This window comes from Leucobacter sp., assembly GCF_053528595.1.
This window is the reverse complement of record NZ_JAIVPF010000064.1, coordinates 56,295-102,308: the sequence shown is the minus strand read 5'-3', so window position 1 is coordinate 102,308 and position 46,014 is coordinate 56,295. Positions and strand designations below refer to the sequence as shown.

The following is a 46,014-nucleotide window of genomic DNA, read 5'->3' as shown; positions in this document are numbered from 1 at the left end:
TCCGTGCACCATGCCGGGCACGAGGTCGAGGGAGACGCCGTGCAGCACTTCGACGCCGAAGAACTGCTTGCGCACGTCGACGGCCGAGAGCACGGGTGCGGCCGAGCCGGTGTCGTTCACGCCTCGCTCACCTCCACCCAGCGGCGGCCGCGCGCCGACTCGAGCACGGCGTCGGTGATCGCGGCCGCCCTGGCCCCGTCCGCGAAGGTCGGCACGCCGTCGCGGCGCTCCCCCGATGCGGCGGCGTAGGCGTCCGCGACGAACGCGTTGAAGGCGTCCTGGTAGCCGAGGGGATGGCCCGCGGGGAGCGACGAGATGCGCGCGGCGTCGGCCGAGAGCGTCGCGGGATCCCGCCTGAGCAGCACGGAGTGGCCGCGCCGGCCCACCCACAGGCGCTCGGGGTCCTCCTGCTCGAAGCGCAGGCTCTCCCGCGAACCGGCGATCTCCAGCACGAGGCCGTTCTTCCGCCCGGGGGCCACCTGCGAGACCAGGAGCGTCCCGATGCCGCCCCCCACGAGCTCGAGGGTCAGCGCGACCGAGTCCTCGGTGTCGACGGGCTGACCGCCGCGCTCGGGGTGCACGGTGCGGGTCGTCGCCACGAGCCGGGCGATTCGGTCGCCGCTGACGAACTCCACGAGGTCGACGAGGTGGGATCCGATGTCGGCGAACGCGCGGGACGGACCGCCCGCGCCGGCCCCGACGCGCCAGTTGTCGTCGGCGGCGTCGAGCAGCCAGTCCTGCAGGTACAGGCCGGCGATCGTCAGCACCGCGCCGGCCTCGCCCGCGGCGATGCGGGCGCGGGCCTCGCGCACCATCGGGTGGTAGCGGTAGACGAACGGCACCGCCCCGAAGCGCCCCGCGGCCTCGACCTCCTCCGCGAGCTCGCGGGCCTCGGCCGCGTTCGTCGCGAGGGGCTTCTCGCAGATGACGTGCGAGCCCGAGCGCAGCGCAGCGCGGGCGTAGGAGACGTGGCTCTGGTTGGGCGTGCAGATGTGCACGACGGGCAGCCCCTGCGCGAGGAGCTCATCGGCCGGCAGGGCCCGCGCGTAGCCGAGTGCCGCGGCGGCCTCCGCCGCGCGCGCCGGGGAGGACGACGCGATGGCCTCGAGCCCGGCCCCGGCAGCCCGCGCCGCGAGCGAGTGCGTGCGTGCCATGAATCCGGCCCCGAGCATGCCGATGCGCGGGGGCCGGGAAGACGACGATGTCTGCGGTGACATGTTTCTATTCTGTTACCGACCGTCACACTTTTGTCAATCTCTTTTCATAAGTGATCAAACCGTTACCAACTTTCATCTGTGCTTTACTGAAAGTGTGACCCTGCCCCCACCGCTGAACGGCGCCGCGATCTCCACCGCGGGCGGGCTCCTCCAGCTCCTGCGAGACGGACGGCCCCGCACGCGGGCCAAGCTCGCGCAGATCACCGGGCTCTCCCGCCCCACCATCACGCAGCGCATCGATCAGCTGCTCGAGCTCGGCCTCATCACGCCGGTTCAGGACGCGGCCTCCACCGGTGGTCGCCCCTCATCGCAGATCGCCTTCAACCCCCGGGCGCGGGTGGTGCTGGCCGCGGATCTCGGGGCGCTGCACGCCCGCGTCGCCGTCACCGACCTCGACGGCGAGCTGCTCGCCGAGGTCTCCTCCCCGCGCGACATCGCCGAGGGGCCGGAGGCCGCGATGGACTGGATACTCCACTCCGCGAAGACCCTCCTCCCCGATCTCGGCTACACCACGGAGCAGGTCGCCGGCATCGGGATCGGCGTGCCCGGCCCCGTGGAGTTCTCGACCGGGCGGCCGATCAACCCGCCCATCATGCCGGGGTGGGACCGCTTCGACATTCCCTCCGCGATCCGCGCCGAGATCGACGCGCCCGTGCTCGTCGACAACGACGTCAACATCATGGCGCTGGGAGAGCTCAGCACCTCGTGGCCCGGCGTCACCGATCTCATCTTCGTCAAGGTAGCCAGCGGCATCGGCGCCGGCGTCATCTCCGGTGGCACACTGCGCCGCGGCGCGCACGGCGCCGCCGGCGATATCGGGCACGTCGCCCTCGCGCGGGCCGCGGACGCGCCGTGCCCGTGCGGCAACCGGGGCTGCATCGAGGCCGTGGCCTCGGGCCGCGCCCTCGCCCGCGCGCTCAGCACGCCGGAGCGGAGGCTCGAGCGCCCGAGCGAGGTCGTCGCGCTCGCCAAGAGCGGCGACGTCGCGGCGATCCAGGCGATCCGCCAGGCCGGGCGCGACATCGGAGAGGTGCTGACCGCCTGCGTCAGCCTGATGAACCCGTCGACCATCGTGATCGGCGGCACCATGGCGCAGGCGGCCGAGCACCTCGTGGCCGGCGTGCGCGAGGTCGTCTACGCCCGCTCGATCCCGCTCTCCACCGAGCACCTGACGATCGCCCCGTCGCGCGCCGCGGCGAACGCCGCGATCCTCGGCGCGGCGCAGCTGGCGATCGACGCGGCCCTCTCGCCGGAGCGGATCGCGGCCGCCCTCGGCGGGTGACGGGCGGCTACGCCGAGGCGGCCGTCAGCGCCGCGAGCTCCTCGGCGCCGAGTTCGAGATCGATCGCGGCGAGGAGCGCGGTCAGCTGCGCGGTGCTGCGCGCGCTCGCGATCGGCGCGACGACGGTCGGCTGCTGGCGCAGCCAGGCGAGCGCCACCGTCGCGACCTCGGCGCCGCGCACCGCGGCGACGGCGTCGAGCGCATCGAGCACGCGCCGGCCGCGCTCGTCGAGATAGGCGGCCGCTCCCTCGGCGCGGTCGCTGGCGCCGGGCACGGTTGCGTCGGCGGCCTCGCGGTACTTGCCCGCGAGGAACCCCTTCGCCAGGGAGTAGTAGGGGAAGACCGCGAGCGATTCCCGCTCGGCGACCGCCCGCAGGCCGTTGGTCTCGAACTCGCGCTCGACGAGGTTGTAGTGGGGCTGCAGCGCGACGGGCAGGTGGTAGCCGCCGTCGCGCGCGATCCGGATCCACTCCGCCACGCGCTCGGCCGTGTAGTTCGATACGCCGATCGCACGGACCTTGCCCTCGTCGACGAGCCCGGAGAAGGCGGCCGCGGTCTCCTCGAGCGGGGTGCTCGTGTCGTCGTAGTGGGCGTAGTAGAGGTCGATGCGATCCGTGCCGAGCCGGGCGAGCGACGCCTCGGCCGCCGCGCGCACGTTCGTGCCGGCGAGACCCGAGAACTCGGGGTGGGTGGAGACCTTCGTCGCGATCACCACGGCGTCGCGATCGCGCCCCGCCGACAGCCACTCGCCGATGATCGTCTCCGACTCCCCGCCAGTGTTGGCCGGCACCCAGTGCGAGTAGCCGTCGGCGGTGTCGATGAAGTCTCCCCCACCGGCGACGAAGGCGTCGAGCACCTCGAAGGACGCGGCGCGATCCGCCGTCCAGCCGAAGACGTTGCCCCCGAGGGCGAGCGGTGCGATCTCGAGCTCCGAGGTTCCGATGCGAGCGCGGGCGGCCTGTGCCATGTGGTCTCTCCATTCACGATGCGGACGTCCCCTCGACGCTAGCACTGTCCGGGCGCGAGTCCGAGCGGATGACGAACCGCGGCGGTCGGCCGCGTTGCCGGGCGCCCGGGTGTCTCAGGATCCGCCGCCCAGATACGGGGAGATCAGCGACGCGCGATCCCGCAGCAGCTCACCGCACGGCGCGGATCGCACGACCCGCCCCCGCTCCAGGATGTGCGCCGTCGTCCCCACCCGCAGGGCGGTCTCGACGAACTGCTCGACGAGCAGGATCCCGACGCCCTTCCGCGCGAGCCCGGCCAACGCGTCCACCAGCGCGGTCACGACGCTCGGGCCCAGCCCGAGCGAGAGCTCGTCGACGAGCAGGAACCGGGGACGGCCGGCGAGCGCCCGGGCGACGAGGAGCATCTGCTGCTCGCCGCCGGACAGGAGCCCCGCCCGAGTGTCCCGCTTCGCCGCCAGGCGGGGGAAGAGCTCGCAGGCCCGCGCGAACGCGGCACGCGAGCCGTCGACCACCGCGAGGTTCTGGGCGACGGTCAGGCTCGCGAAGACGCTGCGCTCCTGCTGGACGTAGGCGAGGCCGCGCGCGGCGCGGCGGTGCACGGGGAGCCCGTCGATCCGGCGGCCGTCGATCTCGACCCGTCCCGCGGCGAGCGGCAGCAACCCCGAGATGCCGTCGAGCAGCGTCGACTTGCCCGCCCCGTTCGCTCCGAGCAGCACCGTGATCTCGCCCGCGGGAACCGTGAAGGAGACGTCCCGGCAGACCGGGAGACCGCCGCGCCGCACCGAGACGCCCTGGACCAGCAGCGCATCGCTCATGCCGCACCGCCGCGACCGAGGTAGCTCGCCACGACGCGCGGATCGCCCAGTGCGGCGGCGACCGGGCCGGTCGTGATCACGCGTCCGGCGTCGAGCACCGTGGCGGTCGACGCCGCACTCCGGACGAACCCCATGTCGTGCTCGATGAGCAGCACGGAGCAGCCGAACGCCGCCGGGATGCGGCGCACGCGCTCGGCGAGCCCCGCACTCTCCTCCTCACCGAGACCGGCGGCGGGCTCGTCGAGCAGCAGGGCGCCCGGTCCCGATACGAGCGCACCCGCGATCTCCAGGACACGACGAGATCCGGCGTCCAGGAGCCGGATCGGCACGCGGCCCGGGGGAAGGCCGAGGAAGTCGCTCGCGAAGCGGATCCGCTCGCCGCGGGAGCGCATCCGCTCGACCCGGGTGTCGTCGGCAGGGAGCCCCGCCTCGGGGTCCCGATCGGCCCCGGCGGCGAGCCGGAGGTAGCTCCCGACGGTGGTCCCCTCGATCGACCGGATGTGCTGGAAGGTCCGCCGCACTCCCCGCCGCGCCCGTTCCCGGGCGGACAGGCCGTCGATCGGCTCTCCGGCGAGCGTCACCGCGCCTCTGTATCCGGGCAGGAAGCCGGTGACGGCGTCGACGAGAGTCGACTTGCCCGCGCCGTTCGGGCCGACGAGGGCGTGCACCTCGCCCCGCGCCAGTCGCAGCGACACCCGGTCGAGGGCCGGCTCTCCGCCGTAGTCCGCCGAGAGCTCGGAGATCTCGAGCCGGACGGGCGGGGCGGGGTCGGACGCGACACGCCTCCCGGCACCCGGATCGGCTCCCCGGGTCGCCGTCGCCGTCGCCGTCGCCGACAGCGACGCCGCCGGCCCATCCTCCGGCCCGCCGGGGCCGGAATCCGAGAGTCTGACGTTCAACCGCGCGCGGGCGAAGGCCCGCTCCTGCAGCTTCGCGTGCAGCTGCTCGACCAGGCCTCCGTTCCCCCGCCGGAGCACGTCGAACGCGCCGATCGCGAGCAGGGCGTTCCCCACGTCGAGGGGCACGCCGAATCGGCGCAGCAGCTCCGGCACGAACACCGCGAACACGCCGGCGAGAACGGCGCCCGCGAAGAGGCTCGCCCCGCACAGCACCGCCGTCGCCAGGTGCACCATCGAGGTGAGCGGCGTGAACACGCTCGTGGTGAGCAGCCCGTACTGCCCGGCGAGCAGACCGCCCGCCAAGCCGGCGACGGCCGCCCCGATCCCGAAGGCACCGGTCTTCACCGCCGCGGCCCGCACCCCGAGCGCGGCGGCCGTCCGCTCGCTCGAGCGCACGACGCTCCAGGCGAGACCGAATCGCGTGCGCGCGACGCGCGAGATCACGAACTGGAGCAGGATCAACAGCCCCCAGGCGAGTGCGAAGAAGCCGCGCGGATCGTCGAACGGGGCGCTCGGGATCACGGTGGTCCCCGCCCCGACGCCGGGGAACCCGCGCTGCCGCACCACGAGATCGAGCGCAGCCGCGAAGCCGAGGCTCACGATCGCGAACTCCACTCCGCGGATGCGGGCGCTCGCGAGCCCGATCGCGAGCCCCGCCGGAGCCGCGGCGCAGCCGCCGACGAGCACCAGCAGGGGGAACGGCGCCGCGGGCCAGACGAGGGCGAGGGCGGAGACGACCCATCCGCCGATGGCGGCGAACGACATCTGGCACAGCGTGATGATGCCGAGCTGGCCGGTGACGAGGCCGATGCTCCGCGCGACGAGCGCGCTCACCGCGACGGTGGCGAGCAGGTACACCCAGTAGACGGGCAGCAGCATCCCGAGCACCGCGAGCACGACCGAGAGCAGCCCCCAGCCGAGCCAGGGCGCCCACCCGAGCGCGCGCGCCGCCCGATCCGGCGGGTTCGCGGAAGGCTCCCGCGCCGCGGCGGCGTCACCGGACCGCATCCCACACCTCCCGCCTGCGCATCCAGAGCAGCGCGACGATGACGATCACGAACGGGATCGCGCCTCGGTACTCGGCGAGGCCGGGCACCCGGACCCCCATGCCCTCGATCGCCCCGACCGCGAGCCCGGCGGCGGCGGCGGTCCAGACGTCGGACAGGGCCCCGACGAGCGCGGCGGCGAGCGCCGGCACCACGAGGAACGCCATCGACTCGAAGGTGGGATTGCGCGTCGGAGCGATGAAGAGGAGCGCGAGGGTCGACAGCGCCCCGGCCACGGCCCACACCCCGACCGAGAGCGCTCGCGCGTTCACGCCCAGCAGCTGCGCGGTCGTCGGCCGCTCGGCGACCGCCTGCAGCCGGAGCCCGAGGCGGGTGCGGCGCAGCAGCAGCGTGAGCGCGGTCGCGATCGCCGCGGTCGCCGCGAGCGCGATCAGCGTCGTGAGCGAGACCCGCACGCCGAGCACCGGGAAGGCGACGTCGGGCACCAGGCTCGGCATCACTCGGGGGGTGTCTCCGAAGAGCCGGAACCCCGCGGTGAGCACCACCACGAGCAGCACGACGGTGACGGCCGCGCGTACGACGGGCGTCGCGGTCCCGAACCAGCGCGCGATCACCCAGCCCGCGAAGGCCGACAGCCCGGCCGCGGCGGAGACGCCCGCGAGCACGGCGAACGGCAGCGGCAGCCCCGATCCCGCGAGCGCGTACACGGTGTATGCGCCGAGTCCGCCGATCGCGGCCTGCCCGAAGTTCAGCACGCCGACGAGACGGTAGAGCACGACGATGCACACGGCGAGGATCGCGTAGGCGGATCCCGTCACGAGACCCGAGACGATCAGCCCGTCGAGCATCGTCGCCTCCCGTACGGTGTTCGGATCGCGGGGGCGCCGGCTACGGCACCTCCACCCAGTCGCCGACCGGGATCCATCCGTCCGCGGTCGCCTGCACCATCATGCTCGCACGATTGGGGTTGTGCGCGTCGGAGGCGTCGAAGACGTAGGGCATGCCCATGAGGGGGTTCTCGATCTCGCCGGCGCCGCGCAGCGCCTCGGCGACCGACTCGCGGGTGATGTCGCCCTCGATGCTCTCGAGCACGTCGACCATGATCCACGCGCTCACGTACCCGCCCTCGGAGAGCGAGGTGATCGGCACGTCCGCCGCCGTGAGCGTGGCGCGCCAGTTCTCGACCTCGGGATCGTCGCTCGTGAACGGCAGGAACTCGGAGTTCGCGTAGACGTTGCCGATCGTCCCCTGCGCCTGCAGCGCCTCGATCGCCGACTCCGTGTAGACGTTGGTGAGCATGAGCCAGTCCGCCTGGTCGATGACGCCCTGCTGCTGGACGGCCTTCATGAAGGCGACCCCCTCGGGCTCGGTCGGGTTGAGCACGACCGCGTCGCACCCCGCGTCATTCACCGCGAGGATCGCCGGGGTCGGATCGTCCCCGAGGTTCACCGACGTGTCGATGTGGGCGAACGCCGTGCCGGTGACCCGCTGCCAGCGGTCGAGGAGCTCGAGGTACGGCTCGGTCAGGCCCTCGCTCTTCAGGATCACGGGGCAGATCCTCTCGGCGCCGAGCTGATCCTTCGCGAAGTACAGCAGGCTCTCGTAGCCGTTGAAGGTACCCGCGTTGACGGGGGCGATGTTCGAGGAGGCGAAGCAGGACGGCTCGATCCCCGTGCCCATGACGGAGAGCACGCCGCGCTGCGCGTAGAGCGCGGCATTCGCGCTGCACTCGACGAGGCTCGCCGCGCCGACCATGGCGACGACGCCCTCCTCGTCGACGAGTCGTCGGCCCGCCTGACCGGCCTGGGCCGGGTCGGCGCCGTCGTCCTCGGAGATGAACTCGATCATCCGCCCGCCGATGCCGCCGGCGGCGTTCACCTCGTCGAACACGGCCCGCGCCGCGCCTGGGACCTCGGGGAAGGGTGCCGGGCCCGTGAGCGAGCTCACCGCGCCGATCCGGATCGGGTCGGCGGCCGTGCCGTCCCCGCCGCCGGCCGCTCCGGCGCCGGCGGCGCATCCCGTGAGCAGCAGGGCGAGGGCGGCGATCGCGCCGAAGCGCGTCGTCCTGGTCGTGCGGGTCATGCGGCGGGGGTCGCTTTCTCTTCGGATCGTGCGGAGCGGGTGGGGAGCCGCGGCGGGGCGTCCGCCGCCTGCGGGCCGGCCTGCATGCCGCTCCGCGCGTCGGGCGCGCCGTTCCGCGGCCAGAAGGGGAAGCGCACCCGCGGCATCACCACATTGGGAACGCGCTTGCGGACGGCATTGCGGATCACGCCGGAACCGTAGGAGGCGTCGTCGAACAGGCGCAGGGTCAGGCTCCTGAACGGGCCGAGCCGCGTCGGGCGGAGGAGGTGATCCCGCACCGGTTCCCACAGCATCGCCGTCGCGACGGCGCGCGCCATCCGCGAGAACGGTGTCAGCGCGAGCACGCCCCAGCCGACGGGCCACCAGTCGCGGCGCAGCAGGTGCCCCATCCAGAACGCGTCGGACCAGAGCGAGCGCCCCGTCATCTCGACCGCGACGGAGATCGGCATCCCCTTCCCCAGCAGGCGCCGCTGGCGCGCGAACTCGTACGCGGCGATGGGCAGGGCGAGCCACCGCACCCACGCGCGCCGGTTCGCGAGCACGGCGACCACCGCGAGCCCCGACAACGACGGCCGGGCGGGGATGAGGCGGCCCGGATGCCGCAGTTCGAGGTCGGCGGCCGAGGAGCCGTACATCGCGCGGCGCTGGCTGAAGTCCTTCAGCGCGGTCCGCACCTCGTGGTGGTTCACGACGTCGGTGACGTAGCGCACGGTCCAGCCGGCCTCGTGCATCCGCCAGAACAGGTCGACGTCCTCGCCCACGCGCATGCCGGGTTCGAAGGGGGGATCGGTGACGGCGCTGCGCCGCACGATCACCGAGGCGCTCGGGAGCCAGCCGACCGGGACGCCGTAGACGACGCGGCTCGGGTCGGGCCCCATGTCGAGCTCGGAGCGGGTCTCCTCGTAGAGCTCCACGGCAGAGCCGCCCTCGATCCGGGGGCGCACGCGCGGCCCGATCGCGCCGATGAGGGGATCGTCGAACAGCGGCCGGAGGCGCGCCGCCCACCCGGGCGAGGCCGTCACGTCCGCGTCGAGGAACGCGACGAAGGGCGCCGTGGTCGCACGGAAGCCGTCGTTGCGGGCTTCACCGGGACCTCCGTTCGTCTTGCGCACGATGAGCTTCGCCCCGTGGGCGTGCGCGATCTTCCTGATGCGCGCGGCGTCCAGGCGGGGGGAGGCGTCGTCGACGACCGTGACCGGCAGTCCGTCCTCGCGCAGCGAGGCGAGGCAGCGCTCGAGCTGCTCCGCGTGGCGGTAGACCGGGACGACGATCTCGAGGTCATCGGGGCGGGCCGCCGCGGTCGCGGCGGCGGGCAGCGGATCCGCGATGCCGAGATCGAGGAGGAAGAGCGCCGCCTCCTGCTCCTCGGGGGTGGCGGCCGTGAGCCCGCTCCGGTTCGCCGCGAAGAGCCTGCGCGCGAACGGGCGGAAGCGATCCGGGATCAGCGTCACCGACCACGGCGACCCGCCGATCGTCACCCTGCCGGCGCGCAGCGCCACCCCCGAGGTCCAGGCCAGGGGGACGCGCGCGGTGAACCGGGCGCGTTCGCGGAGGTCGGCGGGCGGCGGCGGGAAGAGGGGCGGGCCCCAGGGCGCGACGGCATCGCTGGTGGTCATGCGTTCGGTGCTCCTTCGGACGGACGGACGGTGCGGGAGGCCTACTGGACGACCTTCTCGACCGGGCGGTCCGCGGCGGAGGTGCGACGCGACGTGCGCTTCGCGGCGGCGGAGTCCGGGGCTGCGGTGCCGGTATCGCCGAGCACGCGCTCGAAGCCCTCCGGGATGTAGAAGTCGTCCCGGGTGAGTTCGGACACCGACGCGTGACCGAGGCCGATCAGCGCCGAGTCGAGTCCCATGCGCAGCAGGTCGAGCACGTTCTCGACGCCGGTCTGGCCGTTCGCACCGAGGCCCCAGAGGTAGGCGCGGCCGATCATCACGGCCCGGGCCCCGAGCGCGAGCGCCTTCGCGACGTCGCCGCCGCGGCGCACGCCCCCGTCGAGCAGCACTTCGAGCTGATCGCCGACCGCGTCCGCGATCGGGCCGAGGCAGCGGATCGAGGCAGGGGTGGTGTCGAGATTGTTGCCGCCGTGGTTCGAGACGGAGATGGCGTCGGCGCCGATGTCGACAGCGCGCTTGGCGTCATCGATGCGGGTGATCCCCTTGATCATGAAGGGACCGCCCCACTCCTCCCGCAGCCACTCGAGATCCTCCCAGCTGGGCGGCGGCGTCTGCAGCCACTCGCCGTAGGCGCCGAAGAACGTGGGCGCCGGGCCGGTCGGCGGCTTCAGGTTCGGCGCGGTGAGGTCGGGCAGGCCGGCCTTCAACCAGGTCGCCGTCCACTTCGGCCGCCGGATGCCCTCGGGCGCCATCTTGTACAGGGCGGAGAAGTCCATCCGCTCGGGGATGGCGGGGCTGCCCCAGTCGCGTCCGACCGAGAAGGACCAGTCGGTCGTCGTGATGAGCGCCTTGACGCCGGCCGCGCGGGCGCGCTCCATGCGCTGCAGCATGGTCTCACGGCTTCCGGTCCAGTACATCTGGAAGAAGGTGTTCTCGTTGACCGCGGCGACCTCCTCGACGGGCTTCGAGGCGAAGGAGCTGAGCCCCATGATCGTGCCGCGGGCGGCGGCGGCCTTCGCGACGGCGACCTCGCCCTCGGGGCGGATCGCCTGCACCCCGGTCGGCGAGATCATGACCGGCAGGGAGACGGGGATGCCGAGGATCGTGGTCGAGAGGTCCCGCTCCGGCTGATGGCCGGCGACGTGGGGGGCGAACTCGAGCTCCGCGAACGCGTCGAGGTTGTCCTGCGGGGTGCGGCCCCGCTCGGATCCGGCGACGAGGGCCGCGTAGACCGAGGGCGGCAGGAACGCCTTCGAGCGGCGCTGCGCCTCGAGGACGGTTTCGAACCAGGGGTTCTTCACCCAGGGCCAGATCTTGCTCATACGATTCTCGCTTTCATCGTCGAAAGGCCGGTGACTGATCGTATCGTCCCCCCGGCGCGATGTTCCGATTATATTGACACCCGGTGTCAAAAAGAAAGCTCGGTTTCGAGAGAACCCGTCACCACCCGAAGATCGCGCTGAGCGCCGGAGCGACGTCGCGGTGCGAGCGGAGCACACGGCAGGTTCCGCGCCCGCGCGAGGCGAGCTCCCGCCCCAGCTCGATGTCCTTCTCCCCACTCGCATCGAGGAGCACGTCGAGGCGCGGCAGCTTCGCGGCGAAGGCTCGCGGATCGGGGCCGGCGTTGTGCACGCAGTCGGAGAGCAGGATCACGCGCGCCTCGCGCGCGGGCACCCGCGCCAGCTGCTGCGCGGCGACCTCCAGAGGAAAGGCGACGTTGGTGAGCCCGCGCGCCGGAATCCTGAGGATCCGATCCAGCAGCTCCATCGGACGCACCGGTCCGCCGAGATCGAGCAGCACCGCGGCGTCCGACCAGAACGCGACGACGGCGAGCGAGTCGTGGGACAGCTCCGCCGTGAGCGCCCCGACCGTCGCGGCGGCGGTCTTGATCCGCTCCCCCTTCATCGAGCCCGAGACGTCCACGAGCAGCACGACGGATCGCTTCGTGCGCAGCCGCTCGCGCACGAGGATGTCCTCGTCCTCGGGCAGCGGCCGCTCGGCGAGCACCTCGAGCGTCGCATCGAGATCGATCTCGTCGGAGGCGCCCCCGTAGGGCACGGTCTCGAGCCGGCCGATCCCGCGCACCGCCGACGCATCCCTCCGGGGCCTGCGCACCGAGAGGCGCGACGCGATCTGCTGCGCGAGGGCGCGCACCCCCGGGTCGACCTCGGCCTCCTCCTCCGGGCTCCCGATGAGCGCGGCGGCCTCGTCGGTCTCCCCGGGGGCGACCGCTCCGGGGAGGGCCGCCGCTCCGGGTTCCCGGGATCCGCCGCCGAGCAGCACCGGCCCGTGCTTCCCGGGCCGCATCCGGGCGTCGTGCAGGGTCGGCGCCTCGTCGAGCCGCTTCGGCTTGCGCTTGAGCGGCTTCCCGCGAGAGCCGTCGCGATCCCGCGCCTCACGCGTGATCGGCGAGTCGGCCTCGACCGCTCTTCATCCGGGCGCCGCGGCGTGCGGCTCGAGGATGAAGCGGTCCTCCCAGATCTCCCGCAGCACGCGCTCCGGCGTCGTCTCCGCGGCCTCGTCCACGTGGATCCTGCCCGACAGCCCGACGGTCATCGCGTCGTAGAACAGCTCCGGGTAGCGCTCGTCGCCGGGCGCCGAGACGCCGCGCAGCTCGGCGAGCTGCGCGGCGATCATCCCGGTGTCGATGGCGCCGCGCACGCTCGACCCCTGCCGCACATCGGGGTGGGAGCGCGTCGCGCGGGTCACGGCCACGGCGTCCTGCACGACCCGCTCGCCGAGCGACTCCGCCGCATCGGCGCCCTCCGCGCCGAGCCCGGCGCGCAGCCGCACGATCCGCGTCTCGGCCTCGGCGTCCTGATACCCGATCACGATGCGGTTCAGGCGGTCGTGGATGCTCTGCGAGAGGCGCGCCGTGCCGATGTTGTCGTAGGGGTTCATCGACGCGACCACCCGGAAGGTGGGCAGCGCTGCGATCCTGCCGACCCGCGGCACCGAGATCGCGCGATCCCCCATCGCCATGAGCAGCGTGTTCATCGTGTCCTCCGGCGCGCGGTTGAGCTCCTCGATGTAGAGGAACCCTCCCTGCTGCATGGCCTCGACCAGCGGACCGGGCACGAAGTTGTCCGCCGAGTAGTCCTCGCGCAGCACGCGCGCCGGGTTGTGGTGGCCCACGAGCTTCGCGGGGGTGAGATCCGCGTTCCCCTCGATGAAGAACAGCGGGATCCCCCACTCCTGCGTGATCGCCTTCAGGATCGTGGTCTTGCTCGTGCCCGGCGGCCCCTCCAGCAGCAGGTCGCGGCCCGCCGACACCGCCGCGAGCGCGAGTTCGAGCTCGCGCTCGCGGCCGATGACGCGGGAGCGGACCCGCTCCGCAGCGGTGGCCGGACCGCCCGCACCGCCGCCCGGGGCTCGTTCGACGAGAGTCATTTGAGCGTGTACCCCGCATCCACCTTCAGCTCGGTGCCGGTGACGTACCGCGCCTCGTCGGAGGCGAGGAAGAGCACCGCATTCGAGATGTCGATCGGCTCCACCCACGGCACCGGGAGCGCATTCGTCGACTGGAAGATCGGGGCCGCCTGCTCACGGGTCGGGTGCTCGACGTCGGGCATGAAGAGCCGGAAGGTCGCCTCGTTCTGGATCATGTCGGTGTCGACGCCCGTGGGATGCACCGTGTTGACCCGCACGCGGTGCGGCGCGAGCTCGAGTGCCAGCGTGCGCATGATGCCGACCACCGCGTGTTTGCTCGCCGTGTACGCCGCGACGTTCGGCGTGCCCTTGATGCCCGCGGTCGAGCTCGTGATGATGATCGATCCGCCCGTGCCCTGCTCGATGAGGTGCGGGATCACGGCCTTAGCGGTGTGCCACACACCGGTCTGGTTGATGTCGATCACGTCCTGCCAGTCGGAATCGGTGACGTCCTGCGTCTGGTCGCCGAACGAGAACACGCCCGCGTTCGCCGAGACGATGTCGACGTGGCCGAGCTCGGCGACGCCGCGGTCGAGCGCCTCCTTCAGGCCGGCGTAGTCGCGCACGTCGGCCTTCGAGGCGACGATGCGGCGATCGAGCGCCTCGACCTGGCGCACGGTCTCGGCGAGATCCTCCTCCGTTGCGCCGGGATAGAACCTGGTGATGCTCGGCACCTCCTCGCAGATGTCCACCGCGATGATGTCGGCGCCCTCCTGCGCGAGCCGGACCGCGTGCGAGCGGCCCTGCCCGCGCGCGGCGCCCGTGATGAACGCGACCTTGCCCTCGAGTCTTCCGGTCATGATCGATGCACCTCCCTACTTCTTGTTGGTGAACCCGGCGTCCACGGGAAGGGTCACGCCCGTCACGTAGCGCCCGTCGTCGGAGACGAGGTAGAGGATCGCGTTCGAGATGTCCACCGGCTCGATCATGGGCACCGGCAGGGCGTTCGCCATGGCCTGACCCATCTGCGGGTCGGCCTCGAGGAACTCCTGCATCACGTCGTTCACCACCATCGGGGTGTTCACACCGGTCGGGTGCACCGTGTTCACGCGGATCGAGTGCTCGGCGAGCTGATTGGCGTAGCTGCGCATGAGGCCGACGACGCCGTGCTTGGCCGCCGTGTAGCCGAGGCCGCCCGGCGTGCTGCCGCCGATGCCGTTGATGCCCGCCGTCGAGCTCGTGAGCACGATGGCGCCGCCGCCGGCGTCGATGAGCGCCTGCTTCGCCACCTCGACGGTGTGGTAGACGCCGGTCAGGTTGACGTCGAGCACGTCCTGCCACTCCTCGGGCGTCGGGTGCAGCGACAGCGGGGCGATGCCGGCGTTGCCGAGCACGATGTCCAGGCGTCCGAGTTCGGCGACGCCCGCGTCGACGGCGGCCTGGAGGGCATCCCGATCCCGGACGTCCGTCTGCGTCGCGATGATGCGGCGATCCAGCGCCTCGACCTGCGCGACGGTCTCGGCGAGATCGTCCGGCGTCGACATCGGGTAGCCCACGGTCGCGATCTGCTCGCAGAGGTCGACCGCGATGATGTCGGCGCCCTCCTGCGCGAGGCGGATCGCGTGCGAGCGGCCCTGTCCGCGTGCGGCTCCCGTGATGAATGCGACCTTGCCTTCGAGTTTTCCAGCCATGATTCTTCCCACTCCTTCGTGTTCGGATTCGCGCCGCATCGGGATGACACGGGCGGATCGCCTGCGGCGCGAGACCGGGCGATCCGCCCCGCGGTGCCGCGCGGGCACCGCGACGGGTTCAGTACTGGGTCATGCCTCCGTCCACCGCGAGGGCGTGGCCCGTGACCCACTTCGCCTCGTCGGACGCGAGGTAGAGCACGGCGTTCGAGATCTCGCGGGGATCCATCATCCCCGGGAGCCACTGCGTGAGCATGCCCGTGAGCAGCGGGTTCTCCTCCATGCCCTTCGAGAAGCCGCTGTCCTCCACGCCCATGATCCCCTGCGCCATCGGCGTGTCGACGCCGCCCGGGTGCACGCTGTTCACCCGGATGCCGTCCTTGGCGAGCTCCTGCGCGAGCGACTTGGTGAGTCCGGTGACGCCGTACTTCGACATGTTGTAGGCGATGTTCCAGGGGCCCGCCTTGAGTCCGTTCGCCGAGCTCGTGAGGATGATCGAACCGCCGTTGCCGGCGTCGAGGATCGCGGGGACGGCCGCCATCACGGTGTTCCAGACGCCGATGAGGTTGATGTCGATCGTGGTGCGCACGATCTCCGGGGTCATCGAGTGCCAGGGCCCGACGATGTCGACGCCGGCGTTGCCCGCGACGATGTCGAGGCGGCCGAGCTCCGCGACCCCGTTGGCCACGACCTGCTTCAGCCGGTCGAGATCCCGCACATCGCAGGTCTCGGCGACGATGCGGCGGTCGAGCGCCTCGACCTGGCGCACGGTCTCCTGCAGATCCTCGGCGCGAGCCGTCGCGTACGGCACTCCCTCGACCTGGGTGTCGATGTCGATCGCGATGATGTCGGCGCCCTCCTCGGCGAGGCGCAGCGCGTGCGCGCGCCCCTGTCCGCGCGCGGCACCCGTGATGAACGCGACTTTGCCTTCGACTCTTCCAGCCATGACCATTCCTCTTCTCGTCGTTGAGATGTGCAGCGGATGACCCGTGTCGTGTCGCAACCGGCGGTTTCGGAGGAGCGACGGCATCGGCGGGCCCTACCCGCAATCCTCACCATAGTGGCACTGAGTGCCGTTGGGAAGAGGCTGTTCCGTTTCCGGGAGGACGCGCAGGATCCCGCCGTGATTCTGCGGGGATCTCATGGGATCCCGCGGGGATCCCAGGCGCATCCGACGGTGATCTCACGGGATCCCGCGGGGATCCCAGGCGGATCCGGCCGCGCCCCGGCCGCCGATCGCCCGCTCGTGCAACCGGGCGGTATGCTGCACGGCAGAGGAAACGGAGCAGCACATGGACCCCGAACCGGCCGCAGCACCCGAGGCGGCAGCGCCCCGCGTCGGCCGCGCCCCGGCGACGACGCACGGCGAGCTCAGCCACATCGCGCTGAACCTGTTCATCGAGCGCGGTTTCGACGCCACCACGATCGACGACATCGTGCGCGAGGCCGGCATCGGCAGGCGCACGCTCTTCCGCTACTTCTCATCGAAGAACGAACTGCCGTGGGGAGACTTCTCCGCGCTGCTGACCGCGATGCGGGCGAGGCTCGCCGCCACCGATCCCGACCTCCCGCTCATGGACGCCCTGCGCACCGCGATCCTCGATTTCAACACCTTCCCCGAGGCCGAGCACCAGTACCATCGCGGCCGCATGTGGCTGCTGCTCAACGTCCCCTCGCTCACCGCCTACTCGACGCTCAAGTACGCCGCGTGGCGGGAGGTCATCGCGGAGTTCGTGGGGCGCCGTCGGAACGAATCCCCGGACGGACTGGCCCCGCAGACCATCGCCTGGGCGTGCCTCGGGATGTGCATCGCCTCCTACGAGCGGTGGCTCGAGGACGATGACGCCGACCTGCTCGCACTGCTCTCCGAGGCCTTCATCACCGCCGAGGCCGTGTTCGGACTGCACGAGGGATGAACGCCCCCGGCCCCGCAGCGCGGCCCCGTGCACGGACCGGCGCGCGGACCGGCGCACCGCCGATTCGCACCGTGATCGTGGGCGCGGGCGGCTCCGGCGCGCCGCTCGCGGCCCGCCTCGCGGAGGATCCGCGCCGCGAGGTGACATTGCTGGAGGCCGGATCGGCCGAGCGGCCGGCCCCGCCCGACCTGCGCGACGGGGGGAGGCTCGCGGGCGCGATGCCCGACCACCCGGCGAACTGGGCCTACCCGGGGGAGCTGCGACCCGGCCTCGCCGTCTCGATCGCACGAGGCCGCGCGCTCGGCGGCTCGACCGCGACCAACGGCGGCTACTTCGTGCGCGCGACACCGGCGGATTTCGCGCGGTGGGCCGCGGCGGGCGGGCCCGAATGGAGCTACGAACAGGCGCTGCCGATCCTGAACGCGCTCGAGCGGGATCTGGACTTCCCGGAAGCTCCGCATCACGGCGCGGCCGGGCCGATGCGCGTCGCACGGCCCCCGCAGGATTCCGTCGCCGCGGGCGCGTTCTCGGCCGCGGCGCGCGCGCTCGGCTTCCCGGACGAGCCCGACAAGAACGACGGCGGACCGCCGGGCGTCGGACCGGTGCCCTCGAACATCGTCGACGGCGTCCGGGTGAGCACGGGGGACCCCTATCTCGGCGATGCGCTCGACCCGGCGGCCCGGGAGCGCCTCGTCGTCGTGGGCGGCGCCCGGGCGCTGCGGGTGGCGATCGACGCGGGAGCCGCGGGGCCGAGGGCCGTCGGCGTGGAGACGAGCGCGGGGTTCTTCGCCGCCGACGAGGTGGTCCTCGCAGCCGGGGCGATCGCCTCGCCTCAGCTGCTCATGCTGAGCGGGGTCGGGCCGCGCGGGCGTCTCTCCGAGCTCGGGATCGAGGCGGTGGCCGACCTCCCCGTGGGAGAGGCCTTCAGCGACCACCCGAACCTCGCCCTCGAGTGGCGCACGCGCGGAGGGATCGTCGACTGGGAGGCGGGCTACGGCTTCCCCACGGCGCTGAACCTCGACGCCGCCGCGGTCGACCAGGCGCTCCCCTCGCACCCCGAGGGGGATCTCGAGATCCTGCTCACCGCCAAACCGCTCGGCGCCCTGCTGACCGGGGTGAGACCTGCCGCGGAGACGCTCCACCTGCTCGTGGCCCTGCAGCATCACTCGGGGCGCGGCCGCCTCAGCCTCGTCGATGCCGACCCGCTCGTGCCGCCGCGCCTCGAGTACCGCTACCTCGAGTCCGCGGAGGACCGGCGGCGCTTCCGCGCCGGCGTGCGCACCGCGGCTCGGCTGCTGGCCGCGCCGGCGTTCTCGGCGGCGTGCGCGGGTCCCGTCGACCTCGACGAGACGGTGCTCGACGACGACGCGGCGCTCGACGGCTGGATCCTCGCGCACCTCGGCACGGCCCTGCACACGTGCGCGACCGCGCCGATGGGTTCCGTCGTCGACGGCGCGGGTCGCGTGCGCGGCGTCGACGGGCTCCGCGTCGCCGATGCCTCGATCCTCCCCGTCGCCCCGCACCGGGGACCCGCGAACACCGCGGTCTTCATCGGGGAGTCCATCGCCCGGGCGATGCGGGCCGGGCGGTGACGGGCGGCTCCGCAGCCGATCGGGCTCCGCACCCGATCCCGCGCTACACCGGATCCCGCCACACCGCGAGGCTCACGGGGTCGTCGGTGACGACGAGATCGACGCCGCGCTCGCTCGCCTGCGCCCAGCGCTTCTCGGTGTTCAGCGTGTAGACGAGGGATCCGATGCCGACCGCGCGCAGGCGCTCCAGCAGCTCCGGGCGGCCCTCGTAGAGCTTGGTGCGCGCGCCGACGGCCGAGACCTGCAGGTCGACCGCCTGCTGCACGGTGCTCTCGTCCCACTCCCGGGTCAGCAGCACGCGCGCGAACTCGGGCGCCACCTGCTGCAGGCCCTCCAGCGTCGGCGTCTCGAACGACTGCAGCGCGACCCGGTTGACCATGTACCGCGACCGCAGCAGCTCGGTGACGGACTCCAGCTGCTCAGTCGTCCACTCGCCCTTCAGCTCGACGAGGGCTCGGGTCGTCGAGGGCTCGAGCACGTCGAGGAACTCCTCCAGGGTGGGCACGGCCTCGCCCGCGAAGTCGGCGGAGAACCAGCCGCCGGCGTCGAGCGCGCGGATGTCGGCGAAGCTGCGGCTCGCCACGGCCCCGGTGCCGCTCGTGGTGCGGTCGAGCGTGGGGTCGTGCATGAGGATCGGCACGCCGTCGGCCGTGAGCTGCACGTCGGTCTCGACGAACTCGACTCCCTGGTCGATGGCGACGCTCATGGCCGCGAGCGTGTTCTCGGGGGCGATCGCGGCGGCTCCGCGGTGGGAGACGATGCCGACCGCGCCCTCCCGGTGCAGTGCGCCGTGCATCTGCATGCTGCTCGCCGCCGCGGCGTGGGGCGTCGCCCCCCAGAGCACGAGGAGCAGGGTCACGAGCGTCCACGCGAGCAGCCCGGTACGCAGAGCGCTGCGCCTCCAGCCGGTCGCCTGATCCCTCATGCTCGAGCCTCCTCGCGCCGCACCTCGTCGCGCGGTGACTCACAGCATAGCGAAGTCCGTTACCGTTTTGTGATCTTTTTGGCTCGTCGGACTCGAGGGTGCGGGAAGAGCTCGCCCCCGCTCCGAGCAGCGATCTCGCGTGCAATGACGCGCGTCAGTAGTTGTCGCCTCAGGGCCTTTTTGGTGACATCTACTGACGCGCGAGGGGCGGGTGGGCACGGGGGCGTGGCGGGGACCGGCGGGGCGGACACCGGGGACCAGCGGGCGGGTACGGGGCGGGGCGCGCTCGCGGGACCGGCGAACCGTCGCCGGCACCCGGGACGGCGCGCCCCGCCGGGTCAGTCGTCGAGCAGCTCGGCCTCGATCACGTCGTCGGAGCCGTCGCCGTTCGCCCCGCCGCCGAAGCCGGCCGAGGCGGCGGGCACCGATCCCGCGCTCTCGAGCACGAGACCGTCGCCGTCGGCCGCCACGTCCACGCGCACCGCGTCGCCATCGCGCACCTCACCCGAGAGGATCGCCCGCGCCAGCCGGTCGTCGATCTCGTGCTGCATGAGGCGGCGCAGCGGGCGGGCGCCGTAGATCGGATCGTAGCCGCGGGAGGCGAGCCAGGCCCGCGCCTCGGGCGTGACCCCGAGGGTGAGCCGCCGGTCCGCGAGCCGCAGCTGCAGGCGGTCGATCGAGAGCTCCACGATCTGCGCCAGATCGGCCTCCGACAGCGGGCGGAAGATCACCATCTCGTCGAGCCGGTTGATGAACTCGGGCTTGAAGGCCCGGCGCACCGTCTCGCGCACCGCGTCCTCCTTCTCGCCCCACGCCATGTCGGGGTCGATGAGGTACTGGCTGCCCAGGTTCGAGGTGAGGATCAGGATCACGTTGCGGAAGTCGACCGTGCGGCCCTGCCCGTCGGTGAGCCGCCCGTCGTCGAGCACCTGCAGCAGCACGTCGAACACCTCGGGGTGCGCCTTCTCGACCTCGTCGAGCAGCACCACCGAATAGGGGCGCCGCCGCACGGCCTCGGTGAGCTGGCCGCCCTGCTCGTAGCCGACGTATCCCGGAGGGGCGCCGACGAGCCGGGACACCGAGTGCTTCTCCCCGTACTCCGACATGTCGATGCGCACCATCGCACGCTCGTCGTCGAAGAGGAACTCGGCGAGCGCCTTCGCGAGCTCGGTCTTGCCGACGCCCGTGGGCCCGAGGAACAGGAAGGACCCGGTGGGGCGGTTGGGATCCGCGATCCCGGCCCGCGTGCGGCGCACCGCATCGGAGACCGCGCGCACCGCGTCGCTCTGGCCGATGAGCCGTCTGCCCAGCTCGCTCTCGAGCGACAGCAGCTTCTCGGTCTCGCCCTGCAGCAGCCGGCCGACGGGGATGCCGGTCCACGCCGCGACCACCCCCGCGATGTCCTCGTCGGTCACCTGCTCGTTGACCATGCGCGGCTCGCCGCCCACCTCATCCGAGAGCTCGGCCTGCTCGGCGTCGGCCAGCTGCTTCTGGATCACCGGGATCTCGCCGTAGAGCAGCTTCGAGGCCTTCTCGAGATTGCCCTCGCGCTGCGCGACCTGCGCCTGCATGTTCAGCTGATCGAGCTTCTCGCGCAGCTCGCCCACGCGGTTGAGGGAGGCGCGCTCCCTCTCCCAGCGGGCCTCGAGCACGTCGAGCTCGGCCTGCTTCGCGGCGAGGTCCTCCTGCAGCTTCGCCCGGCGCTCCTTCGAGGCGGCGTCCTTCTCCTTCTTCAGGGCGAGGTCCTCGAGCTTCATGCGATCCACCGCGCGGCGCAGCTCGTCGATCTCGACGGGCGCGGAGTCGATCTCCATGCGCAGGCGCGAGGCCGCCTCGTCGATCAGGTCGATCGCCTTGTCGGGCAGCTGGCGGGCGGTGATGTAGCGGTTCGACAGGCTCGCCGCGGCGACGAGCGCCGAGTCGGCGATCGTCACCTTGTGGTGCGCCTCGTAGCGCTCCTTGAGTCCGCGCAGGATCGCCACGGTGTCCTCGACCGAGGGCTCGCCCACGTACACCTGCTGGAAGCGCCGCTCGAGCGCCGCGTCCTTCTCGATGTACTCGCGGTACTCGTCGAGCGTGGTCGCGCCGATGAGCCGCAGCTCGCCGCGCGCCAGCATCGGCTTGAGCATCTGCGAAGCCGCGACCGACGACTCGCCGCCGCCGGCTCCCATGAGGGTGTGCAGCTCGTCGATGAAGGTGATGATCTTCCCGTCGGAGTCCTTGATCTCCTGGAGCACCGCCTTCATGCGCTCCTCGAACTCGCCGCGGTACTTCGCGCCCGCGATGAGCGCGGAGATGTCGAGCGATATGAGCTCCTTGTCCTTCAGCGACTCGGCGACGTCGCCCGCGACGATGCGCTGGGCCAGCCCCTCGACGACGGCGGTCTTGCCGACGCCGGGCTCGCCGATCAGCACCGGGTTGTTCTTCGTGCGCCGGGTGAGCACCTGGCTCACGCGGCGGATCTCGCTGTCCCGCCCGATCACCGGGTCGAGCTTGCCCGACCGGGCGACCTCCGTGAGATTGACGCCGAACTGCTCCAGCGCCGACTGCTGCTCCCCCTCGCCCTGGGCGGGCGTCCAATTTGCCTGCATGTTCCTCCTCCGACTGCTTCCGGCGGTGCACGGATGCGACCTCCGCCGATCCTGCGGACCGGGTGATGCTCGCGCTCCCCGGCCCGATTCTCAAACTTGAGTGATGATGACTCAAGTTTATCGCGAAGCGCGGCACCGCGCTAGGGTCGCATCGTTTTCGTCCCGTCTGCCCCGAGGATCCGCCTGATCACCTTCTGCGCCGGACCGGAGAGCGCCATCGCGAGCAACGAGTAGTAGCCGACGACCGGGATCAGCAGCGTCACGACGAGCGCGAGCGCGAAGAGCAGCACCTGCGAGATGTCGTCCGCGAGCCCGGAGACGAGCTCGCGGCGGTCCAGGGTGTGCAGCGCGGGATGGGCCCGCAGATAGAGGCGGATCACGAGCGACATGACCGAGACGAGCACCAGGCTGCCGATGTAGAGGCTCTTCGCGGCGGCGTCCTCGTCCTCCATGCGGCCCGCGACCGCGGTGGCGACCGGCAGCCACACGATCGTGAGCAGCCACGCGGCGAGCAGCCAGATGAGCCCCGTCGTGACCCGTTCGACGCGCGAGAAGAGGCGGTGGTGCATGATCCAGAACATGGCGATGAGCACGAAGCTCAGCAGGAAGCTCAGCAGCTGCCCGCCGTGCTCCAGCAGCCACGTGGACGCGTCGTCGCCGGCCCCGGCGACCTCGCTCACGCTCTCCATGAGCGGGAGGATCAGCAGCGTCAGGGCGATCGCGACGACGGCGTCGGCGAAGGCCTTGACGCGCTCTGCGGCGTAGCCGATCACGGCCCGTGGCTCCGGCTCCGCTGCCATGGACCTCAGTGTAATCGCCGCGGAGCCGGTTTTCGACGGCCGCTTCCTCCCTCGCGGGGTCGCCGCTCGGAGCGAGCGGCGACCCCCGGACCGGGGGCGGCGCGGGACCGGGGCCGGCTCCGGATCAGAACCAGCGCGGGATCGCGGGCAGCTCTCCGGTCGAGGAGCGCAGGCCGCGAGTCCGGCCGCGCGCCAGCCAGCCGACGATCGCGGCAGCGGTCCCCGAGATCTCCGGGCCGCCCGTACCGCACGAGCGCACGCGGCGATCCCCCTCGCGATCGGTGCTCGTCACGGTGACCGGCACCGCCTCCCCGCGGCGGTGCCACGCCGCGAAGACGTCGTCGATGAGGCGGTCGAGCAGCGTCGCCGGCAGTTCGGCGAACGATCCGCCGTTCCCGAGATCGATCGCGTGCACCCACACCTCCCTGGCCCGCATCCAGGCCGTCTCCCGCACCGGCACCTCCCGGCCCTGCGCGGTGACGACCCGGTGGTCCCACTGCTCGTCGGCGAGGTCCCGCCACTCGACGTTCAGGTGGACGGCGGAGTGCTCGACCAGGTGGCGCAGGGCCCGGCAGGGCAGCGTCGAGCCGAGCACGATCTCCCGCTCACGCTGCTCCGACGAGGCGTACATCGGCGTCTCGACGCCGGTGCGCGCCCACTCCACGAGCCGGGCGAGGCCGCGGGCGTTGTACCCCACGTGCGCGATGAGGTGCCGGCGCGACCATCCCTCGAGCGCGCTCGGCGCGTCGAAGTCGGCGTCGGGCAGCTCCTGGAGCCTGCGCAGGAAGGAGGCGGTGCCCTGACGGGCGAGCAGCAGTTCCTCGTGCGGGGCGTGCTCGGCGTCGTAGCGCGCACCCGCGCCGAGGCGCGCACGCAGCTCGAGCTGCTCCGGGGTCGGATGCGGCTCGGCGGTGCTCATGCCCGCGCCTCGAAGACCGCGCGGTTGCGCAGCGTGCCGATGCCGTCGATCGAGACGGAGACCGCGTCGCCGTCGGCGAGGTACTCCTGCGGATCCCGGGCGTGGCCCACGCCTCCCGGGGTGCCGGTGAGGATCACGTCGCCCGGGCGGAGGGTGGTGATCGTCGAGATGTACGCGACGAGCTGCGCGGGATCGTGCACGAGGTCGTGCACGTCGCCCCGCTGCTTCTCGCGACCGTTCACCGCGGTGACGAGGTGCGCCTCCGCGGGGATCTCGTCCGGCGTCGCCAGGACCGGCCCGAGCGGGGTCGAGGCCTCCCACATCTTGCCCTGCAGCCACTCGCGGGTGCGGAACTGCCAGTCGCGCATCGAGACGTCGTTCGCGATCGTGTACCCGGCGATCGCCGCGGCCGCGGTCTCCGCGTCCGCGCGGCGCACGGTGCCGCCGATCACCACCGCGAGTTCGCCCTCCCAGTCGATGCTGCCGCTCTCGGGCGGGAGCGGGATGTCGTCGCCCGCGCCGAGCAGGCTGTCCGAGAACTTCGCGAACAGCACGGGGAAATCGGGCAGCGGTCGCCCCATCTCGAGGATGTGGGCCCGGTAGTTCAGCCCCACGCACACGATCTTGCCGGGGTTCACGACGACGGGGGCGAAGTCCAGCCCGTCGACGGGCAGGGTGGGGCCGGCCGCCTCCGCGGCCCGGCCGAGCGCGTCGGAGGCGAGAATCGCACCGACGTCGGCGAACTCCTCGAGCACGGTGGCGACCGCTCCGTCGACGCGGACGGCGCGGGTGGTCCCGTCGATGCGGATCGTGGCGAGCCTCATCGGTCCTCCCCCTCGATCTGGAGCCGGTAGAGGCCGAGACCCTCGAAGATGGGCGTGTCGCTGAAGTGGAAGACATCGAGCGCGGTCTCGGCGTGGATCGAGTACCGGCACCAGCTGGGCGCGACGAAGATGTCACCGTGCCCGACACGATGCTCGACGCCGTCGAGCCGGATCACGCCCTCGCCCTCGAAGATCTGGAACACGTTCGACCCCACCTCGCGGCGCGGTGCGGATCCGGCGCCGGGCCGGAAGCGGTGGAACTGCGCCCGGATGGTCGGCATGACGTCGCCGCCGGTGGTCGGGTTGACGAAGCGGATCGCCGCGTGCCCGGGTTCGACCGTCGCCGGGTGGCCCTCGTCCTCGAGCAGCAGCTGGTCGGCGAGCGCCGCGTCGGTGTGCTCCCAGCGATAGGCGCCGATGGGGCTCGACACCGTGCTCTGCAGCCCCGAGAGCGGGCGGAGACCGGGGTGGCACCACAGCCGCTCGCCGCGGGAGTAGTCCGGAGTCGCGTAGTCCGTCACCCGCTCGGCGCCGAACTCGAAGAAGCCCGTGTCCATCTGCTGGGCGAACGGGATGTCGAGTCCGTCGATCCAGGTCATGGACTCGTCGGTCTCGTTGTGGTGCCCGTGGAAGTTCCAGCCCGGCGTGAGGAGGAAGTCGCCGCGGCTCATCCGCACCGGGTCGCCGTTGACGACGGTCCACACCCCGGAGCCGGAGGTGACGAAGCGGAACGCGTTCTGCGAGTGCCGGTGCTCGGGCGCCGTCTCGCGCGGACCGAGCTGCTGGATCGCCGCCCAGAGCGTCGTCGAGATGTAGGCCCGGCCGCCGAGGCCGGGGTTGGCGAGGCCGATCGCGCGCCGCTCGCCGCCGCGGCCCACCGGGATCAGGTCTCCCGCTCGCTCGGCCAGCGGGCGCAGCCGGTCCCAGCGCCAGAGCCAGGGCACGGCCTTCGGCGCGGGGGTCACGGGCATGAGGTCGTCGAGCTGCGTCCAGAGCGGGATGAGGTGCTGCTCCTCGAAGCCGCGGTAGAGCTCCCGCAGCTCCGGGGTGTCCTCGGGCTGCATGGCGTTCTCCACCTCGGCGTGGCTGGTGATGTGGCTCTCGTCCACGATCGTCTCCTTTCGGTCGTGCGATGGCGCCGCGGCGCCGGCGGCGTGCGTCCTATGCGAACCGCGCGAGCGCGGCCCGGAGCTCGAGGCCGAACTGCTCGGGGATCGACTCGTAGGGCACGTGGGCGCCGGTGAACTCGAGCAGCTCGGTGCCGTACTGCCCGGCGAGCGCGGCGAGGCTGCCGCGATAGGTGCTGAGGAGGCCCGTGTGCTCCTCGGTGCCCCCGGTCGTGCCGATCCCGAAGAGCAGGGGCGTGCTGCGGGCCCCGATGAGCGCCTGCGGCGCGTCGTAGCGGTCGAGCACGCCGAGCTCGTGCCGCACCCACTGCTCTCCGTTGCCCCGCACGCGCTCCCGCAGGCCCTCGGGGGCGGGCGTGCCGCTGTCTTCTCCGACGAGCCAGCCGTGGAAGTCCTCCACCGCCTCCTCGTAGCCGCCCCGCGCCACGGCGGCCTCCATGCGATCCTTCAGCCCCTGCAGGAACTCGTCGCGGTTCGGCAGCGTGCCGATCTTCGGCGGCTCGTGGGCCACCACGCCCCGCAGCACCTCCGGGTGGCGCAGGCAGAGGTTCATCGCGATCGTCGCGCCGCTGCTGTTGCCGAACACGAGGGCCGGGCCCAGGCCGACCGCGGCGATGAGCGCCGCGGCGTCGTCGCCGTGCTCGTCGATGCTCGTCGCGCCCAGCCCCCCGCGCGCCGCGCTGCGGGAGTTCCCGCGGCGGTCGTAGGTGATCACCGCGAAGTCGCTCGCGAGCGCCTCCGCGGCCCGCTCGTACATGCCGGCGTCGCCGCTCGCGCCGGGGATGAGGAGCAGCGGCGCTCCCCCGCCCCGCAGCTCGTAGTACAGCTCTGCTCCCGGCACCGGCACCAGCCCGGTGCGCATCTCGTTCTTCGTCATCGCACTCTCCTCCGTTCTTCCCGCACGACCGATCCGGATCGGTCCCGTCGCGCATGTCCCTGCCCCGCCGCCCCTCTCGGCGACCCGGCTCCACCCCTCATCGCAGTTCGATCTCCTGGAGATCCCGCGCCACGACGATCCGCCCGTCGAAGCTCGAGGCCGCGGCCTCGCGCCACATCTCGTCGCTCACCACGTCCGATCCGGGCACGAGGTGGGAGAGCACCAGCGTGCCCACCCCCGCCTCGCGGGCGGCCCGCCCGGCGTCGGCCGCCGTCGTGTGGCAGTGCGTCAGGTGCTGGATCAGCGTCTCCGCCTTGGATCCCTCCACCTGCGCCGCGAGCGCCTCGGGGAAGATCGCCTCGTGCACGAGCACGTCGGCCCCCCGCGCCAGCTCGATCAGACCGGGGCTGAACCGGGTGTCCCCGGAGAAGACCACCGAGCCCTCATCGCTGTCGAAGCGGTATCCGAGCGCGACGTCGAACGGGGGGTGATCGACGAGCCCGGTCGACACCCGCAGGCCGTTCGCCTCGCGGATCACCTGCGCGTCCGGCACATCGGCGTTCCGCAGCATCTCCGGGAACGACCTCCGCCCGGTCGTGGCGGTCCGGGCCTCGATCTCGGGCCGCGCCATGCTCAGGAAGTCCTCGACCATCGCGGTCGTCCCCGGCGGTCCGTAGACGTCGATCTCGTTCTCGCAGCCGTCGGTCCAGGCGATGAGCGGCAGCGCGCCGAGATCCAGCATGTGATCGGCGTGATGGTGGGTGAGGTACACGCCGGTGAGATCCCTTCGCGGGATCCCGGCCAGCGCCATCTGCCGCGCGACGCCGTTGCCGCAGTCGACCACGTGCACCTCGCCTCGGTGCACGATCGCCTGCGCGGGCGCCGACCGCTTCGCGACCGGCCGCGGGCCGCCCGCGGTGCCGAGCATGACCAGCCTCATTCGCCGCCGCCTTCGCCGAGACCCGCGCCGCCGCTGCCGCCGCTGCCGCCGCGGAGCCCCGCGAAGCGGGCGCGGGGATACTTCCGCGCCCGGAACATCCGGTTGGAGCGGGGCCCGCCCGTCTCCCCCGCGGGCGGCACCCGATGCGGGTTGACGTACTCCCAGACCAGCTCGCCCGCGGCGGTGACCTCGAGCACCCGGCCGGTGAGGCCCTCGCAGGCGAGGGTGTTGCCGTTCCCGAGGCGCTGGGCCGACGACTGGAGCGCGCTGAACATCTCCCAGCGCACCGGATCGGTGTACTCCCACACCTCCTCGCCGGTCTCGAGGTCGAACTCGACGAGCCGCGAGTAGGGCGGCCACCCGTCCTGCCGGTTGAAGCCGTTGTCGAAGACCAGCAGCGTGCCGGCTCCGGTGAGCCACGGCGAGTGCTGCCCCGCCAGCGAGTCGCTGCCGTAGCGCCGCGTGATCTCGCCCGTGCTGCGCGAGATCCTGAGCACCGTCGAGATCTGCCTGGCGCTCACGAGGAGGTCGCCGTCGGGAAGCTCGGCGATGCCGTTGGCGTGCGTCCACTCCGTCCGGTCCATCGCCCCGGGTCCGATGACATCGACGCCGGGGTCGAGGTGCTCGTGGCCGATCCACTCCCACACGACCTCGCCGTCCGTCGTCAGCTCGACGAGGGTGTCCGCCCACATGGGGGCGGAGCCGTCCCCGATCCCGCCCTGGACGCGCGCGGCGATCGCCTCGGGCACCTGCGCGATCCCGAGCAGCATCACATTGCCGTTGGCGAGCAGGATGCCGTCGTGATGATGCCCCGGGTGGCGCACCTCCCAGAGGAGCTCCCCCTCCCAGGAGAACTCGGCGATCGCGCCCGCCTGGAAGGGGAGCCCGTCGAGGAACGGATGCGGATCCCGCACCTTGCCGTTCGCGATGAGCGTTCCGCGGGCCGTGAGGTCCTGCCCGAGCCCGGGCGGCCAGGGCAGCCGCCACTCGTGCACCTCCGCACCCTCCTCGTCGACGAGGTGGACGGTCTGCCCGCCCCAGCTCCCCGCGATCAGCGTCAGCCCCTCCGCGACGCGCTCGGGATCGCGGTAGGTCAGCCCCTCGAGGCGCCTCCGGTCCCGCTGCCCGTCCCCGGAGGTCATGCCTGCTCCTCCACGAGCCGCTCCAGCCGCGTGATGAGCTGATCCATCCCGCCCAGGAAGACGACCCGCTCCTCCGGCGAGAACGTCTGGAACGCCTCCGCGCGCAGCCGGTGCACGAGCGGAGTCAGCTCGTGGAGCACCTGGCGCCCCTCCTGGGTGAGCATGAGCACGTTCCTGCGCTGATCGTTCGTGTCCTTCAGCACGCGCACGTGCCCGCGACGCGTCAGCCGGTTGACGACATCGGTCATGTTCGACTTGTCCATCGACAGGTGGGCGCCGATGTCCTTCTGGCTCTCGCCGGGGAAGCGGTCGAGGAAGCTCAGCACGCCGAACTGGGTGGAGGTCACCTCGGCCGACACGATCCGCACCCACGACGCGGTGTAGAGCTGGGTCATCCGGCGCAGCCGGAGCATGAAGGCCCAGGTCGGGTCCGTCAGGGAGAAGTCCTCCTGCGGTCGTGCATCGGTCTTGTTCACTCGCGGTTCCATCAGCGGGCGCTCCGTTCTGTCGGCTGATCCCCGAGCGCCACCTGCAGCAGCTCCGTCGGGGTGGTTCGGTTCGATCGCTCGCGGATCTCGCGCAGGATCTCCGCGCGGACCTCGGCGAATCGGGGAAGCATCTTCGTCTCGATCTGGTCGCGCCGGCGGCCGAGCCCCGTCTCCTCGACGCGCACGACGCTCGCGGGCGCTCCCCCGATCACGACCACGCGGTCGCTCAGGTAGACCGCCTCGTCGACGTCGTGCGTGACGAGCAGCACGGACGTCCGGTACTCCTCGCGCAGCTGCAGCGTGAGGTCCTCGAGCTCGGCCCGGGTCTGCGCGTCGACGCTCGCGAACGGCTCGTCCATCACGAGCACGGAGGGCTGGTAGGCGAGGGCGCGCGCGATCGCCACGCGCTGCTGCATCCCGCCCGAGAGCTCGTGCGGCAGCTTGCGCTCGTGGCCGGCGAGGCCCACCGCGGCGATCGCGTGGGCGATCCGCTCGGCCTGATCGGCGCGCGAGATGCCCTTGCCCTCGAGCGGAAGCCCGATGTTGCGCTCGACCGTGAGCCACGGCAGCAGCGACCGAGAGTAGTCCTGGAAGACGATCGCGAGTCCCTCGGGCGGGGAGGAGACGCGCTGACCGCGGAACCGGACCTCGCCCCCCGTGGGGCTCAGCAGGCCGGTGAGGCAGCGGAGCAGCGTCGTCTTGCCCGTTCCCGAGTGGCCGACCACACACACGAACTCCTGCTCCGCGAGGGCGAAGTTCACGTCGGCGAGGATCGTCCGCCGCTGCTCCCCGCTGCCGTAGGCCTTCGTCAGGCCCACCGCCTCGAGGATCGCGTCGGGGGCGGTGCTCTCGATCGATGACATGTCGATATCCTCGCTCAGGTCGGATGGTCCCGGGATCATGATGCGCTCCTCGTCGATGCGTGCCAGTGCAGCATGCGCCGCTGGATCAGTGTGAAAGTCAGGTTGAGCAGGTAGCCGATGGTCGCGATGACCAGTGTTCCGACCCAGACCCCTGCGATGTCGAACTGCCGCTGCGAGGCGATGACGAAGTGGCCGAGGCCCTCGGACGAGCCGAACATCTCGCTGATGATGACGACGATGAACGAGACCGCGAGTCCGATCTTCACGCCGGCGAGGATCTGCGGGCTGGTCGCCGGCAGGATCACCTTGAAGAAGTGCCGCATCGGCGGGACCCTGAACGCCCGCGCCATCTCCCGCTGCCGCGGATCGATCGCCTGCGCTCCGTCCATCGTGCCGATGAGGATCGGCCAGACCGAGCTCAGGAAGACGACGAGCATCCGCGTCCCCGGCCCGAACCCGAAGATGAGGAGCAGGACCGGCACGATCGCGGCGTCGGGGATCGCGCGGATGAAGTCGATGAGCGGGCTGCAGAGCTCCCGCAGCACCCGCGAGGTGCCGAGGAGGAGCCCCGCCAGCACGCCGACGACGATGGCCGCGGCGAACCCGACGGCCACATTGGTGAGGCTCGGCACCAGGTCGCGGCGCCAGCCCTCCGGCCACCAGGCGGCGAAGCGCTGCCAGATCTCGGCGGGGGAGGAGATGAAGATGTTGCCCGAGAGCGTCGCGAACGCGGAGACCGCGACGATCAGCACGACCGGGAGCGCGAGATACGAGAACACCGGGGAGGCGAGGATTCTTCTCATCATGCGGCCCTTTCCATCTGCACCCGTGCGTAGTGCCAGCCGAGGAGGTGATGCTCCGCGAAGCGGAGCGCGGTGAGCACGGCGATGCCGAGCACGCCCGACCAGACCGCGAAGGCGAACACCCCGAGGCCGTCGCCGTTGGTGTTGGCGATCACGATGAGCTGCCCCACCCCCGGCGCGCCGGACAGCAGTCCGGCGCCGATCGAGACGAGGAGCGCGACCATCATGGCCAGGCGGAGCCCCGTCACGATGCTCGGCGTCGTCGCGGGCAGCACCACGCGGAAGAACCGCCGGGCGGGGCTCAGCCGGTATCCGCGCGCCATGTCCAGCGCGAGGCCCTCGACCGAGCGCGCTCCCTCGATGACCTGGATCAGCAGCGGCCAGATCGCCGCGAACAGCGCGAGGAACACCACCATCTCATTGGTGGCGCCGATGAAGAGGAGGAAGAGCGGCACCAGCGCGATGCCGGGCATGGCGCGGAGGAAGTCGATCGTCGAGCGCGTGTAGCGATCGGCGACCGGCACGCGTCCGATCAGGATCCCCAGCGGCACCGCGATCAGCGTGCAGATGACGATGCTCACGAGCGCCTGCATCAGCGTGATCCCCGTCGCGGTCCACGTCTCCGCCTGTCCCAGCTCGGAGACGAGCCGCGCGATCACGGTCGACGCCGGCGGCAGCGTCTCGGCCGCCACGACGCCGAGCCGCACCACGAGCTCCCACGCGACCAGCGCCCCCACTATGCCGGCCGCGCCGAGGGCGACCGCTCTTCCTCTCTTCATCATGATGCTGCGCTCCGCGGCCTAGCGCCCGTTCTCGAACGAGAAGTACTGCTCGGCCGGGATCGTCTTCTCGAGTCCGCCGTACTGCACGAGCGCGTCCTGCAGCTCCATCAGGGCGTCCGGATCGATCTCGGTGCTGTACGTCGTGAGCTCCATCTCGTCCACGACGCCGAGCTGATCGGGCACCTCCGAGAGCAGCGTGCGGGTGTACTCGCGCACCACGTCGGGGTTCTCGTTCGCGAACGCCGCGGCCTCGGTCATCGCGGCGCGGAAGCGCGCGAGCACGTCCTCGTTCTCCTCGATGAAGCCCTCCTGCGAGAAGTAGACGTCGAGCGGGCTGCCATTCGGGAGCGCCTCCGTGTACTGGAACACCTGGTGGATCCGCTCGTCCTTGAGCGCGATGAGGCCCGGCGCGCCGATGAAGATGGCGGTGTCCACGCGGTTCTCGAGGAGCGACGGCAGGCGCTGCGGGCCGGGCATCTCCACGAACTGCACCTCGTTCGGGTCCCCGCCGTCCCGCGCCACGGCGACGCGGATCCCGACCGAGGCGAGGTCGTTCAGGGACGCGACCGCGACGCTGCGGCCGGCGAGATCGGCCGGCTCGGCGATGCTCGGGTCGGAGGCCAGCACGTTGGCCTGCGTCTCGTCCTCGTCGATGGTCGCGGTCTGCGCGACCGCGCGGATCGGCGCTCCCTTCACCATCGCGCGGATCATCGGGGGCGACGCCGCGAAGCCGATGTCGGCCTGGCCGTTCATGACCGCGGCGAGGGTCCCGTCGAACGCCGGGGCCATGGTCGTCTCGACCTCGAGGCCGTGCTTCTCGAAGATCCCCTCGTCGACGCCGATGAGCAGGGGGATGGTGCCGCCCACGTCGATCGAGGCGACCGTGAGGTGATCCAGCGCGCCTCCCTCGGCATTCCCGGACCCGCCCGGCTCCTCGGCGCCCGAGGCCGCCCCCGAGCACGCGCTCATGAGCAGCGCTCCGGCCACGGCCAGCGCCGCGACCGTTGCCTTCCGTAGTTTCAACATGAACCTCTCCCTTGAGTCGTCGACCGCTTCAGGTTCGCAATCCCGATATTAGTTTGTATACGTCCTATTTGCGAACTCACATCAGAGTAATGCGTGGATTGCGGCCTGTAAAGGCGGAATCATGGCACAGAAGGTAACAGTTTGGATACGGAGCATTTGGTGCACGGGGCCCCGGGGCGGGCCCGTCGGGCGGCGACGGTCACGTCGCCGCCCGCTCGCGCACTCAGCACGCGGGATCGGCCCGCCCGACACATGAAACCGAGCCGAGTGCTCCAGGCCGCACGGATAGTCGCGTCGGTTCGGAGCAGTCGGCTCGGTTTCGAGAGATCGGACGGAGGGATCCCGGGCGGGCTCGGCGCAGGGGATCAGCGCACGAGCGACCGCAGCCGCCGCAGGGCGACCGACAGCGTCGCGAGGCCGGCGTGCGCGTTCGAGCAGACCGCGTCGAGCGCCTCCTCGAGCACCCGCCGGCCGGAGGCCGTGCCCTGCTCGAGCCACGCGTCGATCCGCTCCCCCGCGTCACCCGGATCGGTCTGCTCGAGCACGGAGGCGGTCAGCTCGATCATCACGGCGTAGAGGTCGTCCCGCATCGCCGCGCGGGCCATCGAGCCCCACCGGTCGTCCTGCGGCAGCGCCGTCACACCGCTCAGCAGCTCGTCGAAGCGCATTCGCGACGAGAGGTCGAAGTACACCGCGGTGACCTCGTCGAGACTCCAGTCGCGCAGGCGCGACTGCTCCACGATGTCGAGCAGCGGCAACGACGCCAGCAGCCCCGCTCCACGACGGGCGAGGTCGACGGGCACGCCCGCCTCCTCGAGCTCGACCACGCGTGCCTCGAAGCGCTGCAGCTCCTCGCCCCGCAGCAGCTCGCCCAGCACCCCGGTGAGCCTCGTCACCGGATCCTGGAACAGCTCGATCTCCGTGCCGATGTCGACCTTCTCCGCGCGGTGGTGCACGAACCAGCGCGTCGCCCGGTCGAGCAGCCGGCGGAAGCTGAGGTACAGATCGGTCTGCACGGCGGTGGGCACCGCGTTGTCGGTGGCCTCGACCTCGACGACGAAGCCCCGCAGGTCGAAGACCTCCCGCGCCACGACGTAGGCGCGGGCGATCTGCTGGCTCGAGGCGCCCGTCTCGTCCGCCGCACGGTAGGCGAAGGTGATGCCGCCCCGATTGACCATCGAGTTGACGACCGAGTTGACGACGATCTCCGAGCGCAGCGGGTGCGAGTCGAGATCGTCCGCGTACCCCTCGCGGATGGGGCCGGGGAAGTACTCGGAGAGGGTGCGCGCGAACCACGGGTCCTCGGCGAGGTCGCCGGCCGCGAGGTCGGCCTTCAGCGCCAGCTTGGCGTAGGCCACGAGCACCGCGAACTCGGGGCGGGTCAGCCCGCGCTGCTCCGCGATGCGGGTCTGGATCTCGCCGGTGCTCGGCAGGAACTCCAGCTCGCGGTCGAGCTCGTCCCGCTCCTCGAGCCACTCGATGAGGCGCTCGTGCGACGGCAGCATGTCGGCGGCGTTCTCGCGGGAGTTGCCGAGGAGCACGTTCTGCTCGTAGTTGTCGCGCAGCACCTGCACCGCGACCTCGTCGGTCATCGAGCGCAGCAGCTCGTCGCGGGCCGCGCGGTCGAGCCGGCCGTCGCGCTCCACGGCGCCGAGGAGGATCTTGATGTTCACCTCGCGGTCGGAGGTGCCCACGCCCGCGGAGTTGTCGATCGCGTCGGTGTTGATGCGCACCCCCGCGAGCGCCGCCTCGATGCGGCCGCGCTGGCTCACCCCGAGGTTGCCGCCCTCGCCGACCACCCGCACGCGCAGTTCGTCGCCGTTCACGCGGATGGCGTCGTTGCCCCGGTCGCCGATCTCGGCGTTGGTCTCGGTGCTCGCCTTGATGTAGGTGCCGATGCCGCCGTTCCAGAGCAGGTCGACGGGTGCCAGCAGCACCGCGCGCTTCAGCTCGGCCGGGGTCAGCGATGCCACGCCCGCGTCGAGGCCGAGCGCGGCGGCCATCTCGGGGCTCACGGGGATCGACTTCGCCGAGAGCGGGAACACACCGCCGCCCGCCGAGATGAGCGATCGGTCGTAGTCGTCCCACGAGGATCCCGGCAGCTCGAAGAGCCTGCGGCGCTCGGCGAACGAGGCCGCGGCGTCGGGGGCCGGGTCGACGAAGACGTGCCGGTGGTCGAACGCGGCGACGAGGCGGATGTGCTCCGAGAGCAGCATGCCGTTGCCGAAGACGTCGCCCGACATGTCGCCGATGCCCACCGCGGTGAAGTCCTGGGTCTGGGTGTCGTGCCCCAGCTCGCGGAAGTGCCGCTTCACCGACTCCCAGGCGCCGCGCGCCGTGATCCCCATGCCCTTGTGGTCGTAACCGGCCGAGCCGCCCGACGCGAAGGCGTCGCCCAGCCAGAAGCCGTACTCCTCGGAGATGGCGTTCGCGATGTCGGAGAAGGAGGCGGTGCCCTTGTCGGCGGCGACCACGAGGTACGGATCATCGCCGTCGTGGCGCACCACCCGATCCGGCACCAGGATCTCGCCGCCGTCCCGGTTGTCGGTCACGTCGAGCAGACCGCGGATGAAGGTGCGGTAGGCGGCCTTGCCCGCCTCCAGCCAGACGGCGCGGTCCGTGGGCGGCGGCAGCCGCTTCGCCACGAAGCCGCCCTTGGAGCCCGTCGGCACGATGACCGCGTTCTTCACCATCTGCGCCTTGACGAGCCCGAGCACCTCGGTGCGGAAGTCCTCGCGCCGGTCGCTCCAGCGCAGGCCGCCGCGGGCGACCTTGCCGAAGCGCAGGTGCACGCCCTCGACCTCGGGCGAGTACACCCAGATCTCGGCCATCGGGTGGGGCTTCGGCAGACCGGGCACGCGCGCGCAGTCGAGCTTCATCGACACCCACGGCTTCGCGCCGCCGTCCGCGGCCGGCTGGTAGAAGTTGGTGCGCCAGGTCGCTTCGATGACCCCGATGATGGAGCGCAGGATGCGGTCGTGGTCGAGGCTGGACACCCCGTCGAGGGCGAGGCGCAGCGAGGCGCCGAGCTCGGCGGTCCGGGCCTCGCGGTCGCCGCCCGCGGCGTCGACCGCGGGATCGAAGCGGGCCTCGAACAGCCGCACGAGGTCGGCGGCGATGCCCGGGTTCTCGATGAGCGCCTGCTCGATGTACTCCACCGAGAAGGCCGATCCGATCTGCCGCAGATACATGCTGATGGCGCGCAGGATCACGATCCGGCGCCAGTCGAGACCGCCGAGCAGCACGAGCGCGTTGAGGCGGTCGCTCTCGGCCGCACCGGTCCAGACCGCGTGGAAGGCCTCCTCCAGCGCGGCGCCCCACTCCGGGTCGTCCCAGAGCTCGGGGCCGGACGCCACGAGGCCGAAGTCGGAGATGTGCCGCGTGCCGTCGCCCGCGATGGCGATGACGTAGGGGCGCTCGTCGACCACGTCGACCCCGAGATCGGTCAGCACCGGCAGCACCTGCGTCAGCGGGTACTCGCGGCGCGACGCCACCGTGAGGTACCGCTTGCCGCCCTCGTGCTTCTCGGGCTCGTAGAGGTGCACGGCGAACTCGTCGCCGCGCTCGAGGCGCTCCAGCAGCACGATATCGCCCACCGCGTCCTCGGGCACCACGTTCTCCTTGTAGGCCTCCGGGAAGGCGTCGGCGTACCGGCTCAGCAGCGCGGCCGCCTCCTCCTCCTCGAACGCCTGGTGCAGCGCGTTGACGAGCCCCTCGTCCCAGCCGCGGATCGCCGCCTCCAGCCGGGGCTGCAGCTCCGACTCGGCCACCTCGGGCAGCGTCTCGCCCTTCGGCACGCGCACGACGAAGTGCAGCTGCGCCAGCGGGGAGTCGCCGACGCGAGTGGTGTGGTCCACCTGGTCGGCGCCGAAGGCCTCGCGCAGCAGCGCCTCGATGCGCAGCCGCACCGTGGTGTTGTAGCGGTCGCGCGGCAGGAACACGAGCGCCGATACGAAGCGGCCGAACTCGTCCTGGCGCAGGAAGATGCGGGATCGACGGCGCTCGCGCAGGCGACTGACCTCGCCGGCGACGGCCAGCAGGTGCTCGGGGGTGTCCTGGAACAGCTCGTCGCGCGGATACTGCTCGAGCACCTGGAGCAGGTCCTTGCCCGAGTGCGAATTGGGGGTGAAGCCCGAGGCGTCGAGCACCGCGCGCACCTTGGTCGCCGCGATCGGCAGCGTCAGGACGGACGACGCGTAGGCGACCGAGGTGAACATGCCGAGGAAGCGCCGCTCGCCGGTGACGTTGCCCGCCTCGTCGAAGATGCGCACGCCGATGTAGTCGAGGTAGACGTCGCGATGCACGGTGGCCCGCGAGTTGGCCTTGGTGATCGTGAGCAGACGCGGATCCCGCGCCGTGCGCTGCGCCTCCGGGGTCAGCTTGGCGACCGCCGCCGCCGACTTGCGGAGGATGCCGAGGCCCGTGTGCGGCAGCGCGCGCAGCACCTCCTCGCCGTCCTCGCCGGTCTCGAGCGCGTGCTCGCGGTAGCCGAGGAAGGTGAAGTTGTCCTCCGCGAGCCAGCTCAGGAACTCGACCGCGGGAGCGATCTCCGACCGGTCCACGGTGGCCGGCGCCGCCGTGCGCAGATCAGTCACGATGTCGAGGCAGGCGCGGCGCATGGCCTGCCAGTCGTTCACGGCCGCGTGCACGTCGCCGAGCACGGCCCGCAGCCGCTCCTCGAGCTCGACGCGGCCCTCCTCGGTGGGCACGCGGTCGATCTCGAGGTGGATCCACGACTCGAGATCGCCGCCGTGGGCGTCGACCTCGACCAGGGCGCCCTCCTCGTCGCGGCGCACCGACACCACGGGGTGCATGAGCAGGTGGACCGAGAGCCCCTGGCGGGCGATGGCCGCGGCCACCGAGTCGACCAGGAACGGCGAATCGTCCGTGCAGATGTTGACGATGGTGCGGCGCGACGTCCAACCGTGCTCGCGCAGGGTGGGCGTGAAGACCGACACGAGCGTCTCGCGCGGGCGGCGCTGCTCGGCGAGCAGGCGCATCGACTGCGCCGAGCCCACGACGTCGCGCGGCTCGCGCTCCCGCAGATCCTCCTCGTCCACCTGCCCGATCAGGCGTTCGATGCCCGGCCTGACGGCGGGGTCGAGCGCCTCGATCGCCTCGCGAAGCTCATTCATTCCGGTTGCACTGCCCATGAAGCCCGTCATCCCGCCTGAGGTCCGTGAGGGCCGCGGCCGGCCCACTCACGCCCAGCATAACCCGGCGCCCGCTACCCTGGTGAGAGATCCCGTCCGGAGACCCAGAGGAACCCGCAGACATGTCCAGAATCGCCCTCGTGCGCCAGCCCAGCCCCCTGCTCGACGACGGCATCGTCGACCACATCGAGAAGGTCGCCGTCGATCTGGACCGGGCCCGCGAGCAGTGGCGCGGGTACGTCTCGGCGCTGCAGCTGCACGGCTGGGAGACGATCGAGGTGGACCCCGCGGAGGACTGCCCGGACTCGGTCTTCATCGAGGACACGGTCGTGATGTTCCGCAACGTCGCGGTGATCAGCCGGCCGGGCGCCGACAGCCGCAAACCCGAGACCGAGGGCACGCGACGCGCGCTCGCCGGGCTCGGCTGCCCCATCGCGGAGATCCGCGAGCCAGGCACGCTCGACGGCGGCGACGTGCTGAAGATCGGCGACACGGTCTACGTGGGTCGCGGCGGCCGCACCAACGCCGAGGGCGTCGCCCAGCTGCGCCGCATCCTCGCCCCGCTCGGCGGCAGGGTCGTCGCGGTGCCGGTCACGAGAGTGCTGCACCTCAAGACCGCGGTGACGGCGCTGCCCGACGGCACCGTGATCGGGTACCCCGACTACGTCGACAACCCGGCGATCTTCGACCGCTTCCTGCCCGTACCCGAGCCGCACGGCACCGCGGTCGTCTGCCTCAGCGACTCGGAGCTGCTCATCTCGGCCTCGGCCCCGCGCACGGCGGAGCTGCTGCGCGGGCTGGGGTACACGGTCGCCGAGGTGGCCATCTCGGAGTTCGAGAAGCTCGAGGGCTGCCCCACCTGCCTCTCCGTGCGGGTGCGCTGCCTGGACTGAGCTCTACAGCAGGCGCAGGTCGCTCTCGATCGCGGAGACCGTCTCGAGCAGCAGCGGCAGGTGGTGCTCGCGCAGCCGCTCGATCGAGGCCCGGCTCGCGCTGGTCGAGACGTTGACCGCGGCGACGACCCGCCCGTCGCTGCCGCGCACCGGCGCCGCCGCCGAGCGCAGGCCCGCCTCGAGCTCTCCGTCGACGATGGCCCATCCCCGGTCCCGCACCCGCGCCAGCTCGGCGCGGATCCCGGCCGCATCGGCGATGGTGCGCTCGGTGAGCGCCGAGAGCTCGCTCGCCTCGAGCACCGCCGCGATCTCGGCCTCCGGCAGCGCCGCCAGCAGCACGCGCCCCATGCTCGTGGCGTAGGCGGGGAAGCGGGTGCCGATCGTGATGCCGACCGTCATGATGCGCCGGGTGGGCACACGCGCCACGTAGACGATCTCCGTGCCGTCGAGCACGGCCGCCGACACCGACTCGTCGACGGCGCGGGAGAGCCGTTCGAGGTGGGGCTGCATCGTCTCGGGCAGCGAGAGCGCCGAGAGGTAGCTGAAGCCGAGCTCGAGCACCCGCGGTGTGAGCGCGAAGCGGCGGCCGTCGCTGCGCACGTACCCGAGCGTCTCGAGCGTGCGCAGGAAGCGGCGGGCGGCCGCGGCGGGGATCTCGGCGCGGCGCGCCGCCTCGCTGAGGGTGAGCTCGGAATGCTCGGCGTCGAAGGCGCGGATCACGGCGATGCCGCGCGCGAGCGACTGCACGAAGTCGTCGCTCGCCGCTTCGCCCGCGGCGCTCGCCGCACGGTCGGATCCGCTCACCCGTTCACACTATCGCGTGCGGGGCGCACCCGCCCGGGGCCGGGTCCACCCGCCCGATCCCGATCCCGACCCCACCATGCCTACCGCTCGAGCACGACCGCGAGCCCCTGGCCCACGCCGATGCAGATGGCGGCCACCGCGACGCCGCCGCCGCGCCGCGCGAGCTCGTGCGCCGCGTGGCCGATGATGCGGCCGCCGGAGGCGCCGAGGGGGTGGCCGATCGCGATCGCTCCGCCGTGGACGTTGAGCTTCTCGGGGTCGAGATCGGGCCAGCCCGCGAGGCAGGCGAGCGACTGCGACGCGAACGCCTCGTTGAGCTCGACGATGTCCACGTCCGCCCAGGTCCTCCCGGCCCGGGCGAGCGCCCGGTTGGCGGCCTCGATCGGCGCGATCGGGAAGTCGTCGGGATCGACGCCGTGCGCCGCACGCCCCGCGACGCGGGCGAGCGGCTCGGCATCGAGTGCGCCCTCGGCCCCCAGCAGCACCGCCGAGGCGCCGTCGTTGATCGACGAGGAGTTCCCCGCCGTCACCGTGCCGTCCGCGGCGAACAGCGCCTTCAGCCCCGCGAGCTTCTCCACGCTGCTGCCGTCGCGGATCCCCTCGTCGCGCGCCAGCTCAGCGCCGGGCACCTGCACGATCTCGGCGTCGTACGCTCCGGCCGCCCAGGCCTCGGCGGCGAGCCGGTGCGACCGCACCGCGAACGCGTCCTGCGCCTCGCGGGTGATGCCCCGCTCGCGCGCCGTCTTCTCCGCCGCCTCGCCGTTGGAGATGGTCCAGTGCTGCGGCAGCGCGCGGTTGACCATGCGCCACCCGATCGAGGTGTTCCACAGCGTCTGGTTGCCCACCGCCGGCCACGGCTTCGACGACTTCTCCATCACGAACGGGGCGCGACTCATCGACTCGACGCCGCCCGCGAGCACGAGTTCGGCGTCGCCCGACTCGATCGCGCGCGCACCCTGGATCACGGCCTCGACCGACGACGCGCAGAGCCGGTTGACGGTCACACCCGTCACCGAGGTGGGGAAGCCGGCGAGCAGCGCCCCGAAGCGGGCCACGTTGCGGTTGTCCTCCCCCGCCTGGTTCGCGTCGCCGAAGATCACGTCCGCGATGCGCGCGGGATCGATCCCGGTGCGCTCCACGGCCGCGCGCATCACGGTCGCGGCGAGATCGTCGGGGCGGATCCCCGACAGCGCGCCCGCGGCTCGGCCGAAGGGGGTGCGCACGGCGTCGTAGATGTAGGTGGAGGTCATGCTGGTTCCTTCATTCCTGTCATCCTGCGGCCGCGGAGCGGATCGCAGGACCTACTGCGTCGGATGAGATCCTGCGACTGCGCGCAGGATGACGGGCTACATCGCGTCGGCGAGCTCGAGGCCCGTCAGCGCGCGCAGCTCCTCGAGGGTGTTGTCGCCGAACAGCTCGCGCACGGCGAAGCCATCGGGGGTCACGTCGAAGATCGCGTGGTCGGTGTAGACGCGCGACACGCAGCCGATCCCCGTGAGCGGATAGCCGCAGGTCGCGACGAGCTTCGACTCGCCCTGCTTCGTGAGCAGATCGGTGAACACGAAGACGTCCTTCGCCCCGATCGCGAGATCCATCGCGCCGCCGACCGCGGGGATCGCGCCGGGCGCCCCGGTCGACCAGTTCGCGAGGTCGCCGTTCTCGGCGACCTGGAAGGCGCCCAGCACGCACACGTCGAGATGCCCGCCGCGCATCATGCCGAACGAGTCGGCGTGGTGGAAGTAGGCGGCGCCGGCGACCGCGGTCACGGCCTGCTTGCCGGCGTTGATGAGGTCGGGATCGACCCGCCCCTCCTCCGGTGCCGGGCCCATGCCCAGCATGCCGTTCTCGGTGTGGAGGACGATCTCCCCGTCCTCCGGCAGGTAGTTGGCGACGAGCGTCGGGGCGCCGATCCCGAGGTTCACGATCGCCCCCTCGGGAATGTCGGCGGCGATGCGCGCCGCGAGATCCTGCCGGCTGATCCTCGTGGTCATCGTGCCGCCTCCCCTGCTGCCGTACGGTCTGCCGACGCCGCTGCGGCGGGACCCGACTCAGCGCCTGAGGCCGCCGCAGCGGCCGAACCCGATCCGGCGAACGCGATGCGTTCGCTTGAGATCGGGTTCCCCTCCAGATCCACACCGCCGACGAACTCGCCGTCGCGCAGCCAGCGGCGCTCGCCCACCGCCACGACGCGGTCGACGAAGATGCCCGGCGTCACGACGGTCTCGGGATCGATCGCCCCGAGCTCCACGAACTCGTCGACCTGCACGATGGTCGTGGCGGCGGCCGTCGCCATGATCGGGCCGAAGTTGCGGGCCGTCTCGCGGTAGACGAGATTGCCCCACCGGTCGGCGCGACGAGCGCTGATGAGGGCGAAGTCGGCGCGGATGGGGTACTCGAGCGCGTAGACGCGGCCGTCGATCTCGCGGGTCTCCTTGCCCTCGGCCAGCTGGGTGCCCACACCCGTCGGCGTGAAGAACGCGCCGATCCCGGCGCCCGCCGCACGGATGCGCTCCGCGAGGTTGCCCTGGGGCACGAGCTCGAGCTCGATGGCGCCCTCGCGGTAGAGACCGTCGAACACCCACGAGTCGCTCTGCCGCGGGAAGGAGCAGATGATCTTGCGCACCCGGCGCTTCGCGAGCAGGGCCGCGAGCCCCACATCGCCGTTGCCCGCATTGTTGTTGACGATCGTGAGCCCGCTCGCGCCCTGGGCGATGAGCGCGTCGATCAGCTCGACCGGCTGCCCCGCGCGGCCGAAACCGCCGATCATCACGGTCGCCCCGTCGGGGATCCCCGCGACGGCCTCCTCGACCGTCGGCACTCTCTTGTCGATCATCCGCTCGCTCCAATTTTTCGCTCTGCGAACTACATTTCGTTTATCGAAATAATGATACTCCGCGACGCGCGCGGTGGGAACCCCCGGCGCACCGTCGGACGCCGGGCCCCGGCGCGCCGCGCTTCCGCCTCGGCGTCTCCGCGGTCGATCGCGCTCACGGCGCGAGCCATCGCGCTCGCGACGCGGCTCATCGTGCCCGCGACGCGATGCAGAACGGCGATGGACGCGGCGCGCGGAGATCAGGCGCGCCGGTGGATCAGACCGGTGATCACCGCGAGCGCCGATCCCACCGCCGTGTCGACCACCCGCTCCCAGGCCGCGAGCGACACATCGGCGGTCCCGGTAGCCGCGGCGGTGATGAGCAGCACGAGCGGCGTGATGAAGACCAGCGCGAGCGCGTAGTTGCGCACCACGACGAGCTCGATCCCGAACTGCAGCAGCATGAGCAGGACGACGAGCAGCAGCGGGATCGCGCTGAGCGGCGCCAGGGCGACCGCGAGGGCGGCGCCCAGCAGCGTGCCCACGGTGCGGTGCAGCCCCCGTCCGATCGCGAAGCCGCGCGAGGGGGTGAGGCCGATCACCGCGACGCCCGCCGAGACCGTCCAGTAGGCGCGGTGCGGATCGAGCAGCAGCATGGTCGCGAGCGTGCCGAGCACGGCGACGACGGCGATGCGCAGCACCAGTTCGCGCTCGCCCGCTCCGAGCCACGGCCCCGGCAGCAGCTCACGGAGCGGGCGCACCGGGCGTGCGCGCTCCGCGCGCCGCAGCAGCGGGGTCAGCGCGACGAGGTACGAGAAGAGCGAGCCGCAGGCCATCGCTGCGAGGAACGTCCAGGGCGAGGTGAGACGCGCCCCGTCGACCACCGCAGTGATGTTCGCCGACAGGCCGTAGCTCAGCACGAAGAAGACGGGGCCGGGCGGGCCCAGCCTGAACGCGAAGGCGAGCGCGCTCGTGCACACCGTCACCGCGACGATCCCGGCGGCGAGCAGCCAGGGCCACGGGGAGAAGACCACGCCGAGGGCCGCGCACGCGAGCAGCACCCCGCCGACGACGGGCAGCGCCTTCGCCCGCTCCGCCGCCCCGGCACCGGCGAAGAACAGCGCGACGAAGGCGCCCGCTGCCGCCTGCAGGCCGATGTCCTCGTGGCCGAGCAGTGTGAGCACGCCGAATGGCACGCCGATGGAGAGCGCCGCGCGGGTCGCGATCCAGCGCCGCGGAGCGGGGCTCGGCGGCAGCGCGAAGAGGCTGCGCACCGCGGCTCCGCCAGCGCGCGGTGCGCGATCCCCCACCGTCACGCGGCGTCGGATCGAGCGGCGGCGGCAGCGGCCTCCAGGATCAGCCGCACGCCGACCCGGTAGACCTCGACGTCGCCGAGCGCCAGTATGCGCTCGCGGTGCCGGCTCGCGGTCGGGTGCGTGTCGTCCGACGCGACGCGCACGTCCTCGGCCCAGGCGCGATCGGCCTGCTCCTCGCCGTACTCGATGCGCGATCGCGCGATCGAGCCGCTGAAGCTCAGCACGTAGCTGGCGTACAGCGTGTAGAACTCGACGAGGCGGTCGTCGCGCAGCCCCCCGCGAGAGAAGGCCGCGAGGATCGCCTCGATGATGTCGGTGCTCTCGGTGAGGATCGCGGCGGCGTCGGCTCCGATCACCGGATAGCGCAGCCGGATCTCGAGCCCGACCTCGGCGATGTCGGTGAGCACATCGCGCCAGTCGCGCGCCGGATCCGTGTCGACGCGGGCGAGCGTCTCCACGGCCTGCGCATCGACGAGCGCCGTCATCAGGTCGTTCTTGCTCGTGAAGTGCCGGTAGATCGCGCTCGGGTCGACTCCGAGCTCACGACCGAGGTCGCGGATGCTCAGCCCGTCGACACCGGGGCGCGCCGCGAGCTCCTGCGCGGAGGCGATGATCCGCTCGCGGCTCAGCCGTGCGCGTCCGCCGGTGCGGCGCCCGCCGTTCGCGGTCGCGATCTGCTCCGTCATCTCCTCCGCCTCACTTCCGTCGTGCGATGTTCCTGTCTCCCATCCTGCCCTGAATGGCGGCGCGCGGCGCGCACGCCACGTCGGAGGCGCGAGCCGCGCGGCCGCCGCTCAGTCCAGGCTGAACCCGGGGCCGCCGGGAACGGAGGCGAGCAGGCGTTCGGTGTACGGGTGCTCCGGCCGCCGCAGCACCCGATCCCCCGCGCCCTGCTCCACGATGTCGCCGTGCAGCAGCACGACGACCTCGTCGCTCACCTGACGCACCACCGCCAGGTTGTGGCTGACGAAGAGCACCGTCAGCCGCAGCTCCTCCCGGAGCCGGGCGAACAGCTCGAGGATCTCCGCCTGCGTGGAGAGGTCGAGCGCCGAGGTGATCTCGTCGGCGATGATCAGGTCCGGCTGCACGGCGAGCGCCCGCGCGATCGCGATGCGCTGCCGCTGCCCGCCCGAGAACTCGCTCGGGTACCGCCCGATCGCCCCGTCGTCGAGGGCGACGAGGCGCAGCAGCTCGCTGATCCGGTCGCGGTGCTCGCGCACCGAGGCCCGGCGGGGATCGAGCGCCTCGGCCAGAGTCTGGCCGATGGTGCGCCGCGGATCGAGCGAGGAGTAGGGATCCTGCGGAATGAGCTGGATCCGGCGCCGCAGCTCGGTGCGGCGCCGCCCCCGCGCCGCCGAGATGTCCTCGCCGTCGAACAGGATCGAGCCCGCCGAGGGCCGGTGCACTCCCACGACGGTCTTCGCGATCGTGGACTTTCCCGAACCGGATTCGCCGACGAGGCCGACCGTCGTCCCCGCCTCGATCCGGAACGAGATCCCGTGCAGCACGCGCGTCGCGCGGATGCCGCGCCCGAGCACCACCTCGAGGTCTCGCACCTCCAGGCGGATCTCCCTCCGGTCCGCTGCGCTCTCCATCGGCGTCTCCTCGCTCATCCTTCGCTCCGTTCCGACGATCCCGCTCCGGGAGCGGCCGCGGCGTCCGCGGGCACCGCCGCCGTCGCGCCGATCTCCGTCGCGCCGACCTCCGTCGCTGCGATCCCCGGCGCCGCCTCGTGCACGATCGGGTCGTCCATGCGCGGCGATGCCGCCAGCAGCTGCTGCGTGTAGGGGTGGGCGACGCGGCCCGCCTTGAGATCGGCCCCCGTGAGGCGCTCGATGATCTCGCCCGAGCGCATCACGAGCACGGTGTCGCAGAGCTCCTGCACCACGCCGATGTCGTGCGAGATGAACAGCATCGCGGTTCCCCGGTCGCGGTTGATGCGCCGGAACTGGCGCAGCACCTCCGCCTGCACCGTCACGTCGAGCGCCGTCGTCGGCTCGTCGGCGACGATGAGCTTCGGCTCCGTGAGCACGGCCGACGCGATCGTCGCGCGCTGCAGCATGCCGCCCGACCACTGGAAGGCGTGCTGCTTCATCCGCATCTCGGCGTCGCGCACATGGATGCGGTCGAGCGACTCCCGCACCTTCTCCCGCGAGGCGCGGCGGCCGAGACCGAGGTGCAGGCGTGCGACCTCGGCGAGCTGGCCGCCCATGCGCAGCGCCGGATTGAAGGTGGTGCCGGGGTCCTGATAGACGAGCCCCAGCTCGGTGGCGAGCCGCTTGGGGCGGTTGCGCCCCTGCAGATCCATGTCGTCGAGCCGCACGGTCCTCGCCTCGGAGCGCACCCCGTCGGCGAGGAGGCCCGCGATCGCCATCGCGGTCATCGATTTGCCCGATCCGGACTCGCCGACGAGCCCGAGCACCTCGCCGCGGCCGATCGCGAAGCTCACGCCCCGCACCAGCTCCGATCCGTTCGGCG

The 46,014-nt window shown here is 72.1% G+C and carries 39 protein-coding genes and 1 pseudogene (1 of these 40 cut by a window edge); 4 read left to right on the top strand and 36 right to left on the bottom strand.

What is annotated here, in order from left to right; translation table 11 throughout:
* Positions 1 to 116: 116 nt before the first annotated feature.
* The gene (locus ACWKZU_RS13400) at positions 117 to 1,217 is read right to left on the bottom strand and encodes a Gfo/Idh/MocA family protein (protein ID WP_449282827.1); all 1,101 of its coding nucleotides are present in this window, start codon (positions 1,215 to 1,217) and stop codon (positions 117 to 119) included.
* 94 nt (positions 1,218 to 1,311) lie between these two features.
* On the opposite strand from ACWKZU_RS13400, the gene ACWKZU_RS13395 reads away from it, so the two are divergent.
* Entirely contained in the window at positions 1,312 to 2,499 is a 1,188-nt protein-coding gene (locus ACWKZU_RS13395) for an ROK family protein (protein ID WP_449282826.1), read from the top strand.
* A 7-nt stretch (positions 2,500 to 2,506) separates the two neighbouring features.
* Here ACWKZU_RS13395 and ACWKZU_RS13390 read toward each other — a convergent pair whose 3' ends face one another.
* The 12 genes from ACWKZU_RS13390 to ACWKZU_RS13335 form a co-directional block, all read right to left on the bottom strand.
* Complete coding sequence (locus ACWKZU_RS13390) at positions 2,507 to 3,466, bottom strand: aldo/keto reductase (protein ID WP_449282825.1); 960 nt, start codon at positions 3,464 to 3,466, stop codon at positions 2,507 to 2,509.
* A 114-nt stretch (positions 3,467 to 3,580) separates the two neighbouring features.
* Positions 3,581 to 4,282 carry an ABC transporter ATP-binding protein gene (locus ACWKZU_RS13385; RefSeq protein WP_449282824.1) on the bottom strand — a complete coding sequence of 234 codons (702 nt, stop codon included), beginning with the start codon at positions 4,280 to 4,282 and terminating at the stop codon, positions 3,581 to 3,583.
* Positions 4,279 to 6,189 (bottom strand): branched-chain amino acid ABC transporter ATP-binding protein/permease, encoded by a 1,911-nt coding sequence (locus ACWKZU_RS13380; protein ID WP_449282823.1) that lies wholly within the window; start codon positions 6,187 to 6,189, stop codon positions 4,279 to 4,281. Before ACWKZU_RS13380 ends, ACWKZU_RS13385 begins: the two co-directional genes overlap by 4 nt.
* On the bottom strand, positions 6,176 to 7,036 hold the full coding sequence (locus tag ACWKZU_RS13375) for an ABC transporter permease subunit (protein WP_449282822.1): 861 nt from the start codon (positions 7,034 to 7,036) through the stop codon (positions 6,176 to 6,178). Before ACWKZU_RS13375 ends, ACWKZU_RS13380 begins: the two co-directional genes overlap by 14 nt.
* A gap of 40 nt (positions 7,037 to 7,076) precedes the next feature.
* Positions 7,077 to 8,270, bottom strand: a complete 1,194-nt coding sequence (locus tag ACWKZU_RS13370; protein ID WP_449282821.1) for an ABC transporter substrate-binding protein — start codon at positions 8,268 to 8,270, stop codon at positions 7,077 to 7,079.
* Complete coding sequence (gene mftF / locus ACWKZU_RS13365) at positions 8,267 to 9,886, bottom strand: mycofactocin biosynthesis glycosyltransferase MftF (RefSeq protein ID WP_449282820.1); 1,620 nt, start codon at positions 9,884 to 9,886, stop codon at positions 8,267 to 8,269. The genes ACWKZU_RS13370 and mftF overlap by 4 nt, the downstream gene beginning before the upstream one ends.
* Positions 9,887 to 9,927: 41 nt before the next feature.
* The gene (gene mftD / locus ACWKZU_RS13360; protein WP_449282819.1) at positions 9,928 to 11,208 is read right to left on the bottom strand and encodes a pre-mycofactocin synthase MftD; all 1,281 of its coding nucleotides are present in this window, start codon (positions 11,206 to 11,208) and stop codon (positions 9,928 to 9,930) included.
* Between the two features lie 118 nt (positions 11,209 to 11,326).
* Complete coding sequence (locus ACWKZU_RS13355; protein WP_449282818.1) at positions 11,327 to 12,193, bottom strand: vWA domain-containing protein; 867 nt, start codon at positions 12,191 to 12,193, stop codon at positions 11,327 to 11,329.
* Positions 12,194 to 12,316: 123 nt separating this feature from the next.
* Positions 12,317 to 13,276 carry an AAA family ATPase gene (locus tag ACWKZU_RS13350; RefSeq protein WP_449282817.1) on the bottom strand — a complete coding sequence of 320 codons (960 nt, stop codon included), beginning with the start codon at positions 13,274 to 13,276 and terminating at the stop codon, positions 12,317 to 12,319.
* Positions 13,273 to 14,115 (bottom strand): mycofactocin-coupled SDR family oxidoreductase, encoded by an 843-nt coding sequence (locus ACWKZU_RS13345; protein WP_449282816.1) that lies wholly within the window; start codon positions 14,113 to 14,115, stop codon positions 13,273 to 13,275. The genes ACWKZU_RS13350 and ACWKZU_RS13345 overlap by 4 nt, the downstream gene beginning before the upstream one ends.
* Before the next feature lie 15 nt (positions 14,116 to 14,130).
* Positions 14,131 to 14,946 (bottom strand): mycofactocin-coupled SDR family oxidoreductase, encoded by an 816-nt coding sequence (locus tag ACWKZU_RS13340; RefSeq protein ID WP_449282815.1) that lies wholly within the window; start codon positions 14,944 to 14,946, stop codon positions 14,131 to 14,133.
* Positions 14,947 to 15,064: 118 nt separating this feature from the next.
* Positions 15,065 to 15,889 carry a mycofactocin-coupled SDR family oxidoreductase gene (locus ACWKZU_RS13335; protein ID WP_449282814.1) on the bottom strand — a complete coding sequence of 275 codons (825 nt, stop codon included), beginning with the start codon at positions 15,887 to 15,889 and terminating at the stop codon, positions 15,065 to 15,067.
* 346 nt (positions 15,890 to 16,235) lie between these two features.
* Here ACWKZU_RS13335 and mftR point away from each other — a divergent pair, with 346 nt between their 5' ends.
* On the top strand, positions 16,236 to 16,859 hold the full coding sequence (gene mftR / locus ACWKZU_RS13330) for a mycofactocin system transcriptional regulator (RefSeq protein ID WP_449282813.1): 624 nt from the start codon (positions 16,236 to 16,238) through the stop codon (positions 16,857 to 16,859).
* A 71-nt stretch (positions 16,860 to 16,930) separates the two neighbouring features.
* Positions 16,931 to 18,451 (top strand): GMC family oxidoreductase N-terminal domain-containing protein, encoded by a 1,521-nt coding sequence (locus ACWKZU_RS13325; RefSeq protein WP_449282812.1) that lies wholly within the window; start codon positions 16,931 to 16,933, stop codon positions 18,449 to 18,451.
* Between the two features lie 43 nt (positions 18,452 to 18,494).
* Here the strand turns inward: ACWKZU_RS13325 and ACWKZU_RS13320 are convergent, their stop codons facing one another.
* From ACWKZU_RS13320 to ACWKZU_RS13250, 15 genes are all read right to left on the bottom strand, one after another.
* Complete coding sequence (locus ACWKZU_RS13320) at positions 18,495 to 19,376, bottom strand: glycerophosphodiester phosphodiesterase (protein WP_449282811.1); 882 nt, start codon at positions 19,374 to 19,376, stop codon at positions 18,495 to 18,497.
* A gap of 338 nt (positions 19,377 to 19,714) precedes the next feature.
* Entirely contained in the window at positions 19,715 to 21,967 is a 2,253-nt protein-coding gene (locus ACWKZU_RS13315; protein WP_449282810.1) for an ATP-dependent Clp protease ATP-binding subunit, read from the bottom strand.
* A gap of 140 nt (positions 21,968 to 22,107) precedes the next feature.
* A complete protein-coding gene (locus ACWKZU_RS13310; protein ID WP_449282809.1) occupies positions 22,108 to 22,767 on the bottom strand; it encodes a TMEM175 family protein in 660 nt (219 codons plus the stop codon).
* Positions 22,768 to 22,891: 124 nt separating this feature from the next.
* Complete coding sequence (locus ACWKZU_RS13305) at positions 22,892 to 23,686, bottom strand: maleylpyruvate isomerase family mycothiol-dependent enzyme (protein ID WP_449282808.1); 795 nt, start codon at positions 23,684 to 23,686, stop codon at positions 22,892 to 22,894.
* Positions 23,683 to 24,510, bottom strand: coding sequence for a fumarylacetoacetate hydrolase family protein (locus ACWKZU_RS13300; protein WP_449282807.1), 828 nt, complete (start codon positions 24,508 to 24,510; stop codon positions 23,683 to 23,685). The genes ACWKZU_RS13305 and ACWKZU_RS13300 overlap by 4 nt, the downstream gene beginning before the upstream one ends.
* Positions 24,507 to 25,574 carry a cupin domain-containing protein gene (locus tag ACWKZU_RS13295; protein WP_449282831.1) on the bottom strand — a complete coding sequence of 356 codons (1,068 nt, stop codon included), beginning with the start codon at positions 25,572 to 25,574 and terminating at the stop codon, positions 24,507 to 24,509. The genes ACWKZU_RS13300 and ACWKZU_RS13295 overlap by 4 nt, the downstream gene beginning before the upstream one ends.
* Before the next feature lie 97 nt (positions 25,575 to 25,671).
* Positions 25,672 to 26,514, bottom strand: coding sequence for an alpha/beta fold hydrolase (locus ACWKZU_RS13290; RefSeq protein ID WP_449282806.1), 843 nt, complete (start codon positions 26,512 to 26,514; stop codon positions 25,672 to 25,674).
* A gap of 97 nt (positions 26,515 to 26,611) precedes the next feature.
* Positions 26,612 to 27,454, bottom strand: coding sequence for an MBL fold metallo-hydrolase (locus tag ACWKZU_RS13285; protein WP_449282805.1), 843 nt, complete (start codon positions 27,452 to 27,454; stop codon positions 26,612 to 26,614).
* Complete coding sequence (locus tag ACWKZU_RS13280) at positions 27,451 to 28,596, bottom strand: aryl-sulfate sulfotransferase (protein WP_449282804.1); 1,146 nt, start codon at positions 28,594 to 28,596, stop codon at positions 27,451 to 27,453. Before ACWKZU_RS13280 ends, ACWKZU_RS13285 begins: the two co-directional genes overlap by 4 nt.
* Positions 28,593 to 29,072, bottom strand: coding sequence for a MarR family winged helix-turn-helix transcriptional regulator (locus tag ACWKZU_RS13275; protein WP_449282803.1), 480 nt, complete (start codon positions 29,070 to 29,072; stop codon positions 28,593 to 28,595). Before ACWKZU_RS13275 ends, ACWKZU_RS13280 begins: the two co-directional genes overlap by 4 nt.
* An 11-nt stretch (positions 29,073 to 29,083) precedes the next feature.
* Positions 29,084 to 29,947 (bottom strand): ABC transporter ATP-binding protein, encoded by an 864-nt coding sequence (locus ACWKZU_RS13270; RefSeq protein ID WP_449282802.1) that lies wholly within the window; start codon positions 29,945 to 29,947, stop codon positions 29,084 to 29,086.
* 35 nt (positions 29,948 to 29,982) lie between these two features.
* Positions 29,983 to 30,753, bottom strand: coding sequence for an ABC transporter permease (locus ACWKZU_RS13265; protein WP_449282801.1), 771 nt, complete (start codon positions 30,751 to 30,753; stop codon positions 29,983 to 29,985).
* Positions 30,750 to 31,532, bottom strand: coding sequence for an ABC transporter permease (locus ACWKZU_RS13260; protein WP_449282800.1), 783 nt, complete (start codon positions 31,530 to 31,532; stop codon positions 30,750 to 30,752). The genes ACWKZU_RS13265 and ACWKZU_RS13260 overlap by 4 nt, the downstream gene beginning before the upstream one ends.
* Positions 31,533 to 31,550: 18 nt before the next feature.
* Entirely contained in the window at positions 31,551 to 32,558 is a 1,008-nt protein-coding gene (locus tag ACWKZU_RS13255; protein ID WP_449282799.1) for an ABC transporter substrate-binding protein, read from the bottom strand.
* A 365-nt stretch (positions 32,559 to 32,923) separates the two neighbouring features.
* Positions 32,924 to 37,693 carry an NAD-glutamate dehydrogenase gene (locus ACWKZU_RS13250; RefSeq protein ID WP_449282798.1) on the bottom strand — a complete coding sequence of 1,590 codons (4,770 nt, stop codon included), beginning with the start codon at positions 37,691 to 37,693 and terminating at the stop codon, positions 32,924 to 32,926.
* Between the two features lie 140 nt (positions 37,694 to 37,833).
* Between ACWKZU_RS13250 and ddaH the strand changes: the two genes are divergently transcribed.
* Positions 37,834 to 38,604, top strand: coding sequence for a dimethylargininase (gene ddaH / locus ACWKZU_RS13245; RefSeq protein ID WP_449282797.1), 771 nt, complete (start codon positions 37,834 to 37,836; stop codon positions 38,602 to 38,604).
* 3 nt (positions 38,605 to 38,607) lie between these two features.
* Here ddaH and ACWKZU_RS13240 read toward each other — a convergent pair whose 3' ends face one another.
* The 8 genes and pseudogenes from ACWKZU_RS13240 to ACWKZU_RS13205 all read right to left on the bottom strand — a co-directional run.
* Positions 38,608 to 39,408 carry an IclR family transcriptional regulator domain-containing protein gene (locus tag ACWKZU_RS13240; RefSeq protein WP_449282796.1) on the bottom strand — a complete coding sequence of 267 codons (801 nt, stop codon included), beginning with the start codon at positions 39,406 to 39,408 and terminating at the stop codon, positions 38,608 to 38,610.
* Between the two features lie 80 nt (positions 39,409 to 39,488).
* A complete protein-coding gene (locus tag ACWKZU_RS13235; RefSeq protein WP_449282795.1) occupies positions 39,489 to 40,658 on the bottom strand; it encodes a thiolase family protein in 1,170 nt (389 codons plus the stop codon).
* A 96-nt stretch (positions 40,659 to 40,754) separates the two neighbouring features.
* Positions 40,755 to 41,399 (bottom strand): 3-oxoacid CoA-transferase subunit B, encoded by a 645-nt coding sequence (locus ACWKZU_RS13230; protein WP_449282794.1) that lies wholly within the window; start codon positions 41,397 to 41,399, stop codon positions 40,755 to 40,757.
* Positions 41,400 to 41,584: 185 nt separating this feature from the next.
* Positions 41,585 to 42,241, bottom strand: a pseudogene (locus ACWKZU_RS13225) (3-oxoacid CoA-transferase subunit A); the annotation flags it as partial.
* A 239-nt stretch (positions 42,242 to 42,480) separates the two neighbouring features.
* A complete protein-coding gene (locus ACWKZU_RS13220; RefSeq protein WP_449282793.1) occupies positions 42,481 to 43,494 on the bottom strand; it encodes an FUSC family protein in 1,014 nt (337 codons plus the stop codon).
* Positions 43,495 to 43,532: 38 nt separating this feature from the next.
* Complete coding sequence (locus ACWKZU_RS13215) at positions 43,533 to 44,222, bottom strand: TetR/AcrR family transcriptional regulator (protein ID WP_449282792.1); 690 nt, start codon at positions 44,220 to 44,222, stop codon at positions 43,533 to 43,535.
* Positions 44,223 to 44,330: 108 nt separating this feature from the next.
* On the bottom strand, positions 44,331 to 45,131 hold the full coding sequence (locus tag ACWKZU_RS13210; protein ID WP_449282791.1) for an ABC transporter ATP-binding protein: 801 nt from the start codon (positions 45,129 to 45,131) through the stop codon (positions 44,331 to 44,333).
* A gap of 14 nt (positions 45,132 to 45,145) precedes the next feature.
* On the bottom strand, positions 45,146 to 46,014 hold the final stretch of the coding sequence (locus ACWKZU_RS13205) for a dipeptide/oligopeptide/nickel ABC transporter permease/ATP-binding protein (RefSeq protein WP_449282790.1). The gene runs 922 nt beyond the window's last position; the window shows 869 of its 1,791 coding nt (coding positions 923–1,791); its start codon lies off the right edge, out of view — the gene reads right to left on this strand; it ends in the stop codon at positions 45,146 to 45,148.

Excerpts from the sequence above, each read along its gene's own strand:
- ACWKZU_RS13210 (WP_449282791.1), bottom strand. The coding sequence starts at position 45,131 with ATGGAGAGCGCAGCGGACCGGAGGGAGATCCGCCTGGAGGTGCGAGAC.
- mftD (WP_449282819.1), bottom strand. The coding sequence starts at position 11,208 with ATGAGCAAGATCTGGCCCTGGGTGAAGAACCCCTGGTTCGAAACCGTC.
- ACWKZU_RS13355 (WP_449282818.1), bottom strand. The coding sequence starts at position 12,193 with ATGCGGCCCGGGAAGCACGGGCCGGTGCTGCTCGGCGGCGGATCCCGG.
- ACWKZU_RS13310 (WP_449282809.1), bottom strand. The coding sequence starts at position 22,767 with ATGGCAGCGGAGCCGGAGCCACGGGCCGTGATCGGCTACGCCGCAGAG.
- ACWKZU_RS13315 (WP_449282810.1), bottom strand. The coding sequence starts at position 21,967 with ATGCAGGCAAATTGGACGCCCGCCCAGGGCGAGGGGGAGCAGCAGTCG.
- ACWKZU_RS13320 (WP_449282811.1), bottom strand. The coding sequence starts at position 19,376 with ATGAGGGATCAGGCGACCGGCTGGAGGCGCAGCGCTCTGCGTACCGGG.
- ACWKZU_RS13235 (WP_449282795.1), bottom strand. The coding sequence starts at position 40,658 with ATGACCTCCACCTACATCTACGACGCCGTGCGCACCCCCTTCGGCCGA.
- ACWKZU_RS13300 (WP_449282807.1), bottom strand. The coding sequence starts at position 24,510 with ATGAGGCTCGCCACGATCCGCATCGACGGGACCACCCGCGCCGTCCGC.
- ACWKZU_RS13305 (WP_449282808.1), bottom strand. The coding sequence starts at position 23,686 with ATGAGCACCGCCGAGCCGCATCCGACCCCGGAGCAGCTCGAGCTGCGT.
- mftF (WP_449282820.1), bottom strand. The coding sequence starts at position 9,886 with ATGACCACCAGCGATGCCGTCGCGCCCTGGGGCCCGCCCCTCTTCCCG.
- ACWKZU_RS13390 (WP_449282825.1), bottom strand. The coding sequence starts at position 3,466 with ATGGCACAGGCCGCCCGCGCTCGCATCGGAACCTCGGAGCTCGAGATC.
- ACWKZU_RS13230 (WP_449282794.1), bottom strand. The coding sequence starts at position 41,399 with ATGACCACGAGGATCAGCCGGCAGGATCTCGCGGCGCGCATCGCCGCC.
- ACWKZU_RS13290 (WP_449282806.1), bottom strand. The coding sequence starts at position 26,514 with ATGACGAAGAACGAGATGCGCACCGGGCTGGTGCCGGTGCCGGGAGCA.
- mftR (WP_449282813.1), top strand. The coding sequence starts at position 16,236 with ATGGACCCCGAACCGGCCGCAGCACCCGAGGCGGCAGCGCCCCGCGTC.
- ACWKZU_RS13215 (WP_449282792.1), bottom strand. The coding sequence starts at position 44,222 with ATGACGGAGCAGATCGCGACCGCGAACGGCGGGCGCCGCACCGGCGGA.
- ACWKZU_RS13400 (WP_449282827.1), bottom strand. The coding sequence starts at position 1,217 with ATGTCACCGCAGACATCGTCGTCTTCCCGGCCCCCGCGCATCGGCATG.
- ACWKZU_RS13280 (WP_449282804.1), bottom strand. The coding sequence starts at position 28,596 with ATGACCTCCGGGGACGGGCAGCGGGACCGGAGGCGCCTCGAGGGGCTG.
- ACWKZU_RS13350 (WP_449282817.1), bottom strand. The coding sequence starts at position 13,276 with ATGACTCTCGTCGAACGAGCCCCGGGCGGCGGTGCGGGCGGTCCGGCC.
- ACWKZU_RS13295 (WP_449282831.1), bottom strand. The coding sequence starts at position 25,574 with ATGCAGCCCGAGGACACCCCGGAGCTGCGGGAGCTCTACCGCGGCTTC.
- ACWKZU_RS13285 (WP_449282805.1), bottom strand. The coding sequence starts at position 27,454 with ATGAGGCTGGTCATGCTCGGCACCGCGGGCGGCCCGCGGCCGGTCGCG.
- ACWKZU_RS13340 (WP_449282815.1), bottom strand. The coding sequence starts at position 14,946 with ATGGCTGGAAAACTCGAAGGCAAGGTCGCATTCATCACGGGAGCCGCA.
- ACWKZU_RS13265 (WP_449282801.1), bottom strand. The coding sequence starts at position 30,753 with ATGATGAGAAGAATCCTCGCCTCCCCGGTGTTCTCGTATCTCGCGCTC.
- ACWKZU_RS13255 (WP_449282799.1), bottom strand. The coding sequence starts at position 32,558 with ATGTTGAAACTACGGAAGGCAACGGTCGCGGCGCTGGCCGTGGCCGGA.
- ACWKZU_RS13375 (WP_449282822.1), bottom strand. The coding sequence starts at position 7,036 with ATGCTCGACGGGCTGATCGTCTCGGGTCTCGTGACGGGATCCGCCTAC.
- ACWKZU_RS13270 (WP_449282802.1), bottom strand. The coding sequence starts at position 29,947 with ATGTCATCGATCGAGAGCACCGCCCCCGACGCGATCCTCGAGGCGGTG.
- ACWKZU_RS13370 (WP_449282821.1), bottom strand. The coding sequence starts at position 8,270 with ATGACCCGCACGACCAGGACGACGCGCTTCGGCGCGATCGCCGCCCTC.
- ACWKZU_RS13335 (WP_449282814.1), bottom strand. The coding sequence starts at position 15,889 with ATGGCTGGAAGAGTCGAAGGCAAAGTCGCGTTCATCACGGGTGCCGCG.
- ACWKZU_RS13345 (WP_449282816.1), bottom strand. The coding sequence starts at position 14,115 with ATGACCGGAAGACTCGAGGGCAAGGTCGCGTTCATCACGGGCGCCGCG.
- ACWKZU_RS13250 (WP_449282798.1), bottom strand. The coding sequence starts at position 37,693 with ATGAATGAGCTTCGCGAGGCGATCGAGGCGCTCGACCCCGCCGTCAGG.
- ACWKZU_RS13380 (WP_449282823.1), bottom strand. The coding sequence starts at position 6,189 with ATGCGGTCCGGTGACGCCGCCGCGGCGCGGGAGCCTTCCGCGAACCCG.
- ACWKZU_RS13260 (WP_449282800.1), bottom strand. The coding sequence starts at position 31,532 with ATGATGAAGAGAGGAAGAGCGGTCGCCCTCGGCGCGGCCGGCATAGTG.
- ddaH (WP_449282797.1), top strand. The coding sequence starts at position 37,834 with ATGTCCAGAATCGCCCTCGTGCGCCAGCCCAGCCCCCTGCTCGACGAC.
- ACWKZU_RS13385 (WP_449282824.1), bottom strand. The coding sequence starts at position 4,282 with ATGAGCGATGCGCTGCTGGTCCAGGGCGTCTCGGTGCGGCGCGGCGGT.